The sequence below is a fragment of the Bacteroides caecimuris genome (assembly GCF_001688725.2).
Taxonomy (GTDB): domain Bacteria; phylum Bacteroidota; class Bacteroidia; order Bacteroidales; family Bacteroidaceae; genus Bacteroides; species Bacteroides caecimuris.
In genome coordinates, this window is record NZ_CP015401.2 from 173,015 (window position 1) to 230,685 (window position 57,671).

Sequence of the window (57,671 nt, forward strand, 5' to 3'; positions counted from 1 at the left end):
TTCCCGTCACGACTGCTGTCGAGATAAGGACACCAGAATTTGGGTCCTGGCCACGGAGTAGTACTTACACTCTTGAAAGCATGACCGTTGTATTCCCAAGCCATGTTGTATTGGGCGCGTAAGTCTCCACCAGCCTTTGTTTGCAGATTTTGACAGAAGTAATCGGTGGGACGCCAAGGAGTCCAGCAAGTCGACTGGCTGCCCAGTTCCGGAATTTCTACGCCGTCATATTCGCAAGTGCCTGCACGACGGGTAATAGGCATACAGATACAGGCGAGATTGGAAGTGTAGCTCAAACCACCGGTAACATAAGAGTGTTGGATTTCAAAGATAGACTCGGGGGTGTTTTTGTTGCGGAACATAATATCTTCGAGCGAATACTGGCTGAGGTCGCCGTAAATATCTTCTAATTTGGATATTGCGTTGAGTGCCGTATCCCATTCTTTGTTCCACATTGCCATCTTGGCAATCAGCATCCAGCCGGTGGCGGCTCCGGTACGGTTGGATGCTATTTCCGATGAACGTACTTGTTCCATTAGCGGAACAATTTCTGACAATTCCTTTATCAGGTAATTACGGGTTTCCACAGCGGACATACGTCCCAGGTGTCCGATCTTTTGTTGAGTCTCTACATCCTTCACGTGTTCTGTGTAGAATGGTACATCTCCAAAAAAAGAAGTGAGCAGGTAGTAATAGAATGCGCGCATGATTTTGCCTTCACCCAGTAAAGATAACTTTTCATCCTCTGTGAGTGGAGAGTTCTCGATTCCATGGATAGCAGCGTTGCAATACATTACACCTTTATATCCGTTGTTCCATACGGTTTCACCGTGACGGGGTTTCGCAGGAGAGATATCCAAACGGGAGTCCAGCGTACCTGAATTGATATACATGATATCGGTACAAGCCTCTGTCGCGATGAAGAACGTATAGTTATAGGTCCCGTTTAAAGGGATATAGCATGAGTTGAGTGCGGAGAGACATTGAGCCTTTGTCTGATAAAAATTGTCGGGTGCAGAAAAACTCGATGTGTCTTCTTCCAGACTACAGGCGACCAACGTGAATATTGACAGAAGAGTAATCAACCAATTTATTCTTTTCTTCATGACCATAGTTTTCTTTATTACATTAATTAATATCTGATTTGAGCACTGAACGTGATAGTGCGCGATTTCGGATAAGCCCCCAGGTCCATACGGCGTAGAGTAGAATCGCCGCTAGTTGATACGTCAGGATCAAATCCGTTGTATTTTTTCCAAAGATAAAGGTTCTCTCCATTTACACTCAAAGTCAAATCACGAATGCATTTCGTTTTTTTGTAGAGGTTGAATGTGTAGCCGATAGAGATATTCTTTAAGCGCAGGAATGTTGCATCATGAATCTGTAAATCACTTGGCACATGTGTATCAATACTTCCGGCACAGGGCAGGTCGGAGTTCGGGTTGCGAACCGGATGCCAAGAGTCAAGCATGTAGCGGTATTGGTTAGTAAACATACTACCCGACATATAAAGTTCGGCATAGTTGTAAATCTTACCGCCCAGCGAGTAGTTGAAATAGACACCTACTTTCCAGTTACCGAAACGGAATGTGTTCTGTAAACCTCCGTAAATCCAGGGGTCGGCATTACCGAGATATACCAAGTCATCCTGGTTGAGTGTTCCATCATGGTTGATGTCATAATAGCGTACCGTACCGTTTGAAGTGGTCGAGGGGGATGCGTAGGCATGAGTTGCTTTGTTACGGTTCACTTCGTCCTGATTCTTCCATACGCCACCATATTTGAAACCCCATAAAGCATTCAGAGGGTAATCTTTTACATAGCCGTACATCATATATGAGTTGTTGCCCGGCGCACCATACGCTTTTACAAACTCTTCGGTGCCGATGTCGTCCACATTTTGTTCATTGTGGGCGATGGTAAAGGTGGTTGACCATGAGAATTTTGGCTTTTCTATATTGCGGCTTTCTATAGTCAGCTCGACACCTTTGTTCGAAGTCTTACCAATATTGGTGAGACGGGAAGAATATCCGGTTTGTGTCGGAGTCTGAAGAGTTAGCAATAAATCCTTGGTCTTCGAGATATAGGCTTCGGCCGTTACAAACAATCGGTTGTTCAGGAATGCTAAGTCGATACCAAGATTGTAGAGGTCGGTCTTTTCCCAGGTCAGGTTAGGGCTTGCCAGACGTGAAGGATAGTATGCTGCAGGTTGCGAACCACCGAAAAGATAACCGTTTGTCGTACTGGAAAGGGCGGCCAGCGAACGATAGGCGCTGATTGCGTCGTTACCGGTACGTCCGGCACTCAGGCGGATAGACATTTCGTTAATCCAGTCTATCTCCTCCATGAATTCTTCTTTGGCGGCATTCCATTTTAAAGCTGCGGAGGGAAAGAACCCCCATTTGTTGTTGGCTGCAAAGTTGGATGCACCGTCATAACGACCTGTTACGGTCAAATAGTATCTCTGTTTGTAGTTGTAGTTGAAACGGGCCAACAGAGACATTTTGGTACGTTTGTTAGTGCCTGATGAGGCTGAGTACGTTTCTTTGTCCTGTACAGCGTTCATGTTATTCCATTTTACATTGTCGTCCATGTAACCTTTACCGGTGAGTGAGATATCATTCGAAGAAATACGCTGTCCGGTGAAACCGAGAAGTCCGTCGATTGTATGTCCGGAATCAAACGATTTCAAATAAGAAAGAGTGTTTTCCGTCAGAAGGTTTTGATCATCATATTCGGCTCGATAGGCTTCTCCGCCCTCTCCTTCAACCTTGGCAGGTAGGGTGCTTGGATAGTAACGGTAAGCGTGGCGTTGATACATATAGTAGGTGAATTGGCTCTTGAACTTCAAGTTCTTGACAGGCTCAATTTCTATGAAACCGGTATGATTAGTAGAATGGTGTGTCTGATAATTGGTGTTTAGCAATATAGTGGCTAACGGAGTATTAATCTTTTGACCGGAATAGTAGAAGGGGTTGTAGTCATCCATTGGTTGAATGTTGGGACTTAGATAGATGGCAGAGTTATACCATCCGGTTCCACCGATAGATGCCAGGTTCTTGTCATTGTGCCGGTAGGTATAGTTGCCGGTATATCCCACTTTCATCCAGTTGAAAAGCTGGTGAGTAAGAGAGACGCGCCCTGTAATACGTTCCTGTCCGCTTCGGCGGATTACGCCTTCGGTATTGTTATAACTCAAAGAAATGTAGTAAAAGGTTTTCTTTGTACCTCCCGACAAGGATAAAGCATAATTTTGGTACATGGCTGTGCGTCCGATAGTTTTTACCCAGTCGGTTCCTTCGCCTAAAGAGAAAGGATCGGAGTAGGGGTATGCTGACATGGGGGTACCATCGGTGATTTTATCATTGCCATCGGCTGTATTAAAATAAGCGTAGTCATTGCGATATTGTGCCAACTCGGATGCATTCATAATATCGAGTTTTTGGGGAATTTGGGAGAAGCCGATATCCGTTTTGAAGCTGATGCTTGGCCTATCTGCATTCATCAATCCTTTTTTGGTAGTGATGATGATAACACCATTACTACCTTTCGAACCGTAGATGGCTGTAGAGGAAGCATCTTTCAGTACAGAAATGGATTCGATGTCCGCAGTGTTCAAATCATTCAGGTCGTGAACGGCATCCATTACACCGTCGACTACAATTAACGGTTCGTTAGAAGCAGAAATTGAGCGTGTGCCACGTAAGCGAATGGAGGTCGTGGCGCCTGGTTCACCGGTTGTCGACATGATGTCTGCTCCTGCGATACGGCCTTGTAAAGCTTGGTCGATGGAGAGTACCGGAGCGTCCTGAATATCTTCCATTTTAACATTCGAAACAGAGCCGGTAAGATCGGCTTTCTTGACAGCGCCATATCCGATAACTACGACTTCGTCTAAGGCTGTTTTTTTGTCCGGCAAGAGTTTCACATGAATCTTTTCGCGTCCGGCTATTTGAATTGTTTTCTTTTCATAGCCGATAAAGCTGACTTCCAGAGTTCCGTTTTTAGGAACCTGTATTTCATACCATCCGTCCAGATTGGTCAGGGTGCCGACTTGTGTGGTGGTTTCTTTGATAGTAGCTCCAACCATTGGCTGGTCTTCTTCATCGAATACCGTACCGGACACTTTGATTTTTTGATTTGCGTTCTGCGCCACTGTTTCCGGGAGCAACAGGCAACATGCCACCAGCATAAGCAAAGTCTTTCGGATCGTATTCCAATAGAGCGATGCGTTGTTTTTGTTTACTAATTGTTTCATGTGCTTTTTATAGATTAAGCGCTTTTTTAATAAGTTTATTTATTATAGATGCGGCAAGTTACCGTCACCGGATAGTGATCGGAATAATTGTCGGTAAAGTCGTCCATTAAGATTTGGGCGTTGAGCATATTGCGCATAGCTTCTCCTGATGCATAGATGAAGTCGATACGAGAACCTTTATAAGACCCTGTCGGACCTGTCCAACCGCCATATACGGTAGGGCAACTACGCACAAAATTGACGTTCATTTCACGTATCGGATCTCGATAGCCGCTGTCGAGGATAGTCTGGTGCACCTGATAATTGATATTGCTGCCCGAAGCAAGATCGTTCTTGTCAAGTGGTGATGCCGAGTTGAAGTCTCCCATCATCAGCCAGTATTTTTCATCGGGATATTTACGAACTGTGTTGTCGAGGTAAGTTTGAATTTCCTCCAGGCGGTAAGCATCTCCATTGGCAGCGGTGGAGCCGGACGGAGCGTAGGATTGGGGATAAAGATGCAGTACGAGGATATTAATGCCTTTGATTTGGGCATGTATCCCTCCATGTGATACCCCTTTGCGGATACGGCTTATCACTTCAATCGGATATTTGGATGTGAGGGATACGGGATAACCTGTCTCCTTGCATATCTCTGCGTGGCTATGTCCCCAACGGTTTGCCAGTGCTGTAAGCGTTTCTTTAGTGAAACCATTGGTTTCTTCAATTGCCAGTATGTCAGGTGCTTGTTCACTGACCCAAGCTACAAAATTATCGTAGTTGTTGTCTTTGTCCAATTTCATTCCTTCGAGTATGTTGTAGCTTACCACTTTCAATGTTTCTGTCGTTACACTGGAACCGCTGTCCAGTTCGAGTTCTCCGGTAGGCAGTTCTTCTTCATCGTTGCAACTGGAGTGGCAGATAACCATCACTAATGCCATTGCAGCATAAAATATTTTGCAAAATTTATTCATAGTACATTTTATATTTATTGGTTATAGCGAATACTTACATACATCAGGCCACTGGTGCTGTTGTTGTTAATGCTGGCGGTATCGTAGGTTGTGGTTGTTCCGGCTTTGTTAACGGAAGGAATCAGTCGCAAGTAGACGGAGGTTTTGCCAAGCAAATCAAGAGGTAACTCTATGTTGGTGTTTTTCCATGCATTCAATTGTTCATAAAGGGTGTTGCCCCATTGCACTACATCCGGGATGGTGTATTCGCCTGCTTTATTCCATATCCCGTCTGGATTTCCGTGTTCAGACCATTCTACATTCCAGTAACGAGGTGCACCAATGGCATAGTTTAATGTAGCAAGCTGTAATGAAATGTGTGTGGCAGTGATGCCGGAAGTCGATATTTTTATCATCCAGCTGTTTGCTCCTGTAGTTGTCCACCAGTTTTTAGTTTGAAAAGCCAGATTCAGAGTACCGGAAATAACTCCTTTGGTGGTTCCGGTGATTTCTCCATTGACGAAAGGACCTACATGGCCGTAGTCGGGCGCAGCTGTAGGAGTAGTAGATGTATGCCACAACTCGCCGCTTCCGTATGAAGGAAGTACTTTGGTGCCCGAAAGTTTGAATGCATTCCATTCGGCAATGATTGTGGAGAAACTATTATCTTTTGACAGGTCGATTTTTATATCTTCGCGGGAGAGGTGGCGCATCTGATAGAGCCCGATATTTCCATCCTTTTCGAAGCGGGGGTATTCTTCGTGTACAATGATGCCTGAAACAGTTCCTGAACCTTGTGGCAACACACTGCCGTCACGACGGTAAGTACAGTCGATATTGGTCATTAGGAACATGCTTCTTCCTTGATTGTCGTGCATTAGCAAAGGATATCGGTCGACACGCTGTACATTGTAGCTGGGGCAATAGCCTTCGTTGAAAGGGGTGAAGGAACCTTTGTGGATGGGAAATTCGCAGTTCTTTAAGGTCACGAACGTGTAAACATCGTTATCAGTGAGCTCTGCCATCGTGCGTTCTTTTTTTATAATGTTTGTTGCGTCTCCTTTCTCCTTTGAAATAAAACTTTTAAGTCCCATATCTGTTAATGTGTAGCGTTGGGGCATGTCTTCTTTCTTTAGAGTTAATCCTTTTAGCCAGATTTTTACTTTTTCGAAAGGCGCAAAGTCGTTCAATTCCTTGGTGTCGAAAACCAATGCAAACCCATATTTGCCATCAAGGCTCTGTATGTAGCTCGTACGGTAAGTTGTAGACATGTCGATTTTCGTTTTGTCTAGTTGGGTGTTGGCAGCATTATTTGCTCCTGTTGCATCACAAACTATTATGCCTTCGATGGCTATGTCATCGTCAATTGTCAGCGTTCCGGCAGTAGCTTCCACCATTTTGCGGACTTCGGCAAAAGAGATGGTTCTTGTAGCTTTGGTACCTCCCATTTCCATTTGCCCAATATTGAAGTCGGTAGTGTAAGGCTGTCCCCAATCGTCAGTATAAGTAATGTGGAGGACGGCATTACGTTCGCCTACTTCGGGCTCATTGGCAGCCACTTTTACTTGCATCTTGTTCATCTCTTTATTGAATGCAAGTTGCGAAATCCATTCGTTGCCTTTGTCATAATCCACGGTCATCGCGATGCGAGTGCTGTCGCTGGCGGGAATATTGGTGTTGAGTGCTACTTCTATCTCCTTGCCGGTAGCGGGGACGTCGGTCTTCTTGTCCGAAAAGGAAATGGAAGGTGCTACACCATATTGGTAGATATAAATAGTATCTGCTTTTACCTTGTTGGCGAGCTTTACAATCACTTTACCTTTACGAGGAAACTTTTCATTTGCTCTCCAAACCAGATTGAAGCTTCCGTTTCCTTCTCCTTTTTTATGTTCGATGTTAATCCACTGACGGGTCAAGGAGTCGCGTTCCACTATCCATTCGCAGGTTGCTTTTAAAGGTATTTCACGCCTGCCGGCTTCCGATGATATGTAGATACTGGATGCATCGCCGGTAGTTATTATTTCCTGTGTTTCTTCGTCGTTACACGAAATATAGGAAAGTGACAGGAGCATCATGCTTGTATATAAAAATATATTTTTCATAGTTCCTTATCTTATTCCTCTAGTAAGTAATAGTATACGTCATCCAGTCGGTAGACATGGAAATTGTCGACAAACACACGGTTGTTGCCTGTCGAAAGGGTATAGTCGCCTCCGATAATCTGAATTTTGGTGTTAGCGGTAATGGGGCGTTCGGGGGTGCTTACTACATAGAAATCATGTCTCCCTTTATTCCACATTGTGTGGAGAACGTCTGCATCAAGAGGGTCGTAATAGTCAAGACTGACTGTCTTTGTAGTGGTGTGAGTCTCGGCAAATTCTCCTCCATTCAATATGTTTATGGTTAACTTGTTGTTGTCTTTTTCTCCGTTTTCGTCCATATAGGCAACTGCATCGAACGAAACGAGAAGAACCGAATCTCTTGCGATGTCAGTCATATAAGGAGTGAGGAGGTCAGCACCATGTCCTTGTTCATCACCAAGGCGGATGAAACCGAATTTGCCATAACAGTAGGCTTTGTCGGCTCCATTAGCAATGGTGGACGACCAATTGTATTCTTTTTGGGCTTTTGTCCAGTCGCCAATCAATTTTTCATTGCTTGTTACGTTTGGCGAAGCAGTGGACGAGCCATATTTCAACCATTCGAAATTTTCACTTAAACGAGTTGTGAATCCTTGGCAAATGTTGATAAACTTGCCATAGTCGACTTCGGGTGAGGTAAATGACAGGGTAGCAGTACGACGTTTGTAATCTTTGGTTTGCGCGTCCCACGTAAGACGCCATTCGTCTTCTCCTGTCGCTTCATTCCGCCCTGTTTTTTCTGCCTTTAACCAATTTTCAATTATTTCTTCTTTTTCCTGCTCATTAGCTGGAGTTTTACTCTGTATCAGAACAGAATAATTTGTGTTTGTTTTTACAAAAATAGAAAGCTGTCCGGCTTTTGGGGGAATGTTGAGGACTTCGTCAAGTTTCATTTCCGTTTTTTCTCCCGTTCGGCTGTCTACTTGACTCACACTGATAAATTCGTTTCTTCCCTCTTCGCCATCGTTGCAGCTTGAGAAGGAAAAAAGTAGTAAAAATAAGGTTAACAGAGGTAACCATTGCCTCCATCTTACATTTGCTGGCAAATGTTTACGCAATTTGGTTTTCATCATATAAATATAATTTAATTAAAAATAAAAAACTCTTATCTCTAAATGCGGAAAGCTGTGCTATGTATATTGCATATATGAACTTCGCATTTGAAGAAGGAAATACTTGTGGCTTTCCTTTTATTATGCTTGTTGTTTCTATTTTTATCTTTATTCTATATTGATGCCACAAATATAAATATAAAAAAACATATAAAAAAACTTTTTAGAAAGAAATCGAAAGAATTTGGATAGAGAAAGAAACTGTTTGTCTACTAAAAGCAATTCTGGACTCTCGAAATATGAGTATCAACGTATTTCTTTAATATGTATTTTATTGTAAAGTACTAAAGATATGTTTTAAGCATAGTTAGCTTCTTGTAAGGAGGAGAAATAACCCAAAAAGATTGAATCTTTTGTTGTTAGAATGTGGAAGGGATGGTTCTACCATTATCCTTTTTTTGTCAATATAAGAAGCGGTTTCCTTTTTTTTCCTTTACTTTGCATGGTAAACTGTTATATTCCGTTTTACTATGCGTTACTCCGTCATAATTCCTGTTTATAATCGTCCTGATGAAGTGGATGAATTATTGCAAAGTCTTACCATGCAACACTTTAAAGATTTCGAAGTCGTTGTTGTAGAAGATGGTTCCTCCATCCCTTGTAAAGAAGTAGTAGTCCGGTATGCAGACCGGTTGAATATAAAATACTTCTCTAAACCTAACTCCGGTCCGGGACAAACCCGCAATTACGGAGCAGAACGTAGCGAAGGAGAATACCTTATTATATTAGATTCTGATGTCATTCTTCCCGAAGGATACTTCGATGCGGTAGAAAAAGAACTTCTCGCTTCTCCTGCCGACGCTTTCGGCGGTCCCGACCGTGCACACGATTCTTTCACGGATATCCAAAAGGCGATAAACTATTCTATGACTTCTTTCTTTACGACCGGAGGAATCCGTGGCGGAAAAAAGAAGATGGACAAATTCTATCCCCGCAGTTTTAATATGGGAGTTCGCCGGGCAGTGTATGAGGCTTTAGGCGGATTTTCAAAGATGCGTTTTGGAGAGGATATTGATTTCAGCATCCGTATTTTTAAGAACGGCTATGCTTGCCGGCTTTTTCCGGATGCTTGGGTGTATCACAAACGGCGCACTGATTTGAAGAAGTTCTTCAAGCAAGTGCATAACTCCGGTATTGCCCGTATTAATCTTTATAAGAAATATCCGGACTCTCTGAAACTGGTGCATTTACTTCCTGCTGTATTTACGCTGGGAGTGGCATTCTTTTTATTAGGGACTCCATTCTGTCTTTTTAGTTTTTTGCCAATCATTCTTTATGCATTGTTGGTATGTGTGGATTCTACTATTCAGAATAAGAGTCTGACTATTGGTGTGTATTCCATAGCTGCTGCATTTATACAACTTATCGGCTATGGTACAGGCTTCTGGCGTGCATGGTGGCAGCGTTGTGTCAGAGGGAAAGATGAGTTTGAGGCTTTCCAAAAGAATTTTTATAAGTAAGCCAATTTTTTTCCTATTGCCTTTATCATTAAATTAAATAAGCTTACCTTTACACCTTCAAAACCTAACAAATGGAAAGTAAACACAAATTATCCATCAACCAATGGGCACTGGAGGACCGCCCACGGGAGAAAATGATGGAAAAGGGAGCAGCAGCATTGAGCGATGCCGAACTACTCGCTATATTAATTGGCTCCGGAAATACGGAAGAAAGTGCTGTTGAACTGATGCGACGCCTGCTTCTATCTTGTGATAACAATCTCAATTCCTTGGCAAAATGGGAAGTCTGCGACTATTCCCGTTTTAAAGGTATAGGACCGGCAAAGAGCATTACGGTGATGGCAGCTTTGGAACTCGGAAAGCGGCGGAGACTGCAAAGTACAAAAGAAAGAATTCAAATCACTTGTTCAAAAGACATCTATGAAATATTCCAACCTCTGATGTGCGATCTTGAACAAGAAGAATTTTGGGTTCTTTTATTGAACCAAGCAACGAAACTGATTGATAAAGTGCGTATCAGTACCGGTGGAATAGATGGAACATACGCCGATGTACGTACTATCCTTCGGGAAGCATTGCTGCAAAGAGCCACCCAGATAGCTGTGGTCCATAATCATCCTTCAGGGAATATCCGTCCTAGTCAGCCTGACAAAACACTGACAGAACATATTCGTAAAGCGGCAGATACAATGAATATCCACTTGATAGATCATGTTGTCGTTTGCGAAGACGGGTTCTTTAGCTTTGCGGATGAAGGATTGCTTTAAGTTTTTCTACAATCTTTATTCCCTTTTGCAACAATTTACCATCTAGGTACGTTTTTCATATTAGTGAAGATGGAGAATAAGTGTAATATTCTTTAGGTACACGATGCTCATTCCGTACCTAATTTTTTATGTTTCATTTTTTATCTCTATCTTTGCGATACATAACAAAATGAGAAGACGTATGGAAAAAATAGACATAGAAGAAAAGATTGTAGCCATGCTAAAAACGGTATACGATCCGGAAATTCCGGTGAATGTATACGATCTTGGACTGATTTATAAGATAGATGTCTCCGATAATGGAGAAGTGGTAATTGATATGACATTGACAGCCCCTAACTGTCCGGCTGCTGATTTTATCATGGAAGATATTCGTCAGAAAGTGGAATCGGTGGAGGGGGTGACTGCGGCTACCATTAATCTGGTATTTGAACCGGAATGGGACAAAGATATGATGAGTGAGGAAGCGAAACTCGAACTCGGTTTTCTCTAGTTACGAGTGATAACCTCATAATCAATCTCTTATAACTAACAACTCAAAACTCATGAAGAACGTTTATTTCCTTTCCGATGCGCATCTTGGGTCTCGTGCCATAGAGCATGGACGCACCCAGGAAAGACGACTGGTGAACTTCCTCGACAGTATAAAACATAAGGCTTCTGCCATTTACCTGTTGGGAGATATGTTCGATTATTGGTATGAATTCCGGCTGGTGGTTCCTAAAGGTTATACCCGTTTTTTGGGAAAGCTTTCAGAGCTGACAGATATGGGAGTAGAAGTTCACTTCTTTATTGGCAATCATGATATTTGGTGTGGAGATTACCTCACGAAAGAGTGTGGTGTCATTATGCATCGTGAGCCGTTGACTACCGAAATCTATGGGAAAGAGTTTTATTTGGCTCATGGTGACGGACTGGGTGACCCGGACAAGAAGTTTAAATTGCTGCGCTGGATGTTTCATAGTACAACACTTCAGACACTGTTTTCCGCCATCCATCCCCGTTGGAGTGTGGAGTTAGGTCTGTCATGGGCAAAGCATAGCCGGCAGAAACGGGCTGATGGAAAAGAGCCCGATTACATGGGTGAGAATAAGGAACATTTGGTACTCTATACCAAGGAGTATTTGAAAAGCCATCCTAATATCAATTTTTTTATCTACGGGCATCGGCACATTGAATTGGACTTGATGCTAAGTGCGACGTCGCGCGTGCTGATACTTGGCGACTGGATTAATTTCTTCTCTTATGCCGTGTTCGACGGTGGGAATCTTTTTTTGGAAAACTATATCGAAGGGGAGACACAAATCTGATTTTCCTCATCAAGAAAAACAAGATCACGTTTTCAGATTCATCCTATTCATAAGTGATGGATGTTTGAAAACGTGATCTTGATATATCGGGTTGTTTATGATAAATCGTTCTTCTGAAAGAAGATTACTTCTTTTCTCCCGTACCTGCCGTGAAGTTCAGATGTATCACATCGCCGGTTGAACCTTGTATGGAATAGCCGTCTCCTCTCTCTGCCCAACTGTCGATAAGATTGAAATCACGATAGAAGATTTCACCGTTGTGGAGTGTGAATTCCGTTCTCCACCAGTCGAGATCTGTTTTGAAGCACATACGCACTTCTCCGTTTCCGGTCATGGCAGGAGATACGAAGTTGCCGTCTTTGGTATCTGGGACCGTAAACTTCCATGCGTTATTGAACGACCACGAACCGCTGGTCACGTTACCGAACAGATATACTTCTGCCGGATAGAAGGTGATGGTGAACTGATAATCATTGCCTTTGACAGTTGCTTTGACGTGGAAGATATACCATCCGGCGTTTTCTACGACAAAGTTGTCGCTGCCGCTGATTTGGGCTCCGGTTTTGTCGGTAACCGTCACGCGGGTGTCGTTAATACCGATATATTCGTCTTTCTTTGTGCCGAACTTGAATTCGGAGTTAGCATCGAAGTAAACCATTGAATAGAACTGACCGTCCATGCCGTAAACTGGAGTCAATGGCTTCCATACTTTCCATGCGGTATCCAACATAGAACCTACAAGGAACATGGTCTTGGGAGGCGTCAGTGTACTGGCAACCTTGGAAATCAGAACTTTCGGTAGCTCAATCACATTGGACAAACATACCCCTCTGCTACTACCTGTGATGTTGGCTTTCAGGCGGATGTATACAGCTACCGGTTCGGTGGGGAGTTCCGCTTGTTCTCCGTTTACGGCAGTCCACAAATCGAAAAGTTCACTGTTCAGTTCAGAGGCGTCTATGTCTATGGTTGTGGTTGGGTAGGTACTTCCCAATTCCGTGTAGTTGGCCTGCGTGTCATCTGTTGCTTCCGTGAAATCCTGTTCAAAGGAAACGTGTACCTTGTAGGTGGTGGCTGCCGTGAATCCGTAGTCTGGTTGCGAACAGGTGAGTTGTACGCTTTCGGCATTTTTCAGGTCGTATACGTTGTCGGCTGCATGAGCGGGAGTATCGAGCGTAAATGTGTCGGGTTCGTTCAAGACCGGATTGCTGTCATTGTCTGTTTCGCATGCCGTGAACAAAGGAAATGCAAACGTGGCAGCCAATAATATATTGAATATTTTCTTCATAATGATATTCTTTTATATAATGATGGACTACTGATTAATAATTGGAATTTTGTGACATATTCGGATTGTTGTTCAAGTCCGATACCGGAACCGGGAAAACGTTGTAGTGTGAAGCTACAGGCGCCCCGTTCATTGTTCCCCCTTTCCAGTCCCAAACGTACTTGTTTGTTGTGAACATATCGAAGCGAACCAGGTCGGAACGACGGCGGCCTTCCATGTAAAACTCGCGTGACCATTCATCAATAAGTTCCTGTTCAGTCACAGTCTCTACCATTCTTGTGCAGTTGGCGCGCGAACGAAGTTTATTGATATCCGCTGTCGCGTCTTTATCTTGACGGAAGAGAGCTTCGGCACGTGTCAGATAGGCTTCTGCCAAGCGGAACAGGGGGATGTCGGTGTCCGGATATTCGGTATGATTCACGGGTTTGCCGTCCGAGCGGTAGTTCTGCCATTTGACGATGGACAATCCATTGGTGAATCCCGTGATGGCATCTGTCTGGAGTTTACGTCTGCCACCTCCTACACCGGAATACAGCATGGCTCGGTCGTCGCCGGCTGCTTGGATGATATCTTCCGTCCGGAGACCGTATTGGGCATCGAAAGCGTCAATCTGTGCATCCGTATCCAATCCTTCGTTGGGAATTTCCACATCGTCGGGCAGTACGGGCACTTTGGTAAGGTCGGGGAAGAATTTCTGCACCATTGCTGCGCGGGCGAAGATGCAAGACCATCCGTTGGTGGTTCCCATGCGGGGCATGCCGGCAATGCGGGTGGCGCAGATCAAATAAACGGATCCGCCGTGGTTGCGTGTTTTCACGCCGTCCTGGCGGATGGGCAGGATGATTTCCTGCATGGCATTGGGGTTTTCATCATTGTCTGCCATGAATAGTTCGGCATAATTGTCGCACAGTTCATATCCCGAGTCGATTACTTTGCCAGCATATTCTTCTGCCTTTGCATAATCGGTTTGTCCGGTATATACACCTGCGTTCAGGTACAGACGTGCGCGGAGTAACCAGTTGGCTGCCTTGTCCGCACGGCCGAACGGTGCTTGGCGGGGTTCATACATATTGCCTTCAATATCGTTCAGTTCGTTTTGAATATAGGCATAGAGTTCGGCGCCTTTCTTTTCGACGGGTAATTCGTTGTTGAAGTGCTCTTTGAACGGTGCTTTCCCGAACAAATCGAGGAAGTACCAGTAGTGCAAGGCACGCAGGAAGCGTATTTCAGCGCGTTGGCGTAAAGTCTCTTCGTCTGTTTTCCCTTCCGTTTGATCCAGGAAGAAGTTATACTGTGTGATGTTGTATCCTAAGCGGACATACACCCACTCGGTGCGTTGGCTGGAAGAGTTCCAGTTGATGTTTGTAAATTGAGGAATGTCTTGGTTGTCCTGCCACGCCCAGAGACATTCGTCTGAGGGCAGTTCGTTGCAGTTGAAAGTGGTACGGTAGAAACCGGATTCGCCCTCGTCCTGTCCGTCAAGATCGGCGGAACCGGCGATACCCTTTTGTCCGGTCAACCCTAACATGGCGTATCCTTTCACAAATACGCCTTGTTGGTCAAAACTTCCGTCTGTCTGAGGGTCGATAGGACTAATATTCAGGTCGTTGATGCATGAAGTTACTCCCAAGGAGAGAGAAGCAATCAGTGCAGCAGAAAATAGTTGTTTTATATATCTTATTTTCATAATAGTTTGATTTAATGTAATTTAGAATTGAAGGTTTAACCCTAATAAGAAAGTCATGGCTCTCGGGTATGGATTGGCGTCGATGCCGCTTCTCACTTCAGGGTCAAGACCTTTGTATTTGCTGATGATAAACGGATTCTGTACTGTGGTTAGCGTACCGGATATACGAGCAGGGCGACATAGACCGTGCTTATAACTACCTGAATTGCTCGATGGAAGATGCTGTGGCTTGTAATGCTCGGCTGCGCTTTATTGAGGTCACCGAGTTTTTCCCTATTATAGATAAGGTGTACAAATTGAAAGAAGAAAAAGAGCGTGCCGTCTTCCGGACAATGCTTATCAGTGTCAGTATGCTCTCTTTCTTTCTCCTGATTGCCGTTTTCTATTTGTATCGCTGGATGAAGAAACTGTTTGCCATGCGGCATGATTTAAGTTTGGCGAACAAACAGATGCAGACAGTAAATAAGGAACTGGAACAGACGGGAAAAATTAAAGAGGTATATATCGCCCGCTATCTGGACAGATGTGTCAACTATCTGGATAAGCTGGAAACGTATCGTCGTTCACTGGCGAAGTTAGCTATGGCGTCACGTATCGAGGACCTGTTCAAAGCCATCAAATCCGAACAGTTCATCCGTGACGAGCGGAATGAATTCTATAATGAGTTTGATAAGTCTTTCCTGAAACTGTTTCCGAACTTTATTACCGCCTTTAATGAACTGCTGGTAGAAGAGGGGCGCATATATCCGAAATCCGACGAACTGCTGACAACCGAACTTCGTATCTTTGCTCTTATCCGTTTGGGGGTGGTAGACAGTAATAAGATAGCCCACCTGTTGGTTGAATTAAATTAGAGAATATTTTATCTGCCCAATCGGACGATGATTAACGAAATTGACATATTGCATGAACGTCATTGCAGCGATTTTGCCTGCCATTCGGGTGAAAAGACCGCAGGATTGCTTTGCGTAGTTTCGTATCATCATAAGATTGTCGTTGAGCTGAGAAAATATCGTTTCGATACGTTTACGGAACCTCTTGTATGCCCATGTGGGCGGACGCCAGTTTTTCTGATTAAGCCGATATGGAACTTCAAGAGTGATATTTGCTGCCTCAAAGAGATTCTTCTGAATCTCAGCACTGAGATAGCCTTTGTCTCCAAGCATCATGCAATCATGATATTCCCAGCGTACGTCCTTGAGATAATGAAGGTCATGGACGCTTGCGGCAGTCATGTCAAAGGAATGGATAACACCACGTATTCCGCAGACTGCATGGAGCTTATATCCATAGTAATGCAAGCCTTGCGAAGCGCAGTATCCCCAGTCAGGAGCCGCATCGGGATTGTCTTGTCCCATGGTGCATCGTTTCGCCCGTGCGTTCTGGCATACCTTTACAGGTTTGGAATCAATGCAGAACACATCTTCGGATCCATCAATGGCTCCGGCTACATCCTTGCGGATTTCTTCTGCAAGTCGTGCTGTAAACTTACGTCGGGCATTGAACTGTCTCCGACTGATCAGGTTTGGAAAATCCTCCTTACACTCATTATGCAATCGATGAAAAAGAAGATTCTCGCTGTCGAATCCGAAGGCTTCGGCGGTTATGCCGAGAGCAATTACTTCGAGGTCCGAGAACTTGGGGACAACGCCACATCTTGGGACGTTTCCGAGTTCATTAACACGATTTCCAGCGAAATCCTTGCATATTCCGAGGATTCTGACGAAATTTGCTATGAAGTTGCGCATAAGCAGTGCAATAGTACTTAGTAGTTTGGTCACCACTAATTTACTAATAATCTGTGAATTGTGCAACTTTTTCATTTGTAGATATTTAAAACTTTAATTCAACCAACGAGTATAGCCCATTTCCTGGGATACTCGTTGGCTACTATCTATAATTATCGTAGTCGGATGCGTAATAAAGCTGTCGGAGACAAAGATCAGTTCGAGCAGAATGTAATGAACCTATAATGTCATTCAAAGATAACAATGTGTTATTGCTTCGTAAGATACGAGGCAGTAATGTCTGTGTATAAAGCAAATATTCACGTTTAGTGTTCAATAATCCACCGTATCTCTCTCTTTTTTTCTACCTTTCCTCTAAAAAGAAAAATCTCCCGCTCTTATATTCGCATGTAACTTACTTGTATCTAATCAATTACACTTATAGTCCGTAAATTTTCCCACAAAACGTCTAAGACGACAAGTATTTTGTCGTCTGAACTAGTAAAGTTTGTTACTTTCCTCTTCAGCCTAAAAGGACTACGCCGGTGTCCAATCCCTCTATGGATACAATAATTTTGTAAACGCGCTCATGTGGCAGCACAAAGGTAATTATGTTGTCGATAGAGGTATATCGGAAAGGTCTATCCGACCAATAACGATTCTAATGCTTGAAGATCATTTTGCCATTCCGCCTCCTTTTCAAGCCGCTTGAGGTAAACATCTATAAAATCCTCGTCTTTTGTCAGCATGTGCCATACCGCGACCAATAGCTTTCGGGCGATGGCTACTTGTATCTTCATCTTGTTCTTATGGCGTTGGGTGCATTGCACGTAGCTGAAGTTTGAGAAAAAGCAGTTTCGGGTTCTTGATGCGACCCAGGATATTTCAATCAATATCTGACGCAGGAATCGGTTCCCATGCGTCGTCCTGTTGCTTTTGACTTTATTGTTGCTTATATCATTGCGTGGTTTCAATCCACACCATCCCACAAGGTTTGTTGCTTTTTCAAACGGTTTCATGTCAGCCCCGGTCTCCGCAATTATAGCCGAAGCGGCGCGTTCTTTAACACCGGGGATGCTCTGTAGACGTTTGAATTGTTTCGGGAAGTGTTCCTGGCACATGGAAATGAGGGCATTCCTGCATTCTTCGATTTGTCGCTCGATTACCCCTATAAGCTCTGCGTATTGCTTTAACAAACAGATGTCTGCCTGGTGAAAGTCACCCGTTACGGCATCCTTTATGATGTTGCGTCCGTATTTCCGTAGAGTTTTTCCATGAATGAGTTTCACAAGCTCCTCAGGGTCGGTTATCCCGGTTATTATTGCACGGACGCATTTCTGATAGCTTTTTCCATTGACTCGGGATACATAGTTACTTAACCGGAAACCGCATCGCTGTAAAGCAGCGTCCTGTTTATTGCTGTTATACGTCAGGTCCTCATTCAGGTCGAAGATGCGACGGTTATACTTGCGCATGTCCTGCACTGTCTTATCCGGCACAAAACTTCCACGAATCAGATTCTTCAACAAGCATTCCGCTATCCATTGGGCATCCTTCACATCACTCTTGCGACCGGGAAGCTGCTTTATAAAATAAGGATTTACCAATTTGAGAGACATGCTCTCGCACAAGGCATTCCACACAGGGACCCAATAGGTTGAAGTGCTTTCCATGGCTGCCTCTGTCACCCCATGAGAAACCATCTCGGAACACATAAGTTCTAAATCAGGAGTCAATGTACCATAAACTTTTGCAAAAATAACGGCCTCTGTATTATCCATCACACAGAGATAAATTGTATCTTTGTGGACATCAAGGCCGGCCACGATTCTGTCTTTGTCCATATTTGAGATTTTTTAGTTACACTCCTTAAATATAGGACATTCGTAACAATTAAACGAAGTATGAAGCAGAGTTTGAGGGTTGGCCTCGGTTTTTATTGGGCCGGTGTAGAAAAACTCGATTTTTCTATATAATTTTGTAGGCCTAATCTAAAAATAAATATACTAGAGAATGAAAAAGTTAATCTACACGTTGTTCTTTGTCCTTATCTCCGTTGTTGCCAACGGGCAGGCGAAGTACGTATTCTATTTCATCGGGGATGGAATGGGGGTCAATCAGGTAAATGGTACGGAGATGTATCAGGCGGAAATTCAAAGTGGTCGCATTGGCGTCGAGCCTTTGTTATTTACTCAATTCCCAGTTGCTACTATGGCAACTACTTTCTCTGCTAAAAATTCAGTAACCGACTCTGCTGCTGCAGGTACTGCATTAGCAACAGGCAAGAAGACTTATAATCATGCAATTTCTGTGGGAGAGGACAAGAATGCTATTCAGACTGTAGCTGAAAAGGCAAAGAAAGCTGGTAAGAAAGTTGGTGTAACTACTTCTGTTAGTGTAGATCATGCTACTCCTGCCGCATTCTATGCACATCAACCCGATCGTAATAGATATTATGAAATAGCTTTGGATTTGCCAAAAGCAAATTTTGATTTTTATGCAGGTGGTGGTTTTCTTAAACCGACTACATCTTTTGACAAGAAAGAAGCTCCAAGTATTTTTCCTATTTTTGAAGAAGCCGGATATACAGTAGCACGTGGCTACAATGACTATAAGGCAAAAGCTGCAAAAGCAGAAAAGATGATCCTGATTCAGGAAGAAGGTGCTAATCCATCTTGTTTACCTTATGCTATCGATCGTAAAGAAGGTGATTTGACTTTAGCGCAGATTACAGAAAGTGCAATTGATTTTCTTACTAAAGATAATAAGAAAGGGTTTTTCTTGATGGTAGAAGGTGGCAAAATAGACTGGGCGTGTCATGCGAATGATGCTGCTACAGTGTTCAACGAAGTAAAGGATATGGATAATGCTATCAAGGTAGCTTATGAGTTTTATAAAAAACATCCGAAAGAAACCCTTATTGTCGTTACTGCCGACCATGAAACAGGTGGTATCGTGCTGGGTACAGGAAAATATGAATTGAACCTGAGCGCATTGCAGCATCAGAAACATTCTGCTGACGGACTTTCACAACGTATTAGCGAATTGAGAAAATCAAAAGGCAATAAAGTGACTTGGGAAGATATGAAAACATTCCTGAGCGAAGAAATGGGTTTCTGGAAACAATTCCCTATTTCATGGGAACAGGAAAAGAAATTACGTGATGAGTTTGAAAAATCATTCGTGAAGAATAAAGTCGTATTTGCTGAGAGTATGTACTCCAAGAGTGAACCGATGGCTGCACGTGCTAAAGAAGTGATGGATGAAATAGCTATGGTAGGTTGGGTAAGTGGCGGACACTCTGCCGGTTATGTGCCTGTATTCGCTATCGGCGCAGGTTCTCAACTGTTTGGAGAAAAGATTGATAACACGGAGATTCCTAAAAGAATTGCGAAAGCAGCAGGATATAAATAAGAATAGAATTGTATGAATATAAAAATAGCCGGGAGTCCTTGAATTCCCGGCTATTTTTATATGTCTTGCAAATTATGCTTTTACACGTCCTACGTAAGAACCATCGCGAGTGTCGATTTCAATTGTTTCACCTTCGTTGATGAACAACGGAACACGTACGGTTGCACCTGATTCTACAGTGGCAGGTTTCAGTGTGTTGGTAGCTGTATCACCTTTCACGCCCGGTTCTGTATAAGTTACCTTCATTTGAACCTTGATCGGCATGTCTGCATAAAGAACAGTTTCTGTAGAAGCGTCAGAAACAACTTCCAATACTGCACCTTCGAGCAGGAAGTCAACACCGTTAATCAAATCGTGAGCGATAGGGTGTTGGTCGAATGTTTCTTGGTTCATGAAGATATAATCATCTCCTTCTTTATACAAAAATTGGTATGGACGACGTTCTACACGTACATCTTCCAATTTTTCACCGATGTTGAAACGGCGTTCGAGAACGTAACCGCTAACTACATCTTTCAGTTTAGTACGCATGAAAGTATTACCTTTACCTGGTTTTACATGCAGGAATTCGATACAGAAATAGAGCTTTCCGTCCATACGGATACAAGTTCCGTTTTTGATGTCTTGAGCATTAATCATACTGCTATTTTTCTTAATCTATTATTGTTATTTAATTGTTTTCGCAGGAATTCGACTGCAAAAGTAATCTAAATCAGTAAAAAACACAAAAACTTTTGAGCAAAAATGAGTTATCTCTTGGTTAATTTAAAAAAAATGCCTATTTTTGCAGCCCGATTACATAGAATAATAACATAAAAACAAGATACAGTAATGAAAAGAACATTTCAACCCTCTAACAGAAAGAGAAAGAACAAACATGGTTTCCGTGAGAGAATGGCATCGGCTAATGGTCGTAGAGTATTAGCTGCTCGTCGTGCGAAAGGCAGAAAGAAACTGACTGTTTCTGATGAGTACAACGGACAAAAGTGGTAATCACCTATCATCAGGAAACAAAAAAAGGCGTGGAATTTAATCTTCGCCTTTTTTTTGTTTCCTAATTTTCTGGAGAATAGTGCGTTAAAAAGCAATGGTGTTTGCTCTTGTTTCTAATTTTTTGTTTTTCTTTGTGGTATAGAATAAAATTCATAAACAAACATACGGAATGGAATAAGCAGATTCGGGACCTGAAACCCCGTATAATTATAATAAGGTTGTTGAAATCTATAGGAGTGGGGATTATAGTTGCAGCAATTCTGGCGATGATAAGTGTTCTTGCATAGCGGATGGGGACATTTTTCATCGCTTACTTTTTAAAAGTTCAACTATTTTGTCGTATCTTTGGCGCATATTAACAGCAATGCGTATGACTATTAAAGAATTCTTTTCTTTTAAAACAAATAAATTTTTCTGGGTGAACATTATCGCCATGATTGTAGTGGTGGTAGTGATGATATTTGGTGTATTGAGGTGGCTTGATATACATACTCATCATGGTGAAACTGTTGCCGTTCCCGATGTGAAAGGGATGACGGTGGACGAAGCAGCGAAAATGTTCAGGAATCATGGTTTGGTATATGTGATTTCTGATACCAAATATGTGAAGGATAAAGCAGCAGGTATCATTCTCGAACTGAAGCCGGGAGTCGGTGAGAAAGTGAAAGAAGGACGTACGATATACCTGACTGTCAATACATTGGATGTACCTTTGCGTGCTATTCCCGATGTGGCGGACAACAGTTCGCTCCGTCAGGCGCAGGCTAAATTGCTGAATGCCGGTTTCAAACTGAATCAGGTTCAATTGGTAAGTGGTGAGAAAGATTGGGTATACGGCGTGAAGTATCAGGGACGTCAGTTGGCTGCTGGCGAGAAAATTCCTGTGGGATCTTCGTTAACATTGATGGTAGGAAACGGTTCCGGTGATACGTCGGGAGAAGATTCGGCCGATGTTCCAGTAGATACGGACCAGCCGGTTACGTCAGAATCGTCATCTACTCAAGATGATAGTTGGTTTTAATAGATAAATAACAGAAACGGACTCGCATGATAGAGGAAGAACTTCCGGATGAACTGGAGAATGATTTGGATGATATAGAACCTGTCGGTAACGAATCCCAGCTTTACGAACACTTCCGTGTGGTTGTAGATAAGGGACAAGCGATGGTCAGAGTCGACAAATATCTGTTCGAACGTATTGTCAATGCTTCGCGCAACCGTATTCAGAAGGCTGCCGAAGACGGATTCGTTATGGCCAATGGCAAGCCGGTGAAAAGTAGCTACAAAGTGAAACCGCTGGATGTCATAACGGTGATGATGGATCGCCCTCGTTATGAAAACGAGATTATTCCTGAAGATATTCCCCTTACTATTGTTTATGAAGATCCATACATAATGGTGGTGAATAAACCGGCAGGGTTGGTAGTGCATCCGGGACACGGAAACTATCATGGCACGCTGGTTAATGCACTCGCTTGGCACATGAAGGATATACCTGATTACGATGCCAATGACCCGCACGTGGGACTTGTTCATCGCATCGATAAAGATACTTCGGGCTTGCTGGTGATTGCCAAGACACCAGATGCCAAAACAAATCTGGGACTCCAATTTTTTAATAAGACTACCAAACGAAGATATCGTGCTCTGGTGTGGGGCGCTGTAGAACAGGATGAAGGAACGATTGTCGGTAATATCGCCCGCAATCCGAAAGACCGGATGCAGATGGCAGTGATGTCTGACCCGATGATGGGCAAGCATGCCGTTACGCACTACCGTGTATTGGAAAGACTGGGATACGTAACCCTTGTGGAATGTATACTTGAAACAGGGCGTACCCATCAGATTCGTGTCCACATGAAGCATATCGGTCATGTATTGTTCAATGACGAACGTTATGGCGGGCATGAGATACTGAAAGGAACTCATTTTAGTAAATACAAACAGTTTGTAAATAATTGCTTTGACACTTGTCCCCGACAGGCTTTGCATGCTATGACGTTGGGGTTTGTGCATCCCGTCACAGGTGAGGAAATGTACTTTACTTCCGAACTTCCGGATGACATGACCCGGCTTATCGAGAAGTGGAGAGGCTATATAAGTAATAGAGAATTAGAATGAAACGCAACATCGCTATCGTAGCAGGAGGAGATACCTCTGAAATTGTAGTTTCCCTGCGTAGCGCACAGGGTATTTATTCCTTTATCGATAAGGAAAAGTATAATTTGTATATCGTGGAGATGGAAGGCCGTCGCTGGGAAGTACAATTGCCGGACGGAAATAAAGTGCCGGTAGACAGAAACGACTTTAGTTTTACGAACGGAACAGAAAAAGTTGTGTTCGATTTTGCTTATATCACCATCCACGGTACGCCCGGTGAGGATGGTCGCCTCCAAGGATATTTTGATATGATGCGTATTCCGTATTCCTGTTGTGGAGTATTGGCAGCTGCCATTACATACGACAAGTTTACCTGCAATCAATATCTGAAAGCTTTCGGAGTGCGCATTGCCGAATCATTGTTGCTACGCCAGGGACAATCGATTTCTGACGAGGAAGTAGTGGAAAAGATCGGTTTGCCTTGTTTTATCAAGCCTAGTCTGGGAGGTTCGAGTTTCGGAGTTACGAAAGTAAAGACAAAAGAACAAATACAGCCGGCCATTGTTAAAGCTTTCGGAGAGGCGCAAGAAGTGCTTGTAGAAGCGTTTATGGATGGAACGGAATTGACTTGCGGTTGCTATAAGACCAAAGAGAAGACAGTCATCTTCCCGCCTACGGAAGTGGTGACGCACAATGAGTTCTTTGATTACGATGCTAAATATAACGGACAGGTAGATGAAATCACCCCTGCGCGTATCTCGGACGAACTGACCGAGCGTGTGCAGATGTTGACTTCGGCTATCTATGATATATTAGGTTGTTCCGGCATTATCCGTGTGGATTATATTGTAACTGCCGGTGAAAAACTGAATCTTCTCGAAGTCAACACAACTCCGGGAATGACTACTACCAGCTTTATCCCCCAGCAAGTGCGTGCAGCCGGACTGGATATAAAGGATGTGATGACCGATATTATTGAAAACAAATTTTAATCACGTGATGGATCTGACAGAGTTTAATGAAATTCGTCCTTACAATGATGAGGAACTTCCCCAAATCTTTGAGGAACTGATTGCTGACCCGGCTTTTCAGAAAGCTGCTACCGGGGCTATACCGAACGTTCCATTTGAACTTCTGGCGCAGAAAATGCGTACCTGTAAGACTAAGCTTGATTTTCAAGAAGCATTTTGCTATGGTATTTTGTGGAAGATAGCGGCAGATCATACCGCCGGACTGACACTGGATCATACCGCCATACCGGATAAAAGTAAAGCTTATACGTATATATCGAATCATAGAGACATTATTCTCGATTCGGGCTTTCTCTCTATTTTGTTGATTGACCAGGGAATGGATACGGTAGAAATAGCGATTGGAGACAACTTGCTGATTTATCCCTGGATTAAGAAACTGGTACGTGTCAATAAATCATTCATTGTGCAGCGGGCATTGACAATGCGGCAGATGTTGGAATCTTCAGCACGTATGTCTCGTTATATGCATTACACCATTTCGGAGAAAAAACAGTCCATTTGGATTGCGCAGCGTGAAGGGCGTGCAAAAGATTCGAATGACCGTACGCAAGACAGTGTGTTGAAAATGCTGGCAATAGGTGGTGAAGGTGATTTGGTAGACCGTTTGATAGAAATGAACATTGCTCCGCTTGCTATTTCATACGAATATGACCCGTGTGATTTTCTGAAAGCGCAGGAGTTTCAGTTGAAGAGAGACATCGAAGGGTATAAGAAGACGACGCAGGACGATTTGATTAATATGCAGACCGGTCTTTTCGGATATAAAGGCAGGGTACATTTTCAGGTTGCCCCTTGTCTGAATGATGATCTGAAAGAGTTGGACCGTTCGTTGCCGAAACCGGATTTATTTGCCCGTGTCTCTGCTTGTATTGACCGACACATTCATTGTAACTACCAGTTATATCCGGGAAATTATGTGGCGTACGATTGGCTGAATGGCACAACGGAATTTGTATCCAATTATACGGAAGAAGAGAAACAACAGTTTATGAACTATATTGAACAACAATTGGCAAAGATCAAGATTCCGAATAAGGATGAGGACTTTTTGCGTGAGAAGTTGTTATTAATGTATTCCAATCCGTTAGTTAATTATTTAGCAGCTTGCCGATGAAAGGAGGAAAATTACATGTTATCTGGTTGTGGGGATTGCTTTTCCTGATGACTGCCTGTGGAGATGATGATTATTATTATCCTTCGGTGAAACTGGAATTTGTGACTGTAAAGACTGGAGATGATGGTCGTATACAAACGCTTATTCCTGATAAGGGAGAGGCTTTGCCTGTGGCGGAAGACCGTACGGGGTCTGTTATTGCCGCAAATACCTACAAACGTGTAATGAGTAACTATGAAGTGCTTTCGGACGGAAGTGCAGCTACTATATATTCTTTGCAATCGCTCATTGTGCCGCTGCCTAAGCCGGAAGATGATCCGGTGTATAAAGACGGTATAAAGCAAGCCCCGGTAGAGGTGGTCAGTATTTGGCTGGGGAGGGATTATCTGAATATGATCCTGAATCTCAAGGTCAGTACAGGCAAAGGACATACTTTCGGCATAGTGGAAGATGTGTCTGAACTTAAAACAAATGGTATTGTGAATATGTTGTTATACCATGATGCGAACAGTGATGAAGAATACTATAATCGGCGTGCTTACATTTCCGTTCCTTTGGAGCAATATATGGATGAGGAGCATCCTGACCGAACGATAAATATTAAGTTTACATATTGTACGTACGATAAGGATGGATCTGCGGTAGTATCTGAAAAGTATTGTGATCCCGGGTTCGACTATACTCCTGGGCAGAATTGAATAATAGAGTATATATGTTTAAATTGAATCAATTAATCGTGGGGATATTTTTATTTCTCTCTTCCCTTTTCTCTTGTCAGCAGAAAGGAGATTTTCAATCCATGAATGTAGAGGAGTTTGATTCTCTTATTCAGAATGAGGATATACAACGTCTGGATGTCCGCACACTTGCGGAATATTCGGAGGGGCACATCACGAAGACAATCAACATCAATGTGATGGATGATTCTTTTGCTTCAATGGCTGATTCATTATTACGGAAGGATAAACCGGTGGCTGTGTATTGTCGTAGCGGGAATCGGAGCAAGAAGGCAGCGGCAATTTTGAGTGAGAAGGGATATAAGATCTTTGAACTTGATAAAGGATTTAATTCCTGGCAGGAGGCTGGCAAAGAAATAGAGAAATAAGGTAAAGTAAAGAGCGGGCGGCAAGTAATAGCCGGCTTTTATTTTAAATACAATAAGAACAAAAGAACATCTCAATCTTCAAATTCTATTTTATATCTATAAGTAGGATTTTAAAGAGATGTTCTTTTGTTCTTATGCGTTAATGGAAGAGGCTTTTCGACCTCTTTCTTTTTCGGTTATTTCAGTCCTTCCAATAGTCTTCTCAGAACGACAGTTGCCGAGATCTCACGATTGGCAGCTTCCGGAATAACAATCGATTGCGGACTTTCAATCACATCGTCTGTCACAATCATATTTCTGCGAACCGGAAGACAATGCATGAAATAAGCGTTGTTGGTAACCGCCATTTGACGGTCGCTGACTGTCCAATCGCGATCTTTGCTTAATATCTGCCCGTAATTGTCGCCGGAATAAGCTGCCCAGTTCTTGGCATATATAAAGTCGGCTCCTTCGAAAGCCTTCATTTGGTCGTATTCTACTTTTGCGTTGCCTACGAATTGCGGGTCGAGTTCATAACCTTCGGGGTGGGTGATGACAAATTCGTAATCCGTTGCGTTCATCCATTCGGCAAAAGAATTGGGAACAGCTTGTGGCAATGGACGTGGATGCGGAGCCCAGGTCATGACCACTTTAGGACGTGCTATTTTCTTGTATTCTTCAATGGTAATCAAGTCGGCAAAGCTCTGTAATGGGTGGCGTGTTGCCGCTTCCATCGAAAAGACCGGACGTCCGGAGTATTGGATAAATTGATTGATAATCGTTTCCTGATAGTCAAAGTCGCGGTTTTCGAAACGGGCGAAAGAGCGTACTCCGATGAGATCACAATAACAGCCCATTACCGGAATGGCTTCTAAGATATGTTCCGGTTTATCGCCATCCATAATGACGCCACGTTCGGTTTCCAGTTTCCATGCACCTTGATTGATATCTAGTACTATTACATTCATTCCCAAGTTGATTGCAGCTTTCTGTGTGCTAAGGCGGGTGCGCAGGCTAGAGTTGAAGAAGATCATCATCAAAGTCTTGTTTCGTCCTAGTTCTACATATTTGAAGCGGTCTTTTTTAATTTCGAATGCTTCTGCAAGGGCTGATTTTAAATCGCCGATGTCCTGTACGCAAGTAAATTTCTTCATATCATTTATTTTTTAATTCTTAATTTTCAATTAGTTTCGCTCAAAACGTTGTTTATTTCTAACATAAAGGTATCGTCTCAATTTCTTCTCGTTTGTCCGTCTCCTTCGATGACCCATTTGTAAGAAGTGATTTCTTCCAGCCCCATCGGACCGCGCGCATGTAGTTTTTGCGTACTGATTCCGATTTCTGCTCCTAATCCGAATTGCGCTCCGTCAGTGAAAGCGGTAGATACATTGGTGTATACGCAGGCAGCATCCACAATCTTTGTGAACAAAGCTGCACGTTCCTTGTTTTCGGTAACAATACACTCGCTATGTTTGGAACTATTTTCCTGAATATGTCCTAAGGCATCTTCGAAGCTTTTTACGGTTTTGACAGCCATTTTATAATCCAGAAACTCTGTGCCGAAACTTTCTGCTTTGGCGTGTTCCAGAAGTTCGGCAGGATAGCGGTTTTCTAATGCTTGATAAGCCTGTGCGTCAGCATAAATAATGACATGGCTGTCTTTTAGTTTCTCGCAAAGCATGGGGAGATCGGTCAGTCTCTTCTCATGTATAATGGTGCAGTCCAGCGCATTACATACGCTAACTCTGCGTGTCTTCGCATTGTGAATAATAGCTGCCCCCTTGTTTACATCTCCAAATTCATCAAAGTAAGTGTGACAGATACCTGCCCCTGTTTCAATAACGGGAATCTTTGCATTCTCGCGTACGAAATGGATCAGGCTGCTGCTGCCTCTGGGGATAATCAGATCTACGTAACCCACTGCATTCAGCAATGCTGCCGTAGCTTCTCTGTCAGCCGGAAGTAGCTCTACAATGTGTGGATTGATATTGAATTTCTTCAATACTTCGTGAATCACACTGATGATAGCCCGGTTGGAACAGTCGGCATCACTTCCTCCTTTCAATATGCAGGCATTTCCACTCTTTAGGCAAAGGGAGAAAACATCAAAACTGACATTCGGACGGGCTTCGTAAATAATTCCTATCACTCCGAAAGGAACACTGACTTTTGTTAATTTCATCCCATTGGGACGAACACTTTCTTTCAACACTTTACCCAAAGGAGAGGGGAGCGTCGCTACGTTGCGTGTATCTGCGGCAATGCCTTTTAAACGTTCTTCCGTCAATTTCAACCGGTCGTACTTCGGATCATTTTTGTCCATCCGTGCGAGGTCTTTTTCATTCTCTGCGAGAATGAAAGGTGTTTCTGCAATTGCTGCGTCAGCTACTGCATTTAAAATCTGATTGATGATGTCATCATTCAGCAGGGCTAATTCCCGACTTGCCACCTGTACGGCAGCAAAGGTTTCGTTTAAATTTGTAGTCATTTGCTCCTTTTTTGCATTAAATAGAAAGATAAACTATGCAAATATAGTGAATGATGTGAATAAAACTAGTCGAAAACAGAAATAAATGTTGCTTTTGTGGTGGTATGTCAATAATATATGGGGGGCTTGATATGGATGTAGTTCACAAATTCTATAAAATCCTGTATTTGTGTTGCAGATGCTTTATCTGCGATACATTATACAATCGAAGACAAGCTTTAGTTTCTGATACAATAATAAGCTGTTTTAGCCTATTCTGACAAAGGTTTATTCTCATAGCAGTGAGAAAATTTTCTCATAGTAATGAGTATTTTTTCTCATTACTATGAGAATTTTTTCTCATCGTGGTGAGAATGTATGAGAATATGTGCTTCCCTGATAATGGTTGACTATTTTATTTCTTATCACTGCTGAGGGGTGGCTTGAAAGATTATTAACCCTATCTGCAGTTGACCTTATTATTGATTATTCAATGTATAGATAGTCATAATGTACTACCGGTTTCTTTCCATGCTTACCGATTGCTTCTTGTACCTGTTTGGAGTCGCAGTTCACCTTTCCAACGCCCACTTGATTTCCCTGAAAGTCCATGATACGCACAATGTCATCTTTCTCAAATTCACCTACAATGTGAGTGATTCCGATGGGGAGGATACTGACAGCCTTTTCAGAGTTTAGAACTTCCGTTGCACATTCATTGATATGAATTTCTCCTTTGGCAAACCCCTCGCTATGAGCAATCCATTTCTTGACACTGGATACCGGTGCGTTTGAAGGGATAAAACGTGTACAAAGCGTTTCCTTCGGATGCTGAAGCAAATCTACTAGAATATGATCCCGTTTTCCGTTGGCAATAATCACTGTAATCCCTTCGTCAGCTACTTTGCGGGCAATGTTTGTTTTCGTCAACATCCCCCCCCGTCCGAAACTGGACTTCGTTGCCTGAATATAATTGGATAAATCCTTTCCGTGATCGATCTCCCGGATAACAGAAGAACCCGGATCAGCAGGAGAACCATTGTAAATTCCGTCAATGTTGCTTAGGATAATGAGAGCCTGTGCATCCATCATGGAAGCGATGAGTCCGGACAATTCGTCATTATCAGTGAACATAAGCTCGCTGACGGAAATTGTATCATTTTCGTTGACAATAGGAATGACACTGTTTTCAAGCATTACCGTCATACAGTTTTTCTGATTCAGATAATGGCGGCGGGTACCGAAACTTTCTTTCGTAGTCAACACCTGACCAACAGGAATACTATGTTCGCGGAAAAGTTCGTAGTAACGGTTGATTAGTTTGGCTTGACCTACAGCAGAAAACAACTGGCGTTGGTCTACACTATCGAGTTTTTTCTGTGGATGCACTTCACTGCGCCCGGAAGCAACAGCTCCCGAAGAAATCAGAATGATTTCCACCCCGGATTTATGCAATTCTGCTATCTGGTCAACAAGTGCCGACATACGGGTAACGTCCAGCGTTCCGTCGCGGCGTGTCAATACATTGCTTCCTACTTTTACTGCGATTCGTGTAAATTCCTGTTTCATTCTTTACTAACGATTTGAAAGCGCAAATATAGAGCTTTTTGTCGATATGTTACTAAAACAGACTAAAAAGAATTATCTTTTCAGCCAGATAGAGAAAAGATAAACAATGAAACATACAAACCTGCAAGTAGGGCAGATGAGCTCTTTCATCGTAATGGATGGTCCTGAACGGATTCTCTAAACATTTTATATTTTTGCTGATGCACGCAAATTTACTCCCGGACTCGATTTTAGTACGGGAGGCGAAGGATATGTACGTTTCTCCTATGCAAACTCATTGGCGAATATCTGCGAAGGACTCGACCGCATCAGTCGCTATCTTTCTCGGTCCGGCTTTTGATAAGTGCGGTGGCGGCTTCGTATTCTTCCTCTGTCACAAGAACGGATACGGAAGGAGCGATATAGGGTGCCAATGTCCCGATAATTCCATCTTTGATCACGCAACGGATATCATTGCTTTCTAATAGCCCTTTGATGATTTCGGCTTCCCATGGGGATCCGGAGAATACTTCTATTGCCTTGTTATAATCTTCTTCTTTCATGATCTTACTTATTAGGGGTTATCTACAACTATAACAAAAAAGAGAGAGAAAGGGTTACTTTTTTCTTGAATTTTATTCGAGTGTGATGTGTTTTACACTAATCTGTTGTTTCAGGAAAGTAGAAGCCGATTCTGAGAACTTTTCTTCCGCTTCGGTCGTGTAAAACTGACAGTTTCCATTCTTCGTGCATTTTGCATCCATTTCAGGATGTCTTTTCAGGTAGTCTTTCAGGCTTTCCGCAACATATTCGCCTTGTGCGATTACACTGATATGCTCCGGAATATATTGCCGGATTTTGGGGAGAAGTATGGGGAAATGGGTACATCCGAGAATGACAGTATCTATTTGAGGATCCTTCGATAGCAATTGGTCGATGTACTTCCGGATAAAATAATCTGCTCCTTCGTCCTGTGATTCATTGTTTTCAACTAGTGGTACCCACATCGGACATGCTGTGCCGCTGACTTGGATTTCGGGAAACAGTTTGTGTATTTCCAACGGATACGATTCGGATTTGATGGTTCCTGCTGTTGCCAGTACACCGATATGCTGGTTTTTGCTTATCTCTCCGACACACTCTACGGTAGGGCGGATGACTCCGAGCACACGACGATCCGGATCGATACTTGGTAAATCATTCATCTGGATACTGCGCAAAGCTTTTGCAGAAGCTGTATTGCAAGCTAATATAACCAGGTGGCAGCCCATGTCAAATAGTTTATTGACCGCTTGCCGGGTAAATTCGTATACGACCTCAAAAGAACGTGTCCCGTAAGGAGCACGTGCATTATCTCCCAAATAGATATAATCATATTCCGGTAATATTTCTCTTATCTTGTCTAAAATAGTCAGACCTCCGTAACCGGAGTCAAATATTCCGATCGGTCCGGGCGTATGGGATAGATGTTGCTTCATGACACACTTGATTTATATACGCAAATGTACGCCAAAAAAAGGGAAAGAGAAAGAAGATGATCCTTCTTTCTCTTTCCCTTTTGGTATTTCTTTATTCTTGGTCAGCTCTTATTTGATACCAAGATGTGCTTTTACCTTGTTAGTCAAGTTGATACTTTGTGATTCGTTTACGTATGGAATCGAAGTTCTTGCCAGGTCGAAGATGTAGATTACCCCTTCAGCAGCGCCTACGGCTTTGATAGCATTGTCCAACTTCTGATAGATAGGAGTCATGGCATCATTTTGTGCTTTCGCCATTTGCTGTTGAGCATCTTGCTGGAATTGATCTTGTCTTTGCATCATATCTTGCAATTCTTTTTGTCTTCTTTCAGCAATGTTGGGAGGAAGAGAATCCTTAGCGATAGCTTGTTGGAATTCTTGGTATTTCTTGTTGAATTCTTCCTGCGTTCTCTGAAGTTCAGCAGTAAGTTGTTTTTCTAAAGTCTGAATATCATTTTGAGCTTTGGTGAATTCTGGCATCACAGTGATGATTTCCTGTGCATTAATGTGACCGAATTTCAGGTTCTGTGCAAATACACCCATTGGGAGTGCAAGCAACATTACAAGTGCAATTTTTTTTAGCATAGTTCTATAATTTATTTGAATGATTTTTAGTTATTTCCAGCTGCAAATGTATGAAATTAATTTGAATATCCTAATTTTCTTAGGATTTCATCACTAATATCTATGCGTGGATTTGCAAATATTATACCTGTAGCGGAGGCTCTGTCGATTATCAAATCATATCCATGTTGTTGTGATATAGCTTTCACAGCTTCATAAATATCGTCCTGAATCGGAGTAATCAACTTGTCTCTCATCTTGGCTAATTCGCCTTCCGGACCGAAGTAGTTACGCTTCAACTCGGCTGCCGCTTTTTCTTTAGCTACGATTGCATCTTCTGTCTTTGTCTTTTGTGTGGCAGAAAGAGTGGAAGATTTTGCCTGGTAGTCCTGAAACATCTTCTGTGCTTCTTTTGCTAGGGCTTCTACTTCGCTCTGGTATTTTTTCGTAGCTTCTTGCATTTGCTCATTAGCGCTTTGAGCTGCCGGAATATTCTTCATGATATATTCCGTATCGATCAGTGCAAACTTCTGTGCATTTGCCGCCATGCTGACAGCAAACAGCACCATGATTAATAGAACAGACTTTCTCATAACGTTTAGTTTTTGATGATACATTAGAATTCTTGTCCTAAGATAAAGTGGAATTGACTTCCTCCGTATTGTTTAGAACCAAATACTTTATCGAAACCGTAACCCCAGTCAATACCCATCATACCAATCATCGGCAGGAAGATACGAACACCGACACCGGCAGAACGTTTCAATTCGAATGGATTGAATTTCTTGATATCGTGCCATGCGTTACCAGCTTCTAAGAAACCTAACACATAAATGTTGGTACTTGTTTCCAGCATCAACGGATATCTTAATTCAATGCCGAGGCGTGCGTAAGCATAACCTTCAGATCCGTATGGGGTTAATGCGCTGTTTTCGTAACCACGCAAAGCGATACTTTCAGTTGCATAAGTTGAATAACCGGTCATACCGTCACCACCCACGTCGAATGTTCCGAACGGAGATTTCTTGTATTGGTTGTAGTGACCTAACAAACCGAATTCAGTACGTGTCATTAACACCAGACATTTCGGATGTGCAATCGGGTCCATCAACGGAGTATACGTTTTGCCTTTGAATTTCCATTTGTGGTATTCTATCCATTTATGAAGTTTATTCATGTTGTCCTGGGTAATGCTACCTGTTTCAGGGTTAGTATAATATCCCTTGTAGTCTTTACCGTCCATCAATGAGTAAGGCGGTGTGATCTGAACTGACAATGAGAAATCTGAACCTGAACGGGGGAAGATCGGGTTGTCAATAGAGTTACGTGCCAAAGTCAATGAAAGGCTAAGGTCATTACATTTACCATTGGTTACCGGGAAGTATTGCCAGTCGCTCAAGTTATAGCGTTGGTAAGCTAATTCGGCAGAAAGAGTGAAATAGTCATCCGGCCATTTTAGACGTTTACCCCAACCTACGGAAAGTCCCCACATTTTGATAGACTTGTCCGGGTCGTAATAGTTTTCGTAGTTGTTATAGTTACCGTAATTGTACATACCATAACCACCGTAACCACTATACAAGCTGTTGTAGTAGTTGTTGAAATAGCTGGAATTGTAGTAACGACTACTGATGTCTGTCTGTACAGAGAAGAAGGCAGATACAGAGAATGAGTTCGGACGTTTGCCGCCAAACCATGGATCGAAGAATGAAATACTGTATGATTGGTAGTATTTAGCATTCGTCTGTCCGCTGATGGTCAATGTTTGTCCGTCACCTTGCGGCAGGATACCACGGTAGTTTTCACCCGGGTGTAACAGGTTGGCTACAGAGAAGTTGGTAAACTTCAAACTCAATTTACCAATGATACCCGTTTGTCCCCAACCAGCAGAGAACTCTACCTGGTCGTTGGCTTTGGAAGTCAAAGGCAAGCCTATGTCAACAGTTCCGTTCATCGGATCCGGTTGAATATCCGGTTGCAGTTTTTCCGGGTCAAAGTGTCCCATCTGCTGGATCTCGCGCAAAGAACGCATCAAGTCTTCTTTGCTGAACAGCTGTCCCGGACGGATACGAAGTTCACGGCGAACGACGTTTTCATACAAACGGTCGTTACCGCTGATCTTAATCTTATTGATAGTAGCCTGACGGCCTTCATAGATTCTCATTTCAAGGTCGATAGAGTCGCCAACGATATTTACTTCTACCGGATCAAGGTTGTAGAAGAGGTAACCGTTATTATAATATAAGTTACCAATAGCATCATCGTCTGTAGAAACACGCTCATTCAACAACTTCTGGTTGTATACATCACCTTTCTTCATACGAAGCAGGAAGTTCAACTGTTCCGATGGATAAAGAGTATTACCTACCCACGTCACGTTGCGGAGGTAGTATTTCTGACCTTCGTCTATATCCAAATATACATCTACCGTCTTTTCATCATACTGTGAAATGCTGTCTTTCACGATCATTGCATCACGATATCCCAGCTCATTATACTTGTCGATGATAAGTTGTTTATCCGCTTCAAAGTTTTCCGGCACGAATTTCTTGGTGCGGAACAAGTTTAGAAGTTTGCCTTTCTCATTGGTTTTCTTCATTACTTTTTTCAGCTTGGAAGCCTTGATTGCAGTGTTTCCTGCAATGGTGATTTGGTGTACTTTGATTTTTTCCTTTTTGTCTATATCAATGTCCACAATCACTTGATTCTCGCTGGAAGGATCGTCTTTTTGGGCAATGATTACTTCGGCATTTTTAAATCCCTTGTCATCAAAATAACGTTTGATCAATGTTTTGGCACGGTCTACGGTATTCGGAGTAATCTGCATACCTTTTACCATTCCTAGCTTAGCCTCAAGATCCGTACGTTCAGACTTCTTTACACCATGATAACGTACGTCTGCAATACGCGGGCGTTGTGTCAGGCTGATTTTTAACCAGATTTTGTTGCCTTCTATTTTCTCGGCTGTGATTTGTACATTTGAGAACAAACCATGCTTCCAATAACGTTTGATCGCTCCAGTGATTTCGTCACCCGGCACAGTAATTGTTTGTCCTACCGATAGTCCGGATAGTCCAATCAATACATAGTCTTCATAATTCTTTACGCCTTCGACTTTAATATCTGCTATCTCATACTTTTTGGGTGTTCCGGAGTATAAGATGACAGGTTTTGAGTCTTCATCAGTGTTAGCATTTTGCGCAACGCCTGTTGTCGCAAAGCAGCACAGGCAGACAAACGTTATGAATATAAAGGAAATACGATAATGCATTTATGTTATAATTTGATGTTTCGAGTTATATTAGCTGATCTGTTCACTGGTTTTGCCGAATCGGCGTTCCCTTTGTTGGTATTCCCAAATGGCTTTGTAGAGTTCTTCTTTGTTGAAGTCCGGCCAGAAGGTATCACAAAAATAAAGCTCCGAATAAGCACATTGCCATAGAAGGTAATTGCTTAACCGGATTTCTCCTCCCGTGCGGATCAGTAAATCCGGATCGGGCATAAAATTAGTATTCAGATGAGATGAGATATACTCATCGGTTATTTGTTCGGGAGATATTTCTCCCGTTTTTACCTGCGTTGCTATTTGCCGTACTGCTTCAGTTATTTCCCAACGTGATGAGTAACTAAGAGCTAGTACCATATACATTCCACTATTCTTGGATGTGCGTTCTATACATGATGCCAAACTTTTCTGAACTTCAACCGGCAACTTCTTGAAATCACCGATTACGTTGAAGCGAATATTGTTCTTCATCAGTGTCTCTTCTTCAATAGATTCGAGCAATAGATTCATCAAAGCTGCTATCTCGTCTTGTGGTCGATTCCAGTTCTCGGTAGAGAAGGTATAAAGTGTCAGGTACTTAATCCCCAGTCTGGCAGCCTCTTCAGTAATATTCTGTACCGTTTCAGCGCCAGCACGGTGACCGTAAGTACGTTCTTCCCCTCGTTGTTTTGCCCATCGTCCGTTGCCGTCCATGATGATGGCTACGTGTTGTGGTATCCGAGTTTTGTCTATTTGTTCTATATAGGACATCTTTTTATTTTAAACGTATACGTTTTTTATTTCTTGGCATTTGCCAAATCAAACCATAGTTGATTAAGACGACCACGCCATACCTCTGAACCATGCTCATACGTATGTGTTTCAGTTGTGGTTGCCTTTGTACTTTCTTCTTTCTCTACCTCTTCTTTGAAACTAGCATTTCCTTTACTAAAGATAATCCATAGATTTTGAGTATTAGGATCTAGCACCATTGAATAGTTGGTTTTGCCTCTGAATTCAGGATCTACGCTAGGGTTTGGAGTTCCTCCTTTGCTCCAATCTCTATGGGGGAAGGAGAATTTTGCATTCGCCTTTTTCCAGAATAATCCTTGATTGGAAACATAAATAGAACTGAAGTCTTGACCAAATATGTATACTAAGTCATTATAATATATAATAGATGGTTGAGTGTATTTAGGACAGTATGCAACAGAGGAAGTAGTTGAGAACTCAACCCATTTGTTTCCGTCATATCCCCATACAATGGTCGTTTCTAATTCACTGTCATCAGCCAAAGTCGCTGTTTCTGTATCTCCTACTAAAAGGACAGATTTAATATTTGTCGCAGATTCATATACCGTGTAAGATATATTTTTAGTTGGGAAGTTAGCAGGCACTTTTCCTTCGTTATAAGTTTCAAGTGTCTCTTGTTGTTCATTATTTGTTTGATGATAGAAATAGCGTTGACCATCTGCTCCTTTCTTTATATAACAAATTCTGCTAACATCTTTATTTGTTAATGTGGCTAAAAGTAACTCCACTCCGTCACCAAATTTCGTGGATGCCTCCCAATTTATTCCATCTTCAGATTCATAAACTTTATCATCGGATGTGGCATATAGCATGGCGTTACTTCCATCGAACTGGAAGGTTATGATAGAAGTCGGAAGTTTACCTGCCGGTAATCCTTCTATTTCTATACGATTCCAACTGCCAAAATTGGTTAAAGAGTTTTTGTATGCATATAATTGACTGCCAACTACCGAGTATGTGAAAACTTCATTTCCCCAAATAATAGATTTTTGTTCTCCTACAATTTGGTCATCTATTTTATTCATATATTTCCACCTCAACGAATCCGGATCATAGTTATGCACATTTACCTTAATAGTATATTCCTTAGTTTGATTAGGAGATATACCTGCTAATGCTTCTGTTGACCATACCTTTATAGTAAGCGGTTTTCGAAGATCGATTGAATCATTGATGTTTAAGACGGAATCGTTTCCGCTTTTGTCCTTCATTGTAACAACACCTGATGCAGTTGTTAATGTTTTGATTAAAATCTTGTCAATGATGGTATCGGCATGAACAGGAAGTGAGTCTTCGTTATAGATTTCACATGATAATTGGTCAATTGTGAATTTATACTTTACCCCATACCCCCCGATTGTGTCAAGTTCAAACGCATGTATAGTTGCATCCGGGCTATATTCGATGTTATTATCGTCATCAAGACATGACGTTATAACAAATGACACCATGAAAAAACTCGCAATGAATGATAAAAACTTTATTTTCATTTGAAAGATTGTGTTTATTTACAAGTTGCAAAAATAGAAACATTTTTTCCGATAATGAACATTACAGGTAAGTTTTATATAAAATTATAGATAATAACACTGTTTTTATCGACGTAAAACCCCTGAATAGAACTATCTTAGCTATATTCGACGAACATAATGCCAAATATGTCTTTCGAAGTGCTCTTCTATCGAATAACTAAAATTATCGTCCATTTGAGGTGCTTTAACACCGGAGTGTAACCGGCTGGGACACTTTTCGATATAGGCTTCATCCCATAGTTCATTATCAATGAATGATTGCAACAATTGCCTGCCTCCTTCCACCAATAATGATTGTATCTTTCGTTGATACAATGCTTCCATGATCTGTTTCAGTGGGTTATGGCTAAAGTTGATAGTGATATATGTGATGTTCTTTTTTTCTGGCTGTTGCTTTTCAGTAAAGATTAATGTAGGCACGTTTCCATCGAATATTTGTAAATCATCTGGAAGGGATAACGCGCGATCTAACACAACGCGTATCGGGTTGTGTCCATACCAATTACGTACCGTAAGTGACGGGTTGTCCAATAAAGCAGTTCGTCTGCCTACCATAATCGCATCCGCCTCCGCTCTTTTTTTATGCACTAGCATGGAAGTAAAAGGAGAGGAGAGGAGTACCGGTTTTCCACCTGTACGTTCTATATCAATAAAGTGATCGGCTGATTCTGCCCATTTCAGTGTGATGAAAGGACGGTGAAGTGTGTTAAATGTGATAAAACGGCGAATCAGCGATTTGCATTCTTCCTCTAATACACCGACTGTCACTTCCCGTCCGGCATCCCGTAGTTTCTGAATTCCCCGTCCGGCTACTTCAGAAAAAGGGTCTTGGCAACCGATAACAATATGTGGTATCTGCTTCTCTATAATAAGATCAGCACAAGGAGGCGTTTTTCCATAATGCGAACAAGGCTCCAGGCTGACATAAATCGTAGAACGTTTCAATAATGACTCATCTTTGACAGCACGGATCGCATTAACCTCCGCGTGTGCCTCGCCACAGCGAATGTGGTAACCTTCGCCGATAATTTGCCCGTCACATACAATAACAGCCCCTACCATCGGGTTTGGAGATACGTTGCATAACCCGTTCTTTGCAAGCTCAATGCAACGTCTCATGTATTTTTCTTCTTCCATTTTGGTGCTCTTCGCCATATTATTCTTACTTTTGCACTCCGAAATTGTGAAAATATGAATCGTATCACCGCTTACATTCGCCAATCTTTGCAGGAAGTATATCCACCGGAGGAGGTAAAAGCCCTTTCGATGCTGATTTGTTGCGACATGTTAGGTTTAGATGCGCTCGATATTTACATGGGCAAAGATATAATTTTATCTGAATGCAAACAGCGTGAATTAGAAAACATTATATTCCGTTTACAGAAAAATGAACCTATACAGTACATTCGTGGTATTGCGGAGTTTTGTGGAAGGAATTTTAAGGTTGCTTCCGGCGTACTGATTCCCCGGCCGGAGACCGCGGAGCTTGTGGAACTAATAGTAGAGGAGAATCCAAATGCTCGGCGTCTATTAGATATAGGTACGGGAAGCGGATGTATTGCGATCTCTTTGGATAAAAAACTTCCGGATGCAGAAGTAGAAGCTTGGGATATTTCGGGAGAAGCATTGGCTATTGCTCGTAAAAACAATGAAGCCTTGGAAGCTCGGGTGAGATTTCTACAAAGAGATGTTCTGGCCGATGACTGGGGAAAGATACCGTCTTTCGATGTTATTGTTAGCAATCCGCCTTATGTGACCGAAACGGAAAAGAACGAAATGGACGCTAATGTCCTTGATTGGGAACCGGGGCTGGCCCTGTTTGTTCCTGACGAGGACCCTTTACGGTTTTATAATCGTATCGCCCGTCTGGGAAGTGAATTGCTCTTGCCGGGTGGGAAACTTTATTTTGAAATCAACCAGGCCTATGGTCGGGAAACAGCACACATGCTTGAAATGAACCAATATCGTGATGTTCGTGTTATAAAAGACATATTTGGAAAAGATAGAATAGTTACAGCTAACCGATGAGTGCACAATTAACTGATGAAGAGGCTTTAAATCGCGTAGCCTCTTACTGCTCCACTGCCGAGCATTGCCGGGCAGAAATAAATGAGAAGTTACAACGTTGGGGAATTGCCTATGATACCATTGCGCGTATTCTTGACCGACTGGAATCAGAGAAGTTTATTGATGATGAACGTTTCTGCAGGGCTTTTGTAAATGACAAGTTCCGCTTTGCCAAATGGGGGAAAATGAAAATAGCCCAGGGACTTTATATGAAGAAGATCCCATCAGATGTGGCATGGCGTTATCTGAACGAAATAGATGAAGAAGAATACCTTTCTATTTTGCGTGACCTGCTGGCTTCGAAACGGAAAAGTGTCCATGCGGCAGACGATTATGAATTGAATGGAAAGCTGATGCGATTCGCTATGAGTCGTGGTTTTGAACTGAAAGATATTAAACGTTGTATCGACATTCCCGATGAAGAGGAACAAATTGACTGAAAAAATAAACGGATTCTTCTTTTTATTTTCGTTCAATTTCTGTACTTTTGCGGCAAATAATTAATAGTTAGTTTAGTTATGAAAAACTTAGAGAGACTATTTGCAGAGAAACTGTTGAAAATTAAAGCTATTAAACTTCAACCCGCTAACCCTTTTACATGGGCTTCCGGATGGAAATCTCCCTTTTACTGTGACAACCGTAAAACTCTGTCCTATCCTTCTCTTCGTAATTTTGTGAAGATTGAAATTACACGTCTGATATTGGAGCGATTCGGACAGGTGGATGCGATTGCAGGTGTGGCTACAGGTGCTATTCCGCAGGGAGCTTTAGTAGCTGATGCATTGAATCTGCCGTTCGTGTATGTTCGTTCTACCCCCAAAGATCACGGATTGGAAAACTTGATTGAAGGTGAGCTTCGTCCGGGTATGAAAGTCGTAGTCGTAGAGGATTTGATTTCTACAGGTGGTAGTAGTTTGAAGGCTGTTGAAGCAATTCGTCGCGATGGTTGCGAAGTGATCGGTATGGTTGCAGCTTATACGTATGGATTCCCGGTAGCACAAGAGGCATTCAAAAATGCAAAGGTGACTTTGGTAACGTTGACCAATTATGAAGCTGTGCTTGATGTCGCTCTTCGTACAGGTTATATTGAAAAAGAAGACATACAGACATTGAACGAATGGCGTAAAGACCCTGCTCATTGGGATGCTGGAAAATAAGATTCATTTTTTGAACAAACATATTTGGTAAAAAGAACTGTTCGGACAATATTTGGCCGGATTGTTCTTTTTTTGTTTTATACTAATAGAAATTTATGAGTAATTTTGAGAGTAGTGTCAAAGTAATACCTTACAGTCAGGAACGTGTGTATAATAAACTTTCGGATTTAAGTAATCTGGAAGCAGTCAAAGACCGTTTGCCAAAAGATAAGGTACAGGATTTGAGTTTTGATTTGGACACGTTGAGTTTTAGTGTTTCCCCTATTGGGCAATTGACTTTGCAAATTGTAGAGCGCGATCCTTGTAAATGCATAAAGTTGGCGACAACTAACTCTCCTCTTCCTTTTAATATGTGGATTCAACTGGTTGAAACTGCAGAAGAAGAGTGTAAAGTGAAGGTAACTATCGGAATGGATCTTAATCCATTTATGAAAGCAATGGTGCAGAAACCTCTCCAGGAAGGTTTGGAGAAGATGGTTGATATGCTGGCTGTTATTGAATATTAAACTTTTTTTTATGGCACAGAAACTTTGGGAGAAGTCCGTACAGGTAAATAAGGATATCGAACGTTTTACAGTAGGTTGTGACCGTGAGATGGATCTTTATTTGGCCAAGCATGATGTACTTGGCTCTATGGCCCACATTACGATGCTTGAAAGCATTGGGTTGTTGACGAAAGAAGAACTGGACCAGTTGCTGGTGGAATTGAAGAGTATTTATGCCTCGGCCGAAAAAGGTGAATTTGTGATAGAAGACGGGGTGGAAGATGTACATTCGCAGGTAGAATTGATGTTGACCCGTCGTTTGGGTGATATCGGAAAGAAAATACATAGTGGCCGTTCCAGAAATGATCAGGTTCTCTTGGACTTGAAACTTTTTACCCGTACGCAAATAAAAGAGGTTGCCGAAGCGGTGGAACAACTATTTCATGTCTTGATCCGTCAGAGCGAACGATATAAAAACGTTTTGATGCCGGGGTATACACACCTGCAGATTGCAATGCCTTCTTCTTTTGGCTTGTGGTTTGGTTCCTATGCCGAGAGTCTTATGGACGATATGCTGTTTTTGCAGGCAGCATTTAAAATGTGCAATCGTAATCCGTTAGGTTCAGCAGCCGGATATGGTTCGTCTTTTCCTTTGAACCGTACCATGACGACTGATTTATTAGGCTTTGATTCAATGAATTACAATGTTGTATATGCTCAAATGGGGCGTGGAAAGATGGAACGCAATGTTGCTTTTGCATTGGCTACGATTGCCGGAACAATCTCCAAATTAGCTTTTGATGCCTGTATGTTTAACAGTCAAAACTTCGGTTTCGTCAAGTTGCCCGATGACTGCACCACAGGATCCAGCATTATGCCTCATAAGAAGAATCCTGATGTGTTTGAACTGACACGTGCTAAATGTAATAAATTGCAATCGCTTCCTCAACAGATTATGATGATTGCGAACAATCTGCCTTCCGGCTATTTCCGTGATTTGCAGATTATCAAAGAAGTTTTCCTTCCTGCTTTTCAGGAATTGAAAGACTGTTTGCAGATGACAACTTACATCATGAATGAAATAAAAGTAAATGAACATATTCTTGATGATGACAAATACCTTCTTATTTTTAGTGTGGAAGAGGTAAATCGTTTGGCACGTGAAGGTATGCCTTTCCGTGATGCATATAAAAAGGTAGGTTTGGATATTGAGGCAGGTAAATTCTCGCATACTAAAGAAGTACACCATACTCATGAAGGTAGTATCGGTAACCTTTGTAATGCAGAAATCTCCGCATTGATGCAGCAAGTGATTGATGGATTCAACTTTTGTGGAATGGAGAAAGCGGAGAAAGCACTGCTTGGAAGATAAAATAAACTTTCGGAGGATAGTTTTTTAAACTTTCCTCCGAAAAGATTTGGCAGAAACAAGTAAACTACTTATCTTTGCACCCGTTGAAAAAACGCGGAAATAGCTCAGTTGGTAGAGCATAACCTTGCCAAGGTTAGGGTCGCGAGTTCGAGTCTCGTTTTCCGCTCTTTCTTTGAAAGGATGCTCGAATGGTGGAATGGTAGACACGAAGGACTTAAAATCCTTTGGCCATTGCGGCTGTGCGGGTTCAAGTCCCGCTTCGAGTACTCTAAGGGACGAATCGTGTTTTTCACGGTTCGTCTCTTTCTTTTTATCCCCGTTACCTGTTGGATATGAATACGGCTCAGTTGTAATTCTTGGGGGATTAATATTGGCTCAGTCTGAAAATTTGGGGGATTGCGTTAAAATTCTTATTTTTGCATAATGAAAACATCCTCTTCCCAAACGATTGATCCTGTTGCTTCTTTAAGCTTGTTCTTGCCTTCAGGAATCCTTGATTACTTCACCCTAGTCAATCATGTATCTCAGGATACTTGCTTTATTCTTTATTTAGAGGAGAAAGCGACTATTCCTTCCGAGTACTCTGATCTCCATCTTCACTCAAAAGGTTTCCTCCCTGAGATTGAAGTTCAGGACTTCCCTATCCGTGGTAAAGCCGTTTATTTACGTATCAAGCGTCGTCGCTGGGAAGATCCATCCACCGGGCAGACGTATAGTCGTGACTGGAGTTTGGTAGCCACCGGTACTCGCATAACCGCTGAGTTCGGTGCTTTTTTAAAAGAATTACTTGGATAATCACGCTGTTAGCTGCCAAAGTGTAGCCGAGCATTACTGCATGGATGGCAAACATCTTCAAAGCCAATATAAAGACCACCTGAGTGACTTCCAGAATTGGGATCAGAGAGCACATGCCCAAGAGTATATCCTTTATCCAAAGAATATGGGTTATCACCTATGTATTGACGAGACGGCTTTAAGCAAGGGAGATCTTTATACCATCTTAATAAATAGAGATAAGCGAGGCAGGAAAGGTTCTATTATAGCTGTAATTCAGGGCACTAAAACCGATGATATCATTGCGGTACTTACAAAGATGCCACAGGAGCTGCGGAATCAAGTCAAAGAAATCACACTGGATATGGCAGGGAGCATGCAAAAGATTGCGAAAACGTGCTTTCCACGTGCCATGCAGGTGATTGATAGGTTTCATGTACAAAAACTTGTATATGAAGCTGTACAAGAGTTGCGCATTACATATAGATGGCAAGTGATAAAAGAGGAGAATAAAGCCATGAAAGCGGCAAAAGAGAAGGGGGAAGTATATAAAGCGGAAGAACTCGAAAACGGAGATACACTCAGGCAATTATTGGCCAGAAGCAGATATTTATTATTTAAATCACCTGACAAATGGACCAAGAGTCAGAAAATCAGGGCAGAATTACTTTTCAAGCAGTTTGAAGATATTAAGCACGTATATTACTACTCATTGGAGTTGGGAAAGATATTTTCCACAAACTATGACAAGGATGTAGCAAGAGCAAAGCTGGCACTATGGTATAATAAGATTGAAGAATATGGATACGATACATTCACAACAGTAGCAAACTCTATTGAGAACCATTACGAAAGGATTTTAAACTTCTTTGTGAACAGGAGTACAAATGCAGCTGCAGAAGCATTCAATGCTAAAATCAAAGCATTTAGGGCATCATTTAGAGGAGTCGTGGATATGAGATTCTTCCTTTTTAGGCTAGCAAAGGTATATGCATAAATGGAAGTTACAAATATTAAGGCTCAGTCTGAAACTTGGGGGATTTGATTTAGGGCAATCACATCCCTAAAATTTCATTTCTGTACGGTTTTGAATGAAACCGTTCGGAAATGAGCCAAGTATTGATCCATACTAAGATTTAAAATGATATAATTATCTTGCACACCTACACTCTTTGCATTTATTCGATTGATACATAGAGATATAATTGTGTGTAAGATACCGTTGCAGATGTGTGCAAGATAATTATACCATTTTAAACTCTATGTAATGCAGGAGCTATTATGATTTTGTTCAAAACAGTACCGGAATGAATCTATTTTTTAAGATGTGATTGCCCTGAATCAAATCCCCAAGAATTACAACTGAGTCGCTTTTTGTTTATCCGTTTATCACTGATTCATTCTGTCTCAAATTCTGATTTCATCAAAGAAAGCCACCTTACATTGTTTTGAGTTATATCGGACTGACGTTAAAATAATCTTTTTCCACTTGATTTTATCTGATTATTGCTACTTTTGTACATAATGCTCCGGAAAGCTATTGAGGCATTTCAAAGGGAGGTCCATATTGTTGTTATACGAAGGGGCTGGATTGGAATTTCAAACTATAAAAAATGGAAAAAGACATGGTAACGGAAGGAATACAGGATAAATATGTAAATCCATATACCGATTTCGGATTCAAGTTGCTTTTTGGTACAGCAATGAATAAGGAATTGTTGATCAGCTTTTTAAATGCGCTTTTATTCAGGGAAGAGGTCATCAAGGATGTCACTTATCTTAATGCTGAACATCTTGGAACGCAGGAATATGACTGTCGAGCTGTCTTTGATGTCTATTGTGAGAATGAGAAGGGTGAGAGGTTCCTGGTTGAGATGCAGCGTGGCGAGCAGCAGTTCTTTAAGGACCGCAGTGTCTTTTATTCCACTTTCCCTATTCGTGAACAGGCCAAACGTGGGGAATGGGATTATGAGTTGAAGGCTGTCTACGTGGTGGGTATCCTGAATTTCTCCTTTGACAATTCTGATGTGGAGTATTTCCATCATGAGGTGAAGCTTGTAGACCTTTATACTCATAAGATATTCTATGACAAGCTCACCTTTGTTTATCTTGAAATTCCGAAATTCAACAAGAGTGAGGATGAGTTGGAGAGCATGTTTGACAAGTGGCTGTTTGTCTTGCGTAATCTTGCCTCTCTGCTTGAACGTCCTAGAGCATTGCAGAACAGAGTTTTTGACCGCCTTTTTGAAACAGCGGAGATAGCAAAGTTTACCCAGACTGAACTGAGTGAGTATTGGGACAGTTTGAAAAATTTCCGCGACTGGTATAGTGTTATATTTACGGCAGAAAAGAAAGGAAGGGAAGAAGGAGAGAAAAAGAAAGCCATAGAAGTAGCCCGTTATTTAAAGTCTTCAGGAACTTCAATAGAATTAATTATCGGAGCAACCGGCTTATCTAAAGAGGAAATAGAAATGTTATAGTGTAAACTGAATATGTTATTTACGAATGAGGGTACTCAGAAATGGGTACCTTCATTATTTTGAGGGGTATAAGTTGATGATTGATAATATAAAAAATCTTCTAAATAACAGAAAGAGGAAGGCAGACTTTTTAAATATGTATGTTTAACTTTTGCTTCCTTCTCTATACCTGCCATTATAGTTATTTTGCCTAGGTATTTGTTTAATAGGCTATTTATTGTTTGGCAGATATGAAAAGAACGATATTACATCATCTGTAATATCGTTCTTCTATTGATTAGAGTTGTTTATGATTTATTTCTTATCATTCTGACGAATCTCCACCCGGCGTATCTTACCGCTGATTGTCTTTGGTAGCTCTTCCACGAATTCAATCACACGCGGATATTTATAAGGAGCGGTCACTTTCTTCACGTGGTTCTGCAATTCCTTAATCAGTTCTTCTCCGGCGCGATTCTTATAGTCTTTGGATAGAACAATCGTAGCTTTTACCACCTGTCCGCGAATCTCGTCGGGTACTCCGGTGATGGCACATTCCACAACAGCCGGATGAGTCATCAAGGCACTTTCCACTTCGAATGGACCGATGCGGTAACCGGAACTCTTGATAACGTCGTCTGCACGGCCTACAAACCAGAGATAGCCGTCTTCGTCTTTCCAGGCAACGTCTCCTGTATAATAGATGCCGTCGTGCCAGGCTTCGTGTGTACGTTCCGCATCGCGATAATACTCTTTGAAAAGTCCGAGAGGTTTTCCTTTATGGGTACGGATTACGATTTGCCCCTGTTCACCGGCTTCAACGGAACGACCTTCGTGGTCAATCAAGTCAACATCGTATTGAGGGTTCGGCAGCCCCATGCTTCCCGGTTTCGGTTCCATCCATGGCATGGTGGCGATGGTCAGGGTAGTTTCCGTCTGTCCGAAACCTTCCATCAGTTTGATACCTGTCAGTTTCTTGAATGTATCAAATACGGCAGGGTTCAATGCTTCTCCGGCAATGGTGCAGTATTTGAGTGAAGACAAGTCGAACTTTGTCAGGTCTTCGTGAATCAGGAAGCGGAAGATGGTAGGAGGCGCACAGAGAGAGGTGACATGATAGTTTTGTATCTTTTCAAGAATGTCTCCCGGCGTAAACTTCTCGTGGTCGTAGACGAAGATATTGGCTCCGGCAATCCACTGTCCGTAGAGTTTTCCCCATACAGCTTTTCCCCAGCCGGTATCGGCAATGGTGAGGTGCAGACTGTTCTCGTTCAGGTTGTGCCAAAAACTACCGGTAACGATATGACCTAACGGATAAGTAAAGTCATGTGCCACCATCTTAGGTTCGCCTGTGGTGCCGGAGGTAAAATACATCAGAGAGATGTCGTCGTTAGTGTTCGCATGGCGCGGACGTACGAACGGGGCGGCATTCTCGATGCCCTGATGGAAATCTTCGAAGCCTTCCGGGATTTCCGGACCGACACTGATTAACTTTTCAACCGTGGGACATTCGGGAAGAGCCTCTTTGATATGTTGCAGGATGATTCCTTCGCCGGCAGCTACAATCATTTTGATGTCGGCAGCGTTGCAACGATAGATAATATCCTTCTTGGTCAGCAGGTGAGTAGCCGGAATAACGGTTGCCCCCAGTTTGTGAAGGGCGATAATGCTAAACCAGAACTCATAGCGGCGTTTCAGAATCAGCATCACCATGTCGCCCCGACCGATGCCCAGGCTCTGGAAGTAAGAGGCGGTCATATCCGTATAACGCTTCATGTCGGCAAATGAGAATTGGCGGCTCTCGCCTTTGTCATTTGTCCAAAGCAAAGCGTTCTTGTCAGGTTGTTCGGCGGCCCAGGCGTCTACTACGTCATAGCCGAAGTTGAAGTTCTCCGGAACGTTTATTTTCAAGTTTTTGATAAAATCCTCTTGTGAGCTGAAAGAGGTCTGTGATAAAAATCTTTCTACCATGATGTTATTACATAATTACTGCCAGAAAACGTAATGTCTTGCCATCGAGCGCTTTCATGCCATGTGGAAGTTTGGAATTGAAATAGATGCTGTCGCCTTGGTTGAGGATGATTTCTTTGCCTTCGATGTTGATAAGCATCCTGCCTTCGATGACCAGGTTGAACTCTTGTCCGGTGTGTTGGTTGTAGTGGATAGGTTCGTCGTCCCCTTTCGGTTCGACGGTAACGATGAACGGGTCGGCGGTGCGGTTCATGAAGCCCGATGCCAGTGACTGGTATTTGTAGGCTTTCGTACGTTCGATGCTGACGCCTTTGCCGGCACGGGTCACGAAATAACTGCTCATCTTAGGTTCTTCGCCGAACATCAGCGTGTCGAGTGAGACATTGTAGGTGCGCGCTATTTTTTGCAGCATACTGACGGAAATGTCATATTCTCCGGTCTCTGCACGGCGGTATTCTTCAGCAGAGATGTCGCTTTCGCGGGCAATGTCCTCAGAAGTCAGTTCCAGTACATCACGCAATCCGCGGAGGCGTTCTGCGATTTGTTTAATTTGGTCATTCATATTATTTGGTGATTAATTGTTTAGTGGTTAATTATTTATCAGTGATTTAGTTAGTGGTCAATCATTTATTTGGAGGCTTTCATGGCTTGGATAACGGCGGAGGTGAATCCGTTGTGTTCCAGTTCATTGATTCCTTTGATGGTGATTCCTCCCGGAGTGGTTACTTTGTCTATTTCCACACTGGGGTGGGTGTCGTTGTTTAGAATCAGTGCGGCTGCTCCTTTCAGTGACTGTGCTACCATGGTCATCGCATCCTTCGGACGGATTCCCATTTCGATGCCGGCTTGCATGGCTGCCTGAACGTATTTCAATACGTAAGCAATGCCGCAGGAGGCCAGTGCAGTGGCTGCCGCTATCTTATCTTCGGGAATAAGCATCACGGTTCCCATCTCGCTGAACAACCGGAGGATGAATTTGTCTTGTTCATCGTTCGTATTGCGGGCGGCAACAAGTGTCATGCTTTCCAGTTCGCTGATAGCGGTGTTGGGGATAAGGCGGAACATCGGCATTTCCGGTGCTACGACGTAATGCGCCAGTTCCTCGAAACTGATACCGGCAGCTACGGAGATGAGTATCTGTTTGCTTTTCAGTTTCAATTCGCGCATCACCGGTTCTATAAACCATGGTTTGACAGCAAGGATGACAATATCTGCACCTGTGGCAGCTTCCGCGTTATTGTTGGTGATAGAGATACCCGGAAATTCCATTTTCAGTTTCTCTAGTTTTCCGGCACTCGGATTGGACACGATGATATCCGCATCGTCTATCAGGCTTCCTTTTGCCAGGCCGCGAGCGATGGAACCGCCCATGTTTCCTGCACCGATGATAGCTATTTTCATATTACGCTTGTTTTTAATAAGTTGTCATAGGCAAAGGTAACGGTAAATTGCGAAAAAACAAAAAGCAGCCTGAATAAGAAATAAAATTCTGATAGAGGCTGCTTTTATCGTTGGCTGTTTATTATTAATCAAATGAGTGGTTAAAGTGCTTTCTTGAACCGTGCGAGGAACTCGTCTGCTTCTTCCATGCTGAGGCAGAGGGGCGGCAGAAGACGCAGTACGTTCGTGCCGCTTGCTCCCGTGAACACGTGTTCGTCATAGATGAGACGGCTGCGCAATTCCTTGATGGGTTCTTCGAATTCGAGTCCAATCATAAGCCCGCGTCCGCGCACTTCTTTGATTTGCGGGAATTTCTTCAACTCTTCCAGCAAGTAGTTGCCCACTTTCGCTGCGTTTTCTACCAGGTTTTCCTGTTCGATAACGTCCATTACGGCGAGGGCTGCCGAGCATGCCAGATGGTTTCCGCCGAAAGTGGTTCCTAGCTGTCCGTACACAGGCTTGAACATCGGACTGATAAGAACGCCCGCCATCGGGAAACCGTTGCCGATGCCTTTGGCTACGGTGATAATGTCCGGTCTGATGTCATTGTACTGGTGGGCGAAGAATTTGCCGCTACGTCCGTATCCGCTCTGAATCTCGTCGAGAATCAGGATAGTGCCCGTCTCGCTGCAAACTTTGCGGAGCTCCTGCATAAATTCGGTGGTCGGTATCTTGATGCCGCCTACCCCTTGTATTCCTTCAATGATAACGGCGCATGTGTCTCCTTCAGACAATTCCTGCTTCATCGCTTCCACGTCGTTGAGCGGGAGATAGGTGACATGACCGTTATTGTTGATAGGGGCGATGATGGAAGGATTATTGGTCGCTTCTACCGCCAGAGACGTCCGTCCGTGGAATGCCTTATTGAAGGAAACCACTTTGGTACGTCCGTTATAGAAAGAGGCCAGCTTCAAGGCGTTTTCGTTCGCTTCGGCTCCACTGTTAATCAGGAACAGGGTGTAGTCTTCGTAGCCGGAAATCTTTCCCAGCCGTTCGGCTACCTGTTGTTGCAGCTTGTTGATGACCGAGTTTGAGTAGAAACCAAGATTGGCTACCTGGTTGCTAATCATCTCTACATAGTGAGGGTGTGCATGTCCGATAGAGATAACGGCATGACCTCCGTAGAGGTCCAGATATTCCGTTCCGTTCTCATCCCATACTTTGCAACCGTTGCCCTTGACAATGTTGATGTTATATAAAGGATATACGTCGAATAATTTCATGATTCTTTGTTTTTAAAAGGCTGAAGGCTTCAGCCGCAGTCCCACCGTTTCTTCCAGATTGAACATCAGGTTCATGTTATGAACCGCCTGTCCGCTGGCGCCTTTCAGCAAGTTGTCGATACAGGAGATAATCAATAGCTTCTCACCGTGTTTCTCCAGATGTATCAGGCACTTATTAGTATTAACGACTTGTTTCAAGTCAATATTCTTCTCTACGATGTGTACAAAGGAGTCTTTTGCATAATATTCCTCATACATGCGGACGATTTCTTCCAGCGCTACTTTGGTTCTGACTACCATCGTGGCAAAGATACCGCGGGCGAAATCGCCACGGTATGGGATGAAGTCTATCTCCGCATCGAAGCTGTTTTGCAGCTGTTTCAGCGATTGCTTGATTTCCGGCACGTGCTGGTGCTCGAATGCTTTGTACACACTCATGTTGTTGTTTCTCCAACTGAAATGACTGGTGGCACCCGGTTTCACTCCGGCTCCCGTGCTTCCTGTGATGGCGTTTACCATTACATCGTCCGTCAGCATCAGGTTCTTGGCAAGCGGGAGCAGGCCGAGCTGGATGCAGGTGGCAAAACAGCCGGGGTTGGCTACGTGCTTTGCCGTACAGGTGGCGCGGCGGTTCAGTTCCGGCAGGCCGTAGATGAAGTCGTGGTCGTCGCTCTTGATGCGGTAGTCCATGGAGAGGTCGATAATCTTCAGTTCTTCCGGTATGTGGTGGCTTTCCATGAATTTCTTCGTATCGCCGTGGGCGGTGCAGAAAAAGAGGACGTCGATTTCGTCCAGAGGCAACTGGTCGGTGAATCTCAAGTCTGTTTCTCCGTACAAGCCTTCGTGTACGTCGGTGATTCTGTTTCCGGCATTGCTGCTGCTGTTGATAAATACGATTTCAGTCTCCGGATGGTTGAGCAGCAGACGGATTAGTTCGCCTGCCGTATATCCTGCGCCGCCGATGATTCCTGCTTTAATCATATCTCTTCGTCTTTGTGGTTGTTATAGTAAACGCGTAGCGGGGTAGAGGTCACTTTGATAAATCCTTTGGCGTCTTCGGCCGTCCAGCCTTTCTGCATTTCGCCGTATTCTCCGAATTTGGTTTTCACCAGGTCGTCTTCCGATTCCACGCCTACGGTAGAGAAGGAGAGCGGGCGGAGCTCGAGGATAGCCGTACCGTTCACGTTGCGCTGGCTTTCCTGCAACATGGCTTCGATGTCACGCATCACCGGTTCGAGGTATTGGCTTTCGTGGAGGAACATACCGTACCAGTTGGCCACCTGGTCTTTCCAGTATTGCTGCCATTTGCTCAGTGTATATTTCTCGAGGAAGCGATGGGCGCCGATAATCAGCATCGGGGCGGCTGCTTCGAATCCTACACGGCCTTTGATGCCGATAATGGTATCACCCACATGCATGTCACGGCCGATGCCGTAGGCCGCACCGATTTCTTCCACTTTCTGGATGGCTTTAATCGGGTCGTCAAACTTCTCGTCGTTGACGGCTTTCAGTTCGCCTTTCTCGAAGGTGAGGCGGAGCTGTTCGCTGCCTTCTTTTTCGACGTGTTTGAGGTAGGCGGTTTCGGGCAGTCCTTGTGCGGAGTCGAGGATTTCGCCGCCGCAGATGGACGTCCCCCACAGACCTACGTTGTACGAGTATTTCAGTTTGGTGAAGTCGGCGCTGAAACCATGTTTGTTCAGGTAATCAATTTCTTCCTGGCGGCTCAATGCCATGTCGCGGGTCAGTGTGATGATTTCCACATTGGGGGCCAACACGAGGAAGGTCATGTCGAAACGGATCTGGTCGTTGCCTGCTCCGGTGGAGCCGTGTGCGATGGCGTCCGCACCGATTTCGTTGGCATAGCGTGCGATGGCCAGTGCCTGGAAGATGCGTTCGGAGCTGACTGAAATAGGGTAAGTGCCGTTGCGCAACACATTTCCGAAAACCATGTATTTCAGGCTCTTCTCGTAGTATTCGCGGGTGACGTCCAGCGTCACGTATTCCGCTGCTCCCAGTTTGTAGGCGTTCTCTTCGTTTGTTTTCAGTTGTTCTTGGCTGAATCCGCCCGTATTGGCACAAGCTGCATATACTTCGTAGCCTTTTTCTTTGGCGAGGTACATGACGGTGAACGATGTGTCCAGTCCGCCGCTGAATGCCACCACTACTTTTTTCTTCTTTTCTTCCATAGTGCTGTATGTTTTTTTTAGATGTTATTTCTTTCTTGTTCCTTTTTGATGTTCCTCGGTTCTGCCGGGTCGTATAGCATGGCTGTGCAGATGCAGAACTTGCGGTTTTTCGCCACCAGGATGTCATGGTTGATGCATCCTTCGCACCCTTTCCAGAAGGCTTCGTCGTCCGTCAGTTCGTTGAAGGTGACGGGTACGTATCCCAGTTCCGTATTCATCTTCATCACGGCTGCTCCGGAGGTGAGGCTGAATATTTTCGCTTTCGGCCATCGGAGCCGTGCCAGTTGGAAAGAAGCCTGTTTGATGCGTTTTGCCAGTCCCAATCCGCGGAAGTCGGGATGAACAATCAGGCCGGAAGTGGCTACATATTGCTTGTTTCCCCATGATTCGATATAGGTGAATCCGGCAAACGTGTCGCCGCAAAGGGCGATGATTGCTTTGCCTTCTTTCATCTTTGTCGCTACGTATTCGTGTGTACGTTCTGCGATTCCTGTTCCTCGTACGGCGGCAGCATTTCTGATAGTTTCCAAAATAGTGTCAACGTAAACCTCATGCGAGGCGTCGGCTACCATAACATCTATTGGTTGAGTGTCCATTTTTTATATTATATAAATAGGTATGATTATTCGATATTGGGGATGATGACTGACAGGAGCTGGCGTATTTTGCTGATGCCGGTTCCTTCGCGCAGCACCAGCATGATGGTATCGTCGCCGGCAATGGTTCCCAGGATTTCGCCGAATTCGTGGTTGTCGATGTCATACGCCATGCTGCTGGCATAGCCGGGGCGGGTGCGGATGACGGCAATGTTGCCGGAAAACTGTAGGGAGATGAATCCGTTGTTGCGTAACATTTCGCCGGCACTCTGGTCGGTAGAGCGTTTATACATGATGTTGTTCGGCAGTACGTATACGTACTTTCCGTACATACCGGCGGCTTTGGCTACTTTCAGTTGTTTCAAGTCGCGCGAGAGGGTGGCCTGCGTCAGTTCGAAGCCTTCGCGGTTCAGCTCTTGCAGCAGTTCTTCCTGCGAACCGACTTCCTTGCTTGAGATTATCATTTTGATGGCGTCCAACCGATTTGCTTTCTTCTTCATTGCATAATTATTCTGATGATGGTGCAAAAGTATGCATTATTTTGGAGAAAAGATGCATAAAACCAAAGTTTTTTTGCATAAAAGTGATTTTTTCCCCGTTCGGTAAGGCCGACTCGGGGGGACGGGGGATTGGGACGGAAACTGCGGGGGCTGTTATCAAAGGCGTTGCGCTTTGCGCTCATACGTCGAAGGTGGTTTTTTCTTTCATAAAGAGGTGTTCTTCTTTTCGTAAGGAGGTGTTTTTCTTTTCGTAAAGACGAGTTTTTCTTTTCCATTCATGAGGAAATGCATCGGTGGGCCGGAAAAAATGTTTGGTGGTATGCCATTGACGGGCGGCTGAATCCGTGGTGAAATAAACGTTAAGCTGTGCATAAAGAATATTAATTATTCATCCCGTATAGATATGGCTGTTGTAATGTATTTTTTCCGTCCGGCGCTGCTCCTTTCTCTCATTTTCCTCTCATCTTCGTATCCCCTTCGTTTCCCCTTCGTTCCCTCTTCGTTCTAGGTAATCATTATTATTTACAAAAAAACGGCTAAATATACTTTCGAAATGTAACGAGAATATAACTTAATAGGGACTTGAAGGGCGTATGTATAACAGATGTTAAAGAGATGCTGATAAGGCACTCTGTAGATGTGTCCGCATTTTTCCGTTCCCGTATCCGGCATGGTTTAACGTTTGGTAACGAAAGTGCCCGTGCGTTGCCAAACCATTTGCCGCACCGATTCGTTGAATTGTCAAACAAGCGCTTGGATAGTTATTACGAGCCGGCTTACTTCTCCCTCACCTTCCTCCGGGAACTTGACCGATAGACTTAAACAGACTCCATTGTTAAATTTAAAAACTTAGAATCATGGCAAAAGGTAATACCCTGAGAGGTAAATTCACAGGAAGAATCGGAGAAGACGTTTTCTACGTACGGGACGGTGAACAAATCGTCCGCAACTACACCCCGGGAAGTTTGATAAAAGACCCGAAAACCCCGGAACAGATGGCCGTACGCACGCGGTGGGCCAACATCGTCAACATGTATAAAAGCTTCAACGGCACGCTGAAGGATTGTTTCGAAACGAAACGCCGCGGGCAGAGTGACTACAACCGCTTCGTGAGCATGAACATGCAGATGCCCCCTGTCTTCCTCACCCGTCAGGAGGTGGAACTGGGAGTCTGCATCGCCGCCGACTATTACATATCGCAAGGCTCGCTGCCTTCCATCGGCGTGACGGGCACTGACGAAACGGCCTACACCAACATCAGCCTGGGAGACCTGAAGATAGACGAGACGACGACGATTGCACAGTTTGCCCGTGCCGTGGTGGAAAATAACGTCGAATACAACTATTACGACCAAATCAGTTACTTTTCAGCCCTACAGCTCACCTCGCCCGACGGCATGCCTTACGTACGCGGCACACAGACGCGCATCAACCTCAACCCCACGGATACGACGACGCTGCTCTCCATCGCTCCTTCGTACGGATTCTCCACCACCGACGGATTTCTCGGTCACGGAGAGTACGTCGGACAAGGCGCCTTCGGATGGGTACACTCCCGACGCTCGTCCAATCGCGTCCTCGTCTCCTCGCAACAGCTCATCGCCAACAACGCCCTGCTGCCGCAATACACCTCCTCCGTGGCGGAAGAAGAGGCCATGCAGTCATATGGCGTCAAGGCGGGCATCTTCATCAAGCCTGACAAACTGAGCGGAGGCAGCGGAAACACCGAACAGGTCACCGTGCCGCCCACGGTGAACATCGTCAACATCGACGGGAAAGCGCGCCAGCCGGGCGACCCGCGCTTTGCCTGCGGACCGACCGTAGCCATCCACCTCACCGGAAACAACCTGAATGCGATTACCAACCTACAGCTTGCCTACGCCGCCGGAAGCCATCAGAGCGCAACGACTACCGTGGACGCCACCATCGCCGCAGGAGCCACGCCCACGCAGCTGGAAGCTACCGTCGAAGTGCCTGCCGGAAGCTATTGCGACAGGCTCATTGCCGACGGAGTGGAAATCATCGCCTTCAGCCAGGAAGCGCCCGACCCCGCCGCATGACGACGCGCCACTGGCCTCAGTATGATATTATAATGCTGCCTGCCTGTCGGCAGGCAGCATCATGTCTGAATTTAATGTATAATGTCAAAATACACATCCTTTCCATCAAAAAGCATAAGGAAAGGGAGCAGAAAACCGCCTACCTTTGCCATGTAGGTAAATGGATACCTTAAATATATAGACAGAATACCATGAAACAAAACTTTTTTGCAGTCGACCTGGGCGCAACAAGCGGCCGTACAATCTTAGCAACCTTCACCGAAGGCGGACTAAACCTCGAAGAGATTAACCGTTTTCCCAACCACCTGATTGAAGTGGGCGGACATTTCTACTGGGATATCTATGCATTATACCGTCACATCATCGACGGATTGAAGCAGGTGGCTCATCGTGGCGAATCCATAGCTTCTATCGGAATTGATACGTGGGGAGTGGATTTTGTATGCATCGGAAAAGACGGAAACCTCCTCCGTCAGCCCTACGCCTATCGTGACCCCCATACGGCGGGTGCACCCGAAGCCCTTTTCGCCCGCATCCCGCGTAGCGAAGTATATGCCAAAACGGGCATTCAGATTATGAATTTTAATTCACTTTTCCAACTGGATACGTTACGCCGCAACCGCGACAGCGCACTGGAGGCGGCAGATAAAATACTGTTCATGCCCGATGCATTAAGCTATATGCTGACCGGAGAGATGGTGACGGAATACACAATCGCCTCGACAGCACAGCTCGTAAACGCCCGGACACGTCGGCTGGAACCGGAACTGCTGAAAGCAGTCGGCCTGAGCGAAAAGAATTTCGGACGCTTTGTGTTCCCCGGCGAAAAGGTGGGAGTATTGACGGAAGAAGCGCAAAAGATAACCGGACTGGGGGCAATCCCCGTCATTGCCGTAGCCGGACATGACACCGGTTCGGCCGTGGCTGCCGTTCCGGCACTCGATCGTAACTTTGCCTATTTGAGCAGCGGGACCTGGTCGTTGATGGGAGTTGAAACGGATGCTCCGGTGATTAATGCCGAAACGGAAGCGTTGAACTTCACCAACGAAGGCGGTGTGGAAGGCACCATCCGCCTGTTGAAGAATATCTGCGGAATGTGGCTGCTGGAACGTTGCCGCCTGAATTGGGGAGATACAAGCTACCCCGAATTAATCAGCGAGGCGGATGCTTGCGAGCCGTTCCGTAGCCTGATTAATCCGGACGACGATTGTTTCGCCAATCCTGCGGATATGGAAAAAGCCATTGCCGAATATT

General features: G+C 43.6%; 51 protein-coding genes, 2 tRNA genes and 2 pseudogenes (2 of these 55 running past the window's edge). 26 read left to right on the forward strand and 29 right to left on the reverse strand.

Translation table 11 applies throughout. The annotated features are described in order from the left end of the window. The 5 genes in view from A4V03_RS00580 to A4V03_RS00600 are tightly spaced (at most 35 nt apart) and all read right to left on the reverse strand, a layout consistent with a single transcriptional unit that may run on beyond the window. Positions 1-1,106: the 5' portion of a RagB/SusD family nutrient uptake outer membrane protein gene (locus tag A4V03_RS00580; protein WP_065537548.1), read on the reverse strand. The gene continues 394 nt to the left of window position 1, outside the view; the window shows 1,106 of its 1,500 coding nt (coding positions 1-1,106); its start codon is at positions 1,104-1,106; its stop codon lies off the left edge, out of view. Between the two features lie 26 nt (positions 1,107-1,132). Continuing rightward, positions 1,133-4,258 carry a SusC/RagA family TonB-linked outer membrane protein gene (locus A4V03_RS00585; RefSeq protein ID WP_201442228.1) on the reverse strand — a complete coding sequence of 1,042 codons (3,126 nt, stop codon included), beginning with the start codon at positions 4,256-4,258 and terminating at the stop codon, positions 1,133-1,135. 35 nt (positions 4,259-4,293) lie between these two features. Then, positions 4,294-5,211: an endonuclease/exonuclease/phosphatase family protein gene (locus tag A4V03_RS00590; protein ID WP_065537550.1), complete on the reverse strand. Its 918-nt coding sequence runs from the start codon at positions 5,209-5,211 to the stop codon at positions 4,294-4,296. 14 nt (positions 5,212-5,225) lie between these two features. Then, positions 5,226-7,292 (reverse strand): DUF5689 domain-containing protein, encoded by a 2,067-nt coding sequence (locus A4V03_RS00595; protein ID WP_065537551.1) that lies wholly within the window; start codon positions 7,290-7,292, stop codon positions 5,226-5,228. Between the two features lie 11 nt (positions 7,293-7,303). Further along, positions 7,304-8,404, reverse strand: coding sequence for a hypothetical protein (locus A4V03_RS00600; protein WP_065537552.1), 1,101 nt, complete (start codon positions 8,402-8,404; stop codon positions 7,304-7,306). A 509-nt stretch (positions 8,405-8,913) separates the two neighbouring features. Between A4V03_RS00600 and A4V03_RS00605 the strand changes: the two genes are divergently transcribed. The 4 genes from A4V03_RS00605 (at position 8,914) to A4V03_RS00620 (ending at position 11,980) form a co-directional block, all read left to right on the forward strand. Then, positions 8,914-9,903 carry a glycosyltransferase family 2 protein gene (locus A4V03_RS00605; protein WP_065537553.1) on the forward strand — a complete coding sequence of 330 codons (990 nt, stop codon included), beginning with the start codon at positions 8,914-8,916 and terminating at the stop codon, positions 9,901-9,903. A gap of 71 nt (positions 9,904-9,974) precedes the next feature. Continuing rightward, the gene (gene radC / locus A4V03_RS00610) at positions 9,975-10,670 is read left to right on the forward strand and encodes a RadC family protein (protein WP_065537554.1); all 696 of its coding nucleotides are present in this window, start codon (positions 9,975-9,977) and stop codon (positions 10,668-10,670) included. Between the two features lie 181 nt (positions 10,671-10,851). Further along, on the forward strand, positions 10,852-11,163 hold the full coding sequence (locus tag A4V03_RS00615; RefSeq protein WP_065537555.1) for a metal-sulfur cluster assembly factor: 312 nt from the start codon (positions 10,852-10,854) through the stop codon (positions 11,161-11,163). Between the two features lie 52 nt (positions 11,164-11,215). Further along, positions 11,216-11,980: a UDP-2,3-diacylglucosamine diphosphatase gene (locus A4V03_RS00620; RefSeq protein ID WP_065537556.1), complete on the forward strand. Its 765-nt coding sequence runs from the start codon at positions 11,216-11,218 to the stop codon at positions 11,978-11,980. Between the two features lie 124 nt (positions 11,981-12,104). On the opposite strand, the gene A4V03_RS00625 is transcribed toward A4V03_RS00620, so the two are convergent. Together A4V03_RS00625 and susD are read right to left on the reverse strand one after the other, a co-directional pair. After that, positions 12,105-13,268: a SusF/SusE family outer membrane protein gene (locus tag A4V03_RS00625; RefSeq protein ID WP_065537557.1), complete on the reverse strand. Its 1,164-nt coding sequence runs from the start codon at positions 13,266-13,268 to the stop codon at positions 12,105-12,107. 34 nt (positions 13,269-13,302) lie between these two features. Next, entirely contained in the window at positions 13,303-14,955 is a 1,653-nt protein-coding gene (susD, locus tag A4V03_RS00630) for a starch-binding outer membrane lipoprotein SusD (RefSeq protein ID WP_065537558.1), read from the reverse strand. A 149-nt stretch (positions 14,956-15,104) separates the two neighbouring features. On the opposite strand from susD, the pseudogene A4V03_RS00635 reads away from it, so the two are divergent. Further along, positions 15,105-15,794 (forward strand): annotated as a pseudogene (locus A4V03_RS00635) (DUF6377 domain-containing protein); the annotation flags it as partial. A 6-nt stretch (positions 15,795-15,800) separates the two neighbouring features. Here the strand turns inward: A4V03_RS00635 and A4V03_RS00640 are convergent. Then, positions 15,801-16,778: an IS982 family transposase gene (locus tag A4V03_RS00640; RefSeq protein WP_065537559.1), complete on the reverse strand. Its 978-nt coding sequence runs from the start codon at positions 16,776-16,778 to the stop codon at positions 15,801-15,803. Positions 16,779-17,323: 545 nt separating this feature from the next. Next, positions 17,324-18,526: an IS110 family RNA-guided transposase gene (locus A4V03_RS00645; RefSeq protein WP_065537560.1), complete on the reverse strand. Its 1,203-nt coding sequence runs from the start codon at positions 18,524-18,526 to the stop codon at positions 17,324-17,326. Between the two features lie 169 nt (positions 18,527-18,695). Between A4V03_RS00645 and A4V03_RS00650 the strand changes: the two genes are divergently transcribed. Beyond that, complete coding sequence (locus A4V03_RS00650; RefSeq protein WP_065537561.1) at positions 18,696-20,096, forward strand: alkaline phosphatase; 1,401 nt, start codon at positions 18,696-18,698, stop codon at positions 20,094-20,096. A 72-nt stretch (positions 20,097-20,168) separates the two neighbouring features. On the opposite strand, the gene efp is transcribed toward A4V03_RS00650, so the two are convergent. Next, positions 20,169-20,735: an elongation factor P gene (gene efp / locus A4V03_RS00655; protein ID WP_065537562.1), complete on the reverse strand. Its 567-nt coding sequence runs from the start codon at positions 20,733-20,735 to the stop codon at positions 20,169-20,171. 192 nt (positions 20,736-20,927) lie between these two features. Here efp and rpmH point away from each other — a divergent pair, with 192 nt between their 5' ends. The 7 genes from rpmH (at position 20,928) to A4V03_RS00690 (ending at position 26,442) form a co-directional block, all read left to right on the forward strand. After that, positions 20,928-21,089 carry a 50S ribosomal protein L34 gene (gene rpmH / locus A4V03_RS00660; RefSeq protein ID WP_005678985.1) on the forward strand — a complete coding sequence of 54 codons (162 nt, stop codon included), beginning with the start codon at positions 20,928-20,930 and terminating at the stop codon, positions 21,087-21,089. A 370-nt stretch (positions 21,090-21,459) separates the two neighbouring features. Beyond that, the gene (locus A4V03_RS00665; RefSeq protein WP_065540222.1) at positions 21,460-22,110 is read left to right on the forward strand and encodes a PASTA domain-containing protein; all 651 of its coding nucleotides are present in this window, start codon (positions 21,460-21,462) and stop codon (positions 22,108-22,110) included. 26 nt (positions 22,111-22,136) lie between these two features. Continuing rightward, positions 22,137-23,210, forward strand: a complete 1,074-nt coding sequence (locus A4V03_RS00670) for an RluA family pseudouridine synthase (protein WP_089280765.1) — start codon at positions 22,137-22,139, stop codon at positions 23,208-23,210. Further along, entirely contained in the window at positions 23,207-24,181 is a 975-nt protein-coding gene (locus tag A4V03_RS00675) for a D-alanine--D-alanine ligase (protein ID WP_065537563.1), read from the forward strand. Before A4V03_RS00670 ends, A4V03_RS00675 begins: the two co-directional genes overlap by 4 nt. 7 nt (positions 24,182-24,188) lie before the next feature. Then, on the forward strand, positions 24,189-25,337 hold the full coding sequence (locus A4V03_RS00680; protein WP_065537564.1) for a 1-acyl-sn-glycerol-3-phosphate acyltransferase: 1,149 nt from the start codon (positions 24,189-24,191) through the stop codon (positions 25,335-25,337). After that, positions 25,334-26,035 carry a NigD1/NigD2 family lipoprotein gene (locus tag A4V03_RS00685; protein ID WP_065537565.1) on the forward strand — a complete coding sequence of 234 codons (702 nt, stop codon included), beginning with the start codon at positions 25,334-25,336 and terminating at the stop codon, positions 26,033-26,035. Before A4V03_RS00680 ends, A4V03_RS00685 begins: the two co-directional genes overlap by 4 nt. 14 nt (positions 26,036-26,049) lie before the next feature. Further along, positions 26,050-26,442, forward strand: a complete 393-nt coding sequence (locus A4V03_RS00690) for a rhodanese-like domain-containing protein (protein ID WP_065537566.1) — start codon at positions 26,050-26,052, stop codon at positions 26,440-26,442. A 176-nt stretch (positions 26,443-26,618) separates the two neighbouring features. Here A4V03_RS00690 and A4V03_RS00695 read toward each other — a convergent pair whose 3' ends face one another. From A4V03_RS00695 to proB, 3 genes are all read right to left on the reverse strand, one after another. Further along, a complete protein-coding gene (locus A4V03_RS00695; protein ID WP_065537567.1) occupies positions 26,619-27,575 on the reverse strand; it encodes a Rossmann-fold NAD(P)-binding domain-containing protein in 957 nt (318 codons plus the stop codon). Positions 27,576-27,652: 77 nt separating this feature from the next. After that, positions 27,653-28,909: a glutamate-5-semialdehyde dehydrogenase gene (locus A4V03_RS00700; RefSeq protein ID WP_065537568.1), complete on the reverse strand. Its 1,257-nt coding sequence runs from the start codon at positions 28,907-28,909 to the stop codon at positions 27,653-27,655. Between the two features lie 465 nt (positions 28,910-29,374). Continuing rightward, positions 29,375-30,457 carry a glutamate 5-kinase gene (proB, locus tag A4V03_RS00705; protein ID WP_065537569.1) on the reverse strand — a complete coding sequence of 361 codons (1,083 nt, stop codon included), beginning with the start codon at positions 30,455-30,457 and terminating at the stop codon, positions 29,375-29,377. Positions 30,458-30,641: 184 nt separating this feature from the next. Between proB and A4V03_RS20580 the strand changes: the two are divergent. Beyond that, positions 30,642-30,797 (forward strand): annotated as a pseudogene (locus tag A4V03_RS20580) (pyridoxal phosphate-dependent aminotransferase); the annotation flags it as partial. On the opposite strand, the gene A4V03_RS00710 reads toward A4V03_RS20580, so the two are convergent. The 8 genes from A4V03_RS00710 to ribD all read right to left on the reverse strand — a co-directional run bounded on the left by A4V03_RS00710 (position 30,766) and on the right by ribD (position 39,282). Further along, positions 30,766-30,999 (reverse strand): DUF2007-related protein, encoded by a 234-nt coding sequence (locus A4V03_RS00710; RefSeq protein WP_065537570.1) that lies wholly within the window; start codon positions 30,997-30,999, stop codon positions 30,766-30,768. The pseudogene A4V03_RS20580 and the gene A4V03_RS00710 sit on opposite strands and share 32 nt — an antisense overlap. 72 nt (positions 31,000-31,071) lie before the next feature. Next, positions 31,072-31,914, reverse strand: coding sequence for a glutamate racemase (murI, locus tag A4V03_RS00715; RefSeq protein ID WP_065537571.1), 843 nt, complete (start codon positions 31,912-31,914; stop codon positions 31,072-31,074). Positions 31,915-32,022: 108 nt separating this feature from the next. Then, positions 32,023-32,538, reverse strand: coding sequence for an OmpH/Skp family outer membrane protein (locus A4V03_RS00720; RefSeq protein ID WP_024988467.1), 516 nt, complete (start codon positions 32,536-32,538; stop codon positions 32,023-32,025). A gap of 56 nt (positions 32,539-32,594) precedes the next feature. Beyond that, on the reverse strand, positions 32,595-33,110 hold the full coding sequence (locus A4V03_RS00725) for an OmpH/Skp family outer membrane protein (protein WP_065540224.1): 516 nt from the start codon (positions 33,108-33,110) through the stop codon (positions 32,595-32,597). 23 nt (positions 33,111-33,133) lie between these two features. Next, positions 33,134-35,788, reverse strand: coding sequence for a BamA/OMP85 family outer membrane protein (locus A4V03_RS00730; protein WP_065537572.1), 2,655 nt, complete (start codon positions 35,786-35,788; stop codon positions 33,134-33,136). A 30-nt stretch (positions 35,789-35,818) separates the two neighbouring features. Further along, positions 35,819-36,553 carry an isoprenyl transferase gene (locus A4V03_RS00735; protein WP_065537573.1) on the reverse strand — a complete coding sequence of 245 codons (735 nt, stop codon included), beginning with the start codon at positions 36,551-36,553 and terminating at the stop codon, positions 35,819-35,821. A 26-nt stretch (positions 36,554-36,579) separates the two neighbouring features. Continuing rightward, positions 36,580-38,085, reverse strand: a complete 1,506-nt coding sequence (locus tag A4V03_RS00740) for a DUF6242 domain-containing protein (protein WP_065537574.1) — start codon at positions 38,083-38,085, stop codon at positions 36,580-36,582. A gap of 141 nt (positions 38,086-38,226) precedes the next feature. Further along, positions 38,227-39,282, reverse strand: a complete 1,056-nt coding sequence (ribD, locus tag A4V03_RS00745) for a bifunctional diaminohydroxyphosphoribosylaminopyrimidine deaminase/5-amino-6-(5-phosphoribosylamino)uracil reductase RibD (protein ID WP_065537575.1) — start codon at positions 39,280-39,282, stop codon at positions 38,227-38,229. A 36-nt stretch (positions 39,283-39,318) separates the two neighbouring features. On the opposite strand from ribD, the gene prmC reads away from it, so the two are divergent. The 10 genes from prmC (at position 39,319) to A4V03_RS00795 (ending at position 46,462) form a co-directional block, all read left to right on the forward strand. Beyond that, positions 39,319-40,155, forward strand: coding sequence for a peptide chain release factor N(5)-glutamine methyltransferase (gene prmC, locus A4V03_RS00750; protein ID WP_065537576.1), 837 nt, complete (start codon positions 39,319-39,321; stop codon positions 40,153-40,155). Further along, positions 40,152-40,634 carry a regulatory protein RecX gene (locus A4V03_RS00755; protein ID WP_065537577.1) on the forward strand — a complete coding sequence of 161 codons (483 nt, stop codon included), beginning with the start codon at positions 40,152-40,154 and terminating at the stop codon, positions 40,632-40,634. Before prmC ends, A4V03_RS00755 begins: the two co-directional genes overlap by 4 nt. A gap of 78 nt (positions 40,635-40,712) precedes the next feature. After that, positions 40,713-41,351 (forward strand): orotate phosphoribosyltransferase, encoded by a 639-nt coding sequence (gene pyrE, locus A4V03_RS00760; RefSeq protein ID WP_065537578.1) that lies wholly within the window; start codon positions 40,713-40,715, stop codon positions 41,349-41,351. A 95-nt stretch (positions 41,352-41,446) separates the two neighbouring features. Next, positions 41,447-41,857 carry an SRPBCC family protein gene (locus A4V03_RS00765; RefSeq protein WP_065537579.1) on the forward strand — a complete coding sequence of 137 codons (411 nt, stop codon included), beginning with the start codon at positions 41,447-41,449 and terminating at the stop codon, positions 41,855-41,857. 10 nt (positions 41,858-41,867) lie between these two features. Next, a complete protein-coding gene (gene argH, locus A4V03_RS00770) occupies positions 41,868-43,208 on the forward strand; it encodes an argininosuccinate lyase (RefSeq protein ID WP_065537580.1) in 1,341 nt (446 codons plus the stop codon). Between the two features lie 93 nt (positions 43,209-43,301). Further along, positions 43,302-43,374 (forward strand) — tRNA-Gly (locus A4V03_RS00775). Between the two features lie 16 nt (positions 43,375-43,390). Continuing rightward, positions 43,391-43,474 (forward strand) — tRNA-Leu (locus tag A4V03_RS00780). A 157-nt stretch (positions 43,475-43,631) separates the two neighbouring features. Beyond that, positions 43,632-44,003: an ISAon1 family transposase N-terminal region protein gene (locus A4V03_RS00785; protein ID WP_065537581.1), complete on the forward strand. Its 372-nt coding sequence runs from the start codon at positions 43,632-43,634 to the stop codon at positions 44,001-44,003. Beyond that, positions 43,996-44,979, forward strand: a complete 984-nt coding sequence (locus tag A4V03_RS00790) for an ISAon1 family transposase (RefSeq protein ID WP_236588617.1) — start codon at positions 43,996-43,998, stop codon at positions 44,977-44,979. Before A4V03_RS00785 ends, A4V03_RS00790 begins: the two co-directional genes overlap by 8 nt. 628 nt (positions 44,980-45,607) lie before the next feature. Then, positions 45,608-46,462: an Rpn family recombination-promoting nuclease/putative transposase gene (locus A4V03_RS00795; protein ID WP_065540225.1), complete on the forward strand. Its 855-nt coding sequence runs from the start codon at positions 45,608-45,610 to the stop codon at positions 46,460-46,462. A gap of 294 nt (positions 46,463-46,756) precedes the next feature. On the opposite strand, the gene A4V03_RS00800 is transcribed toward A4V03_RS00795, so the two are convergent. The 8 genes from A4V03_RS00800 to A4V03_RS00835 form a co-directional block, all read right to left on the reverse strand. Continuing rightward, on the reverse strand, positions 46,757-48,412 hold the full coding sequence (locus A4V03_RS00800; RefSeq protein ID WP_065537583.1) for an AMP-binding protein: 1,656 nt from the start codon (positions 48,410-48,412) through the stop codon (positions 46,757-46,759). Between the two features lie 7 nt (positions 48,413-48,419). Beyond that, entirely contained in the window at positions 48,420-48,974 is a 555-nt protein-coding gene (locus A4V03_RS00805; RefSeq protein ID WP_024987825.1) for a helix-turn-helix domain-containing protein, read from the reverse strand. A gap of 65 nt (positions 48,975-49,039) precedes the next feature. After that, complete coding sequence (gene proC, locus A4V03_RS00810) at positions 49,040-49,813, reverse strand: pyrroline-5-carboxylate reductase (RefSeq protein ID WP_065537584.1); 774 nt, start codon at positions 49,811-49,813, stop codon at positions 49,040-49,042. Between the two features lie 140 nt (positions 49,814-49,953). Continuing rightward, positions 49,954-51,075, reverse strand: coding sequence for an aspartate aminotransferase family protein (locus A4V03_RS00815; RefSeq protein ID WP_065537585.1), 1,122 nt, complete (start codon positions 51,073-51,075; stop codon positions 49,954-49,956). Positions 51,076-51,087: 12 nt separating this feature from the next. Beyond that, on the reverse strand, positions 51,088-52,056 hold the full coding sequence (argC, locus tag A4V03_RS00820) for an N-acetyl-gamma-glutamyl-phosphate reductase (RefSeq protein ID WP_065537586.1): 969 nt from the start codon (positions 52,054-52,056) through the stop codon (positions 51,088-51,090). Beyond that, positions 52,053-53,261 (reverse strand): argininosuccinate synthase, encoded by a 1,209-nt coding sequence (locus tag A4V03_RS00825; protein ID WP_065537587.1) that lies wholly within the window; start codon positions 53,259-53,261, stop codon positions 52,053-52,055. The genes argC and A4V03_RS00825 overlap by 4 nt, the downstream gene beginning before the upstream one ends. A gap of 17 nt (positions 53,262-53,278) precedes the next feature. After that, complete coding sequence (locus A4V03_RS00830; RefSeq protein WP_065537588.1) at positions 53,279-53,857, reverse strand: GNAT family N-acetyltransferase; 579 nt, start codon at positions 53,855-53,857, stop codon at positions 53,279-53,281. Positions 53,858-53,883: 26 nt separating this feature from the next. Further along, positions 53,884-54,357 (reverse strand): arginine repressor, encoded by a 474-nt coding sequence (locus tag A4V03_RS00835; RefSeq protein WP_065537589.1) that lies wholly within the window; start codon positions 54,355-54,357, stop codon positions 53,884-53,886. An 857-nt stretch (positions 54,358-55,214) separates the two neighbouring features. Here A4V03_RS00835 and A4V03_RS00840 point away from each other — a divergent pair. Further along, positions 55,215-56,417: a hypothetical protein gene (locus tag A4V03_RS00840; protein WP_065537590.1), complete on the forward strand. Its 1,203-nt coding sequence runs from the start codon at positions 55,215-55,217 to the stop codon at positions 56,415-56,417. Between the two features lie 191 nt (positions 56,418-56,608). Further along, positions 56,609-57,671: the 5' portion of a rhamnulokinase gene (gene rhaB / locus A4V03_RS00845; protein ID WP_065537591.1), read on the forward strand. It continues 395 nt past the right edge of the window; only the first 1,063 of its 1,458 coding nucleotides appear in the window; it begins with the start codon at positions 56,609-56,611; its stop codon lies beyond the right edge, outside the window.

What these genes read in the sequence shown, in the direction of transcription:
- A4V03_RS00825 (WP_065537587.1), bottom strand. Translation starts at nt 53,261, where the DNA reads ATGGAAGAAAAGAAGAAAAAAGTAGTGGTGGCATTCAGCGGCGGACTG.
- A4V03_RS00720 (WP_024988467.1), bottom strand. Translation starts at nt 32,538, where the DNA reads ATGCTAAAAAAAATTGCACTTGTAATGTTGCTTGCACTCCCAATGGGT.
- A4V03_RS00695 (WP_065537567.1), bottom strand. Translation starts at nt 27,575, where the DNA reads ATGAAGAAATTTACTTGCGTACAGGACATCGGCGATTTAAAATCAGCC.
- A4V03_RS00615 (WP_065537555.1), top strand. Translation starts at nt 10,852, where the DNA reads ATGGAAAAAATAGACATAGAAGAAAAGATTGTAGCCATGCTAAAAACG.
- A4V03_RS00650 (WP_065537561.1), top strand. Translation starts at nt 18,696, where the DNA reads ATGAAAAAGTTAATCTACACGTTGTTCTTTGTCCTTATCTCCGTTGTT.
- proC (WP_065537584.1), bottom strand. Translation starts at nt 49,813, where the DNA reads ATGAAAATAGCTATCATCGGTGCAGGAAACATGGGCGGTTCCATCGCT.
- A4V03_RS00665 (WP_065540222.1), top strand. Translation starts at nt 21,460, where the DNA reads ATGACTATTAAAGAATTCTTTTCTTTTAAAACAAATAAATTTTTCTGG.
- A4V03_RS00670 (WP_089280765.1), top strand. Translation starts at nt 22,137, where the DNA reads ATGATAGAGGAAGAACTTCCGGATGAACTGGAGAATGATTTGGATGAT.
- A4V03_RS00685 (WP_065537565.1), top strand. Translation starts at nt 25,334, where the DNA reads ATGAAAGGAGGAAAATTACATGTTATCTGGTTGTGGGGATTGCTTTTC.
- A4V03_RS00595 (WP_065537551.1), bottom strand. Translation starts at nt 7,292, where the DNA reads ATGAAAAATATATTTTTATATACAAGCATGATGCTCCTGTCACTTTCC.
- A4V03_RS00605 (WP_065537553.1), top strand. Translation starts at nt 8,914, where the DNA reads ATGCGTTACTCCGTCATAATTCCTGTTTATAATCGTCCTGATGAAGTG.
- A4V03_RS00795 (WP_065540225.1), top strand. Translation starts at nt 45,608, where the DNA reads ATGGTAACGGAAGGAATACAGGATAAATATGTAAATCCATATACCGAT.
- A4V03_RS00620 (WP_065537556.1), top strand. Translation starts at nt 11,216, where the DNA reads ATGAAGAACGTTTATTTCCTTTCCGATGCGCATCTTGGGTCTCGTGCC.
- A4V03_RS00730 (WP_065537572.1), bottom strand. Translation starts at nt 35,788, where the DNA reads ATGCATTATCGTATTTCCTTTATATTCATAACGTTTGTCTGCCTGTGC.
- A4V03_RS00590 (WP_065537550.1), bottom strand. Translation starts at nt 5,211, where the DNA reads ATGAATAAATTTTGCAAAATATTTTATGCTGCAATGGCATTAGTGATG.
- prmC (WP_065537576.1), top strand. Translation starts at nt 39,319, where the DNA reads ATGAATCGTATCACCGCTTACATTCGCCAATCTTTGCAGGAAGTATAT.
- efp (WP_065537562.1), bottom strand. Translation starts at nt 20,735, where the DNA reads ATGATTAATGCTCAAGACATCAAAAACGGAACTTGTATCCGTATGGAC.
- A4V03_RS00830 (WP_065537588.1), bottom strand. Translation starts at nt 53,857, where the DNA reads ATGGACACTCAACCAATAGATGTTATGGTAGCCGACGCCTCGCATGAG.
- radC (WP_065537554.1), top strand. Translation starts at nt 9,975, where the DNA reads ATGGAAAGTAAACACAAATTATCCATCAACCAATGGGCACTGGAGGAC.
- A4V03_RS00625 (WP_065537557.1), bottom strand. Translation starts at nt 13,268, where the DNA reads ATGAAGAAAATATTCAATATATTATTGGCTGCCACGTTTGCATTTCCT.
- ribD (WP_065537575.1), bottom strand. Translation starts at nt 39,282, where the DNA reads ATGGCGAAGAGCACCAAAATGGAAGAAGAAAAATACATGAGACGTTGC.
- A4V03_RS00735 (WP_065537573.1), bottom strand. Translation starts at nt 36,553, where the DNA reads ATGTCCTATATAGAACAAATAGACAAAACTCGGATACCACAACACGTA.
- A4V03_RS00600 (WP_065537552.1), bottom strand. Translation starts at nt 8,404, where the DNA reads ATGATGAAAACCAAATTGCGTAAACATTTGCCAGCAAATGTAAGATGG.
- A4V03_RS00680 (WP_065537564.1), top strand. Translation starts at nt 24,189, where the DNA reads ATGGATCTGACAGAGTTTAATGAAATTCGTCCTTACAATGATGAGGAA.
- argH (WP_065537580.1), top strand. Translation starts at nt 41,868, where the DNA reads ATGGCACAGAAACTTTGGGAGAAGTCCGTACAGGTAAATAAGGATATC.
- A4V03_RS00815 (WP_065537585.1), bottom strand. Translation starts at nt 51,075, where the DNA reads ATGAAATTATTCGACGTATATCCTTTATATAACATCAACATTGTCAAG.
- A4V03_RS00800 (WP_065537583.1), bottom strand. Translation starts at nt 48,412, where the DNA reads ATGGTAGAAAGATTTTTATCACAGACCTCTTTCAGCTCACAAGAGGAT.
- argC (WP_065537586.1), bottom strand. Translation starts at nt 52,056, where the DNA reads ATGATTAAAGCAGGAATCATCGGCGGCGCAGGATATACGGCAGGCGAA.
- A4V03_RS00765 (WP_065537579.1), top strand. Translation starts at nt 41,447, where the DNA reads ATGAGTAATTTTGAGAGTAGTGTCAAAGTAATACCTTACAGTCAGGAA.
- A4V03_RS00710 (WP_065537570.1), bottom strand. Translation starts at nt 30,999, where the DNA reads ATGAAAGAAGAAGATTATAACAAGGCAATAGAAGTATTCTCCGGATCC.
- A4V03_RS00725 (WP_065540224.1), bottom strand. Translation starts at nt 33,110, where the DNA reads ATGAGAAAGTCTGTTCTATTAATCATGGTGCTGTTTGCTGTCAGCATG.
- A4V03_RS00645 (WP_065537560.1), bottom strand. Translation starts at nt 18,526, where the DNA reads ATGGACAAAGACAGAATCGTGGCCGGCCTTGATGTCCACAAAGATACA.
- murI (WP_065537571.1), bottom strand. Translation starts at nt 31,914, where the DNA reads ATGAAGCAACATCTATCCCATACGCCCGGACCGATCGGAATATTTGAC.
- A4V03_RS00785 (WP_065537581.1), top strand. Translation starts at nt 43,632, where the DNA reads ATGAAAACATCCTCTTCCCAAACGATTGATCCTGTTGCTTCTTTAAGC.
- proB (WP_065537569.1), bottom strand. Translation starts at nt 30,457, where the DNA reads ATGAAACAGGAATTTACACGAATCGCAGTAAAAGTAGGAAGCAATGTA.
- A4V03_RS00755 (WP_065537577.1), top strand. Translation starts at nt 40,152, where the DNA reads ATGAGTGCACAATTAACTGATGAAGAGGCTTTAAATCGCGTAGCCTCT.
- A4V03_RS00700 (WP_065537568.1), bottom strand. Translation starts at nt 28,909, where the DNA reads ATGACTACAAATTTAAACGAAACCTTTGCTGCCGTACAGGTGGCAAGT.
- A4V03_RS00805 (WP_024987825.1), bottom strand. Translation starts at nt 48,974, where the DNA reads ATGAATGACCAAATTAAACAAATCGCAGAACGCCTCCGCGGATTGCGT.
- A4V03_RS00585 (WP_201442228.1), bottom strand. Translation starts at nt 4,258, where the DNA reads ATGAAACAATTAGTAAACAAAAACAACGCATCGCTCTATTGGAATACG.
- A4V03_RS00675 (WP_065537563.1), top strand. Translation starts at nt 23,207, where the DNA reads ATGAAACGCAACATCGCTATCGTAGCAGGAGGAGATACCTCTGAAATT.
- rpmH (WP_005678985.1), top strand. Translation starts at nt 20,928, where the DNA reads ATGAAAAGAACATTTCAACCCTCTAACAGAAAGAGAAAGAACAAACAT.
- A4V03_RS00740 (WP_065537574.1), bottom strand. Translation starts at nt 38,085, where the DNA reads ATGAAAATAAAGTTTTTATCATTCATTGCGAGTTTTTTCATGGTGTCA.
- susD (WP_065537558.1), bottom strand. Translation starts at nt 14,955, where the DNA reads ATGAAAATAAGATATATAAAACAACTATTTTCTGCTGCACTGATTGCT.
- A4V03_RS00640 (WP_065537559.1), bottom strand. Translation starts at nt 16,778, where the DNA reads ATGAAAAAGTTGCACAATTCACAGATTATTAGTAAATTAGTGGTGACC.
- A4V03_RS00835 (WP_065537589.1), bottom strand. Translation starts at nt 54,357, where the DNA reads ATGAAGAAGAAAGCAAATCGGTTGGACGCCATCAAAATGATAATCTCA.
- A4V03_RS00690 (WP_065537566.1), top strand. Translation starts at nt 26,050, where the DNA reads ATGTTTAAATTGAATCAATTAATCGTGGGGATATTTTTATTTCTCTCT.
- pyrE (WP_065537578.1), top strand. Translation starts at nt 40,713, where the DNA reads ATGAAAAACTTAGAGAGACTATTTGCAGAGAAACTGTTGAAAATTAAA.
- A4V03_RS00840 (WP_065537590.1), top strand. Translation starts at nt 55,215, where the DNA reads ATGGCAAAAGGTAATACCCTGAGAGGTAAATTCACAGGAAGAATCGGA.